42 protein-coding genes and 12 pseudogenes (2 of these 54 cut by a window edge) are annotated in these 57,671 nt (G+C 58.6%); 33 read left to right on the top strand and 21 right to left on the bottom strand.

The window, feature by feature from the left end; all coding sequences use genetic code 11:
* Together CK226_RS27210 and CK226_RS27215 are read left to right on the top strand one after the other, a co-directional pair.
* Positions 1-269: the 3' portion of a CoA ester lyase gene (locus tag CK226_RS27210; RefSeq protein ID WP_210326668.1), read on the top strand. Its footprint begins 634 nt before the window's first position; 269 of the gene's 903 nt are visible here — the last part of the coding sequence; the start codon falls outside the window, past its left edge; the stop codon is at positions 267-269.
* A gap of 24 nt (positions 270-293) precedes the next feature.
* Positions 294-418 (top strand): annotated as a pseudogene (locus CK226_RS27215) (integrase core domain-containing protein); the annotation flags it as partial.
* 55 nt (positions 419-473) lie between these two features.
* Here CK226_RS27215 and CK226_RS35740 read toward each other — a convergent pair.
* A complete protein-coding gene (locus tag CK226_RS35740; protein WP_245437861.1) occupies positions 474-845 on the bottom strand; it encodes a recombinase zinc beta ribbon domain-containing protein in 372 nt (123 codons plus the stop codon).
* Between the two features lie 531 nt (positions 846-1,376).
* Here CK226_RS35740 and CK226_RS35745 point away from each other — a divergent pair.
* Positions 1,377-1,513: pseudogene (locus tag CK226_RS35745) on the top strand (IS3 family transposase); the annotation flags it as partial.
* A 48-nt stretch (positions 1,514-1,561) separates the two neighbouring features.
* On the opposite strand, the gene CK226_RS27225 reads toward CK226_RS35745, so the two are convergent.
* Positions 1,562-1,909 carry a transposase gene (locus CK226_RS27225; RefSeq protein WP_063169310.1) on the bottom strand — a complete coding sequence of 116 codons (348 nt, stop codon included), beginning with the start codon at positions 1,907-1,909 and terminating at the stop codon, positions 1,562-1,564.
* Positions 1,910-3,394: 1,485 nt separating this feature from the next.
* Between CK226_RS27225 and CK226_RS27230 the strand changes: the two genes are divergently transcribed.
* From CK226_RS27230 to CK226_RS27270, 10 genes and pseudogenes are all read left to right on the top strand, one after another.
* Positions 3,395-3,796: a hypothetical protein gene (locus tag CK226_RS27230; protein WP_063169309.1), complete on the top strand. Its 402-nt coding sequence runs from the start codon at positions 3,395-3,397 to the stop codon at positions 3,794-3,796.
* 167 nt (positions 3,797-3,963) lie between these two features.
* Positions 3,964-4,890 (top strand): LysR family transcriptional regulator, encoded by a 927-nt coding sequence (locus CK226_RS27235; RefSeq protein WP_063169308.1) that lies wholly within the window; start codon positions 3,964-3,966, stop codon positions 4,888-4,890.
* Positions 4,891-5,083: 193 nt separating this feature from the next.
* Positions 5,084-6,517: an NAD-dependent succinate-semialdehyde dehydrogenase gene (locus tag CK226_RS27240; RefSeq protein ID WP_063170369.1), complete on the top strand. Its 1,434-nt coding sequence runs from the start codon at positions 5,084-5,086 to the stop codon at positions 6,515-6,517.
* Positions 6,518-6,544: 27 nt separating this feature from the next.
* Positions 6,545-8,068 carry a fumarate hydratase gene (locus CK226_RS27245; protein WP_063169307.1) on the top strand — a complete coding sequence of 508 codons (1,524 nt, stop codon included), beginning with the start codon at positions 6,545-6,547 and terminating at the stop codon, positions 8,066-8,068.
* Positions 8,069-8,561: 493 nt separating this feature from the next.
* On the top strand, positions 8,562-9,059 hold the full coding sequence (locus CK226_RS27250; protein WP_063169306.1) for an Lrp/AsnC family transcriptional regulator: 498 nt from the start codon (positions 8,562-8,564) through the stop codon (positions 9,057-9,059).
* 1,402 nt (positions 9,060-10,461) lie between these two features.
* Positions 10,462-11,322, top strand: coding sequence for a DUF4231 domain-containing protein (locus CK226_RS27255; RefSeq protein ID WP_063169305.1), 861 nt, complete (start codon positions 10,462-10,464; stop codon positions 11,320-11,322).
* A 9-nt stretch (positions 11,323-11,331) separates the two neighbouring features.
* Positions 11,332-11,838 carry a TIR domain-containing protein gene (locus CK226_RS27260; RefSeq protein ID WP_063169304.1) on the top strand — a complete coding sequence of 169 codons (507 nt, stop codon included), beginning with the start codon at positions 11,332-11,334 and terminating at the stop codon, positions 11,836-11,838.
* 483 nt (positions 11,839-12,321) lie between these two features.
* Positions 12,322-12,742 (top strand): annotated as a pseudogene (locus tag CK226_RS35750) (transposase); the annotation flags it as partial.
* Positions 12,743-12,932: 190 nt separating this feature from the next.
* Positions 12,933-14,339 carry an aminotransferase gene (locus tag CK226_RS27265; protein ID WP_063169303.1) on the top strand — a complete coding sequence of 469 codons (1,407 nt, stop codon included), beginning with the start codon at positions 12,933-12,935 and terminating at the stop codon, positions 14,337-14,339.
* An 870-nt stretch (positions 14,340-15,209) separates the two neighbouring features.
* The gene (locus tag CK226_RS27270; protein ID WP_082826574.1) at positions 15,210-15,947 is read left to right on the top strand and encodes a LuxR family transcriptional regulator; all 738 of its coding nucleotides are present in this window, start codon (positions 15,210-15,212) and stop codon (positions 15,945-15,947) included.
* 175 nt (positions 15,948-16,122) lie between these two features.
* On the opposite strand, the gene CK226_RS27275 is transcribed toward CK226_RS27270, so the two are convergent.
* Together CK226_RS27275 and CK226_RS27280 are read right to left on the bottom strand one after the other, a co-directional pair.
* Positions 16,123-17,079, bottom strand: a complete 957-nt coding sequence (locus tag CK226_RS27275) for an IS481 family transposase (RefSeq protein WP_063169302.1) — start codon at positions 17,077-17,079, stop codon at positions 16,123-16,125.
* A 438-nt stretch (positions 17,080-17,517) separates the two neighbouring features.
* A complete protein-coding gene (locus tag CK226_RS27280; RefSeq protein WP_063169301.1) occupies positions 17,518-17,799 on the bottom strand; it encodes a DUF2285 domain-containing protein in 282 nt (93 codons plus the stop codon).
* A gap of 115 nt (positions 17,800-17,914) precedes the next feature.
* On the opposite strand from CK226_RS27280, the gene CK226_RS27285 reads away from it, so the two are divergent.
* The gene (locus CK226_RS27285; protein WP_082826573.1) at positions 17,915-18,148 is read left to right on the top strand and encodes a helix-turn-helix transcriptional regulator; all 234 of its coding nucleotides are present in this window, start codon (positions 17,915-17,917) and stop codon (positions 18,146-18,148) included.
* A 438-nt stretch (positions 18,149-18,586) separates the two neighbouring features.
* Here the strand turns inward: CK226_RS27285 and CK226_RS27290 are convergent, their stop codons facing one another.
* On the bottom strand, positions 18,587-18,853 hold the full coding sequence (locus tag CK226_RS27290) for a DUF2285 domain-containing protein (protein WP_063169299.1): 267 nt from the start codon (positions 18,851-18,853) through the stop codon (positions 18,587-18,589).
* Positions 18,854-18,962: 109 nt separating this feature from the next.
* Here CK226_RS27290 and CK226_RS27295 point away from each other — a divergent pair, with 109 nt between their 5' ends.
* The 9 genes and pseudogenes from CK226_RS27295 (at position 18,963) to CK226_RS27330 (ending at position 25,793) form a co-directional block, all read left to right on the top strand.
* Positions 18,963-19,181 carry a helix-turn-helix transcriptional regulator gene (locus CK226_RS27295; protein ID WP_029354714.1) on the top strand — a complete coding sequence of 73 codons (219 nt, stop codon included), beginning with the start codon at positions 18,963-18,965 and terminating at the stop codon, positions 19,179-19,181.
* Positions 19,182-19,838: 657 nt separating this feature from the next.
* A complete protein-coding gene (locus CK226_RS27300) occupies positions 19,839-20,783 on the top strand; it encodes a DMT family transporter (RefSeq protein WP_082826572.1) in 945 nt (314 codons plus the stop codon).
* Complete coding sequence (locus tag CK226_RS27305; RefSeq protein ID WP_063169298.1) at positions 20,780-22,762, top strand: argininosuccinate synthase-related protein; 1,983 nt, start codon at positions 20,780-20,782, stop codon at positions 22,760-22,762. Before CK226_RS27300 ends, CK226_RS27305 begins: the two co-directional genes overlap by 4 nt.
* Positions 22,763-22,983: 221 nt before the next feature.
* Entirely contained in the window at positions 22,984-23,211 is a 228-nt protein-coding gene (locus tag CK226_RS36070) for an aminotransferase class III-fold pyridoxal phosphate-dependent enzyme (protein WP_263485461.1), read from the top strand.
* Positions 23,208-23,420: a hypothetical protein gene (locus CK226_RS36075; protein ID WP_280951485.1), complete on the top strand. Its 213-nt coding sequence runs from the start codon at positions 23,208-23,210 to the stop codon at positions 23,418-23,420. Before CK226_RS36070 ends, CK226_RS36075 begins: the two co-directional genes overlap by 4 nt.
* A gap of 308 nt (positions 23,421-23,728) precedes the next feature.
* Positions 23,729-23,963, top strand: a pseudogene (locus tag CK226_RS27315) (aldehyde dehydrogenase family protein); the annotation flags it as partial.
* A gap of 68 nt (positions 23,964-24,031) precedes the next feature.
* Positions 24,032-24,687: pseudogene (locus CK226_RS27320) on the top strand (IS630 family transposase); the annotation flags it as partial.
* Between the two features lie 101 nt (positions 24,688-24,788).
* Positions 24,789-25,448 carry a hypothetical protein gene (locus CK226_RS35760; protein WP_063169296.1) on the top strand — a complete coding sequence of 220 codons (660 nt, stop codon included), beginning with the start codon at positions 24,789-24,791 and terminating at the stop codon, positions 25,446-25,448.
* Positions 25,449-25,592: 144 nt separating this feature from the next.
* A complete protein-coding gene (locus CK226_RS27330; protein WP_244514237.1) occupies positions 25,593-25,793 on the top strand; it encodes a hypothetical protein in 201 nt (66 codons plus the stop codon).
* A 307-nt stretch (positions 25,794-26,100) separates the two neighbouring features.
* Here CK226_RS27330 and CK226_RS27335 read toward each other — a convergent pair whose 3' ends face one another.
* A complete protein-coding gene (locus tag CK226_RS27335) occupies positions 26,101-26,799 on the bottom strand; it encodes an OmpW family protein (protein WP_063169295.1) in 699 nt (232 codons plus the stop codon).
* Positions 26,800-26,837: 38 nt separating this feature from the next.
* Positions 26,838-29,000, bottom strand: coding sequence for a prolyl oligopeptidase family serine peptidase (locus CK226_RS27340; RefSeq protein ID WP_082826571.1), 2,163 nt, complete (start codon positions 28,998-29,000; stop codon positions 26,838-26,840).
* A gap of 217 nt (positions 29,001-29,217) precedes the next feature.
* Between CK226_RS27340 and CK226_RS27345 the strand changes: the two genes are divergently transcribed.
* Together CK226_RS27345 and CK226_RS27350 are read left to right on the top strand one after the other, a co-directional pair.
* Positions 29,218-29,478 carry a hypothetical protein gene (locus tag CK226_RS27345; RefSeq protein ID WP_095769041.1) on the top strand — a complete coding sequence of 87 codons (261 nt, stop codon included), beginning with the start codon at positions 29,218-29,220 and terminating at the stop codon, positions 29,476-29,478.
* A gap of 93 nt (positions 29,479-29,571) precedes the next feature.
* Positions 29,572-29,772: pseudogene (locus CK226_RS27350) on the top strand (SMC-Scp complex subunit ScpB); the annotation flags it as partial.
* Positions 29,773-29,933: 161 nt separating this feature from the next.
* Here the strand turns inward: CK226_RS27350 and CK226_RS35140 are convergent.
* The 5 genes and pseudogenes from CK226_RS35140 to CK226_RS27380 all read right to left on the bottom strand — a co-directional run bounded on the left by CK226_RS35140 (position 29,934) and on the right by CK226_RS27380 (position 36,357).
* Positions 29,934-30,170 carry a hypothetical protein gene (locus tag CK226_RS35140; RefSeq protein WP_063169293.1) on the bottom strand — a complete coding sequence of 79 codons (237 nt, stop codon included), beginning with the start codon at positions 30,168-30,170 and terminating at the stop codon, positions 29,934-29,936.
* A 116-nt stretch (positions 30,171-30,286) separates the two neighbouring features.
* Positions 30,287-30,970, bottom strand: a pseudogene (locus CK226_RS35765) (integrase); the annotation flags it as partial.
* A gap of 243 nt (positions 30,971-31,213) precedes the next feature.
* The gene (locus CK226_RS27365; protein WP_082826570.1) at positions 31,214-34,747 is read right to left on the bottom strand and encodes an autotransporter domain-containing protein; all 3,534 of its coding nucleotides are present in this window, start codon (positions 34,745-34,747) and stop codon (positions 31,214-31,216) included.
* 702 nt (positions 34,748-35,449) lie between these two features.
* Positions 35,450-36,082: a hypothetical protein gene (locus CK226_RS27375; RefSeq protein ID WP_063169290.1), complete on the bottom strand. Its 633-nt coding sequence runs from the start codon at positions 36,080-36,082 to the stop codon at positions 35,450-35,452.
* On the bottom strand, positions 36,079-36,357 hold the full coding sequence (locus CK226_RS27380; protein ID WP_063169289.1) for an AlpA family phage regulatory protein: 279 nt from the start codon (positions 36,355-36,357) through the stop codon (positions 36,079-36,081). Before CK226_RS27380 ends, CK226_RS27375 begins: the two co-directional genes overlap by 4 nt.
* A gap of 975 nt (positions 36,358-37,332) precedes the next feature.
* On the opposite strand from CK226_RS27380, the gene CK226_RS27385 reads away from it, so the two are divergent.
* Positions 37,333-39,264, top strand: coding sequence for a potassium transporter Kup (locus CK226_RS27385; RefSeq protein WP_063169287.1), 1,932 nt, complete (start codon positions 37,333-37,335; stop codon positions 39,262-39,264).
* Positions 39,265-39,571: 307 nt separating this feature from the next.
* A pseudogene (locus tag CK226_RS27390) lies at positions 39,572-40,032 on the top strand (OB-fold nucleic acid binding domain-containing protein); the annotation flags it as partial.
* 512 nt (positions 40,033-40,544) lie between these two features.
* Here the strand turns inward: CK226_RS27390 and CK226_RS35145 are convergent.
* Positions 40,545-41,041: pseudogene (locus tag CK226_RS35145) on the bottom strand (aldehyde dehydrogenase family protein); the annotation flags it as partial.
* A 650-nt stretch (positions 41,042-41,691) separates the two neighbouring features.
* Here CK226_RS35145 and CK226_RS27410 point away from each other — a divergent pair.
* Positions 41,692-41,991 carry a helix-turn-helix transcriptional regulator gene (locus CK226_RS27410; protein ID WP_210326673.1) on the top strand — a complete coding sequence of 100 codons (300 nt, stop codon included), beginning with the start codon at positions 41,692-41,694 and terminating at the stop codon, positions 41,989-41,991.
* The gene (locus CK226_RS27415) at positions 41,981-43,297 is read left to right on the top strand and encodes a HipA domain-containing protein (RefSeq protein WP_063169281.1); all 1,317 of its coding nucleotides are present in this window, start codon (positions 41,981-41,983) and stop codon (positions 43,295-43,297) included. Before CK226_RS27410 ends, CK226_RS27415 begins: the two co-directional genes overlap by 11 nt.
* 569 nt (positions 43,298-43,866) lie before the next feature.
* Here the strand turns inward: CK226_RS27415 and CK226_RS34540 are convergent.
* A complete protein-coding gene (locus CK226_RS34540) occupies positions 43,867-44,226 on the bottom strand; it encodes a hypothetical protein (RefSeq protein ID WP_126066776.1) in 360 nt (119 codons plus the stop codon).
* Positions 44,227-44,742: 516 nt separating this feature from the next.
* On the opposite strand from CK226_RS34540, the pseudogene CK226_RS35770 reads away from it, so the two are divergent.
* The 3 genes and pseudogenes from CK226_RS35770 to CK226_RS27430 form a co-directional block, all read left to right on the top strand.
* A pseudogene (locus CK226_RS35770) lies at positions 44,743-45,276 on the top strand (IS21 family transposase); the annotation flags it as partial.
* A gap of 10 nt (positions 45,277-45,286) precedes the next feature.
* Positions 45,287-45,600, top strand: a pseudogene (locus tag CK226_RS27425) (ATP-binding protein); the annotation flags it as partial.
* Positions 45,601-45,792: 192 nt separating this feature from the next.
* Complete coding sequence (locus CK226_RS27430; protein WP_063169279.1) at positions 45,793-46,422, top strand: hypothetical protein; 630 nt, start codon at positions 45,793-45,795, stop codon at positions 46,420-46,422.
* Here CK226_RS27430 and CK226_RS27435 read toward each other — a convergent pair.
* Both CK226_RS27435 and CK226_RS27445 read right to left on the bottom strand, forming a co-directional pair.
* A complete protein-coding gene (locus CK226_RS27435; RefSeq protein WP_082826569.1) occupies positions 46,388-46,633 on the bottom strand; it encodes a tyrosine-type recombinase/integrase in 246 nt (81 codons plus the stop codon). The genes CK226_RS27430 and CK226_RS27435 overlap by 35 nt on opposite strands.
* 763 nt (positions 46,634-47,396) lie before the next feature.
* The gene (locus CK226_RS27445) at positions 47,397-47,852 is read right to left on the bottom strand and encodes a transposase (protein WP_256748481.1); all 456 of its coding nucleotides are present in this window, start codon (positions 47,850-47,852) and stop codon (positions 47,397-47,399) included.
* A gap of 793 nt (positions 47,853-48,645) precedes the next feature.
* Here CK226_RS27445 and CK226_RS27450 point away from each other — a divergent pair.
* Positions 48,646-49,161 (top strand): DUF2285 domain-containing protein, encoded by a 516-nt coding sequence (locus CK226_RS27450; protein WP_224570032.1) that lies wholly within the window; start codon positions 48,646-48,648, stop codon positions 49,159-49,161.
* Positions 49,162-49,945: 784 nt separating this feature from the next.
* Here the strand turns inward: CK226_RS27450 and CK226_RS27455 are convergent.
* From CK226_RS27455 to CK226_RS27475, 5 genes and pseudogenes are all read right to left on the bottom strand, one after another.
* Complete coding sequence (locus tag CK226_RS27455) at positions 49,946-51,451, bottom strand: NAD-dependent succinate-semialdehyde dehydrogenase (RefSeq protein WP_245437863.1); 1,506 nt, start codon at positions 51,449-51,451, stop codon at positions 49,946-49,948.
* A gap of 385 nt (positions 51,452-51,836) precedes the next feature.
* A complete protein-coding gene (locus tag CK226_RS27460) occupies positions 51,837-53,102 on the bottom strand; it encodes a pitrilysin family protein (protein ID WP_128311092.1) in 1,266 nt (421 codons plus the stop codon).
* 9 nt (positions 53,103-53,111) lie between these two features.
* A pseudogene (locus CK226_RS27465) lies at positions 53,112-54,416 on the bottom strand (pitrilysin family protein); the annotation flags it as partial.
* Positions 54,417-54,692: 276 nt separating this feature from the next.
* Positions 54,693-54,965, bottom strand: a complete 273-nt coding sequence (locus CK226_RS35150) for a hypothetical protein (protein ID WP_024505391.1) — start codon at positions 54,963-54,965, stop codon at positions 54,693-54,695.
* 1,401 nt (positions 54,966-56,366) lie between these two features.
* Positions 56,367-57,671: the 3' portion of a HAMP domain-containing sensor histidine kinase gene (locus CK226_RS27475; protein WP_063169275.1), read on the bottom strand. Its footprint extends 24 nt past the window's final position; the window shows 1,305 of its 1,329 coding nt (coding positions 25-1,329); its start codon lies off the right edge, out of view — the gene reads right to left on this strand; the stop codon is at positions 56,367-56,369.

The raw sequence follows: 57,671 nt of genomic DNA on the forward strand, positions 1-57,671 counted from the left end.
CGGACACGCATAAACTTCGTGAGGCCGCGGTGCGGGCGCGGCGGCTTGGCTTTGCCGGAGCTTTGGCGATCCATCCGACACAGGTGGCCATATTCAATGAGGCTTTCTCGCCAAGCGCCCAGGAGCTCGAGTGGGCCCATAAAGTTGTCGCGGCGGCAAATGATGCCGCCACGCGTGGACTGTCCGCATTCTCGTTGAATGGCAAAATGATAGATCCGCCAGTGGTGCGGCGCGCCCACGAGATCCTGATTCTTGTGGGCAACAACTGACTGGCCTGTTATCAGCGGCTGAACAGGAGCGAATGGCACTACACCGCGCCGGGCAAGCCGATGCAAAATGGCTACGCGATTCCCTCAACGGCCGAATGCGAGACGAGCTGTTGAACGATGGCCTGTTCTTCGGCCTCGACCACGCCCGCAGTGCCACTGCCGAATGGAGGCAGGACCTAAATCCTGTTCATAACACTCATCTGTCTATGTCATTTGAGTGAATAGGTTTTGCTGATCTGGATGCGATCCCATGGGGTATTTTGGGTTTTGCCGCGCGCGATGAACGATGCGCTGAGCCGCCGGTTCGTCAAGCGTTGATCGGCTGAAGACCCATGGACCGTCCGGCAGAGGATGAACGCCTTCGATCGACGCGAGTCCACCGAAGGCGATGCAACGCGGCTCGCCATTGTCAAGCAGACCACGCCAGCAGGAATAGCGCGGAATGTTGTGCTTGGTTCCCGTGTAGCGGACCGTCAGCTCGCGGCCGCAGCGCCGGCAGCGGACAAGGTCGGCGAGCAGAGCGTCGCCATGCTTGGGCGCCCCGTGATGCCGGCTCGTGGGCACGTGGTCGCTCACCATCTTGCGGATCGCTTCCGCCTTTCCCAGCCGACGTAGCCTTCGTGTGCACCCGGAATCAGCGCCAGCATCTCGCGCCTTACGGCGGCTGCGCGAGCGAATGGCGGCATCTGCGCGGTCTGCGCGTCGTGCGGGTTGGAGAAGATCGAACTGATATGTCGTAGGCTGGCGCGGTATGGACCTCTCCCCGGTTCGCTTCGTGAGGACCCGATGCTGCGCCCGAATCCTCCAATTGCGATGGGGTGTGGGAATTGGCCGTCGGGTCCTGCAGCAGTGTCACCAAGACGCCAAGCGTTCTGGGATCGATATGTGGGGCAGGGCAATGCGCCACGCGGTGCAGACCGCGATCAAACATCCAGGCCGGAACTTCCAGCCACCGATCGGAGGCGTGGCGGGAGAGACTGCAGCGGAAAACCTCCCGGTCGGCGTTCTCGATCACCTCATGAACGTGAACACAACGCCCGGCCCAAGGATGCCACGGATAAAGAAACTTGCGTTCCTCGGTCCTGTGGGTGTTCTTTCCTGGTGTTGTTCAACACCGTGAGGCCGCATTCCTCGCTCGCTATTTGACCCCGGCGGTCTTCGCCGGAACCCTCGCCGCAACCGGCTCCGACGCTGCACTCAATGAAGGCTTCGCGCCTCCGCCCGTTGCTCAAACCGCGCCATAACAGAAACGGCCGAGGCTAATCGCCACTGGTTGAAAGTTCAGTGGCAGGTCAGAGGGTCTGGCTCGACGGCCTTAGCTTCAGGCTATCCGGCCAATCCCGGCGATCACCCAGCGACACGATGACTGACCAGTGCTCAGCGCCACCGCCGGAGCTGCAAAAAGAGTTGCGTATGATTGAGCGTTCGACCACGTTGCTGTCGATCTTGATATGGCCTCGTCCAGGATGCGCGAGAGGCGCTTCCCAGCGCGAGAGCGTGTAGGGGATCGCCGCTGTGAGCTTGGTCTTCTGACTGATTTGGCCGAGCTTCTCTAGCCGCCCTGGGTCCAGTGCCGTGATGGTTGAGCACTTTTTGCCTGCGTGCAGCAAGGCCTCGTTGGCCTCGGCTACGGATGTCATCCTCGATCTTTTAGAGTTCGCGGATCCTTCTTAGCGCCTCGATCGGGCGCGGCATGGCAGAAGGCGAGCGTGAAGCCGCTTTTCGTCGGCCAGCAAGCGATGGCCCGCTATAGCCGTCGACCTGCAAGTTCCGGTAGAGAGCCTGCGAGATGAGCGATCGCACGCTGGGCCTTTTCGGTCCGGCGCATAGACATAAGACGCCCGGCGGTCCGCTCCCTCCCTAATCAGTCATCGCGGGCATAAATCCAGAGTAGGCCTGTCTTCGTCTTGCCGACCCCGGAACGAGCACCGGCGCGGTCGTCGCACGTCGGCGAAGAGTTTTGGCGAGGACTTCGGTTTTGCTAAAGCAACCGTTCATGGACCAGACGTAGGTGCCAGTCCGGCGCGGCCGACTACCGGCGCTGCCAGCAGCCTGGGCAAGCGAACCAAATTGTAGCCCGCCAAGTTATGCCGCGCCCGCGGTGGCACATCCTCGCAGCTTGACCTTGGCCATGCCGTCTGAGGTCTTGACTGACCGAACCCTCCTCTGACCCCTTAGGGCAGTGCTGACTGAGATCATAGCCCGGATGGCGCTTCGTGCGGTCATCGATCGCTATACGCGAGGCTTGTTGCTTTCTGCTCAAATGGGCGTTGAAGGCAACGCGCGGCGTGATCTTGCTCTTTGCAGGTCCTTGACTGGCGCGTCCTAGGCTTCGCCAGCGCCAGTCGATGCGCCGTCGCGGCGTCTGCGGTCCAACATAGCGAGAGCGGCATCACGCTCGCCTGTGCCAGGCCTGGGTATGAAACTTTCCAGTCAAGCCGGATTGGCCAGCACCTGGGTGCATAACCAACCTGTTGTCGCGGCTTCATTAGCATGAGGTGCCCGGAAACGAAGATACGTATGGACCCCGCCCCGCTTTCCAATTGAGCCTAGGGGCTGCTGATTCCTTCTTCGCCAAGGGTCGTGAACGGCGTGATCGACCAATGGATTAGGTTGATGGGACGATGAGTGTCGCCTCGGTCGAGCAATGGTGGATGAAACTGCGATGACATGTCCGATAGGATCTCTGTAATCGCCCTGCCTGACGCCCTGCCTTCAGGTTTTCGACATAAAATTTCACCTCGGTCACACCTGATCTTAATGTCGCCAGCGATCTAATCCAGTGTGCCAGGAATGAGGTACCGTACGGCCGCACTGCGAGAATGCCTTCTTCGCAAATCCCAGTCCTCGCCGTGACTGCTAGGTGCAATACTGCAAGCCAGCTGAACCAATTGAGGATCTGTCCCCTCATCGAGGCGCGGATTGACTTGGATGACGACGGGTCCAGGCTTCGTCCACGGAGTTCAATGTTCGTTGGCCCAGCTGAGGCCGTGAGCTTGCAAGCAATTCTGTGACACGTTGACGATACGATCATGCTCGTCATTAGTCAGCAGGGTTGGTTGGACAATTCACCTCTCGGAAGAGGAAATGGGGTGGCCGGCCGAAGTCCGCCAGCGGCAATAGCAATGACCTCCTTTCCCATCTTGTTAGCGCCGCTGGTTGCAATGGCGCTTGGTACTGAAGACTTCAGTGCAGCTGTTGGCGGTGCCCCAGAACTCGACCTGCTTTTGACGCCGAACCTTTCCGTTCTGTTCCCCATGCGGCAGTCTCGGCTCGATAGGAAGCATCGGCGATTCTTAGACAATGATAACTTCGTGGGGCCGCAGGCGATCCATTTAAACATCGATGGGGCTTTTCACCAAGCGCACAAGAACTCGAGGGACCCGTCGTGTCCTCGCGGCGAAAAAGATGCGACGGCGCAAGGCAAAGGCGCGTTCACATTGGACGGGAAGATGGTCGATCTACCGGTTATTCGAAGGGTCCGAGAAATCATCTCCATGGATCAGGGCGCCGAGTTGGCCGGTTGAAGCCTCGGCGGGTTGGGTCCATTCTGGACACATAGGTTACGGTTTTGGTCAAACCACACTGAGATGACACGACAGTTAGGCGTCATGTCGCTCTGCAATTATTGCTGTCGCGCCATCACATTTCGAGATAGATTACATCATTGCAGTCCGCCCTCGGAAGAGTACCCGTGGAAATCAGGCAGTTAAGATACTTTGTTGGCGTGGTCGAAGCAGGCAGTTTCACGAAGGCCGCTGGCTTTCTGAATGTCGCCCAGAGTGCGCTGAGTCTGCATGTGCGCCAATTGGAGGAAGGCTTCGGCACTCAGCTGCTGATACGCGACAGGACCGGCGTGAGCGTGACGGCGTCAGGAGCCAAACTCCTGGAGCGGGCGCGGGCGATTCTCAAAGAAATTCGAATTACCGAGGTGGAATTGACCAACACAGCCGCTTCCCCCGCCGGGGAGGTGACTATTGGCATTCCGTCTGGAGCTGCTCGCGTCCTGAGCGGTCCGCTGCTTGAGACGGTAAGACACGAACTGCCCAAGGTGTCCCTCAAGATGGTCGAGGGTATGACGGGACCGCTAGAGGAATGGATGGCGGCTGGACGCTTCAATCTGGCGGTTCTGTACCGCACTGCGGACAGTGTGGGGCGAATGACTGTGCTAGCGCGCGAAGACCTTTGTCTGGTGGTTCCGTCCGGCGAGCCACCGTTTGAAGATGCGATATCTCTGGCCGACCTGCATGCATTCCCCCTGGCGGTTCCCATGCGCAACAACAATGTCAGGCGTTCGGTGGCTGATGTCGTCGCACAACACGGTTGCGCGATGGACGTCAAGTTTGAAGTGGACTCGCTCTCAACGATCATCAACATGGTCGTAGAGGGAAAAGCGCATTCTATTCTCGCCCCGTCTGCCGTTCAGAAAGAAGCCTCTCAAGGGCTGGTCCGGACGGTCAAGATAGTCGATCCGGTAATTACCCGCTCCGTGGTGCTTGCTGTAAATCCCAAAGATGAGCGTTCTGCGGCCGTTTCTGCGGTCCGCAAGCTCATTCCGAAGGTCGCCAGAGAATTGATTGAGAGCCGGGGCTGGGTAGCATCGGCTCCTGACGCGACCTGAGAACCATCGATCTGTAAACAACGGCATGACTTCCTTCCTGTCGGAACAGATCGATCTGGATTCCAGATGGATTTAGGCACTAATCGATATTTGACCCGCTGCGACCATCGCGATGAAACTGGCTCAAGCGAGCTCAGCGGCTTCGAAAATTGAAACGGCGCTCGCATGGCCAGAATCACAAGTGGAGCCCGCGATGTCCCACGCCAGGAGCTACGAGCTCTTCATTAATGGCAAATGGCGAGCCGGTGGTAGCCGAGCCACTTTGCCGGTGATCAACCCGGCGACGGAGAAGGTATTTGCCTCAGTGGCCTCGGCTACGGTTCCAGACTTGGATGAAGCTCTTGCTTCGGCAGAACGCAGCCGCAAGGCGTGGTCCTCACGCCCCGCCAAAGAGCGTGGCGAGATCCTCGTCTCTGCCGCCAGCAATCTGGCTGAGAAAGCTGGCGCCGCAGCCAGGGACCTGTCGTCCGAACAGGGAAAGACGATTGCCGAAGCAACAGGAGAGTACGCGCGCGCAGTCGAAACGCTGGAATGGAATGGCCGGCATGCCGATGAGTTGTCGACCCCGATTCCGTTGGGTCCGAACAGGATGATCGTCCCGGAGGCCCTCGGTGTCGTCGCTGCCTTTACGCCGTGGAACTATCCAGCCGTTCTCATCGCCCGCAAGCTCGCCCCCGCGCTGGCGGCAGGCTGCCCGGTGATCCTCAAAGGGGCCGAAGAGACGCCAAGCGTGGCTGTCCATGTCGTGGAATCTTTGCGTCAAGCAGGGATACCGGAAGGCGTGGTCAACCTGGTGTTCGGTGTTCCTGTGCATATATCACGGCATCTGCTCAGTTCGCCAATTGTCAAAGTCTTGACGTTCACGGGGTCGACCGCTGTTGGGAAACAGCTGGCCACACTGGCCGCGAATAATCTGCAGCGCTGCATCCTTGAGCTCGGTGGACATTCCCCGGTTATTGTGTGCGAAGATGCCGACCTGGCAACGGCGATACCGGCTATTTCGGAATACAAATTCGAGTGCGCGGGCCAGAGTTGTAATGCGCCCAGCAGGATTCTTGTCGCCCGATCCCGCTATGAGGAATTCCTGTTCCGGATGACGGAGGCGGTCCGAAAAATCAGGATCGGTCCACCGGATGACCCTGCAACGCAGATGGGTCCCATGGCAAACGCGCGGCGAATCGAGGCCATGCAACGCCTGACCAAAGATGCGGTAGAGGGCGGCGCCCAAATCGAGACCGGTGGCATCCCCCTTGACCGACCGGGGTTTTACTGGCCGCCAACCATCCTGACTGGCGTACCGAAGGAAGCGAGAGTGCTTCATGAAGAGCCGTTCGGACCAATTCTCACCGTGGCTCCTTTCGATACGATCGAAGAGGCGATCGATGAAGCCAACGCCACGGAGTACGGTCTGGCCGCCTACTTGTTTACTGGCGCGGCCGATACGCAACAGAGGCTTGTGGGCGGTCTTTCTGCGGGCGCTGTTAGTGTGAATTACCTGAAAGGGGTTTCCGCTGATGCCCCTTATGGAGGAGTCAAACAAAGCGGCTATGGATATGAAGGCGGCGAGCAGGGGGTGCGAAGCTTCCAGATTCTGAAAATGGTCAATGGCCTCGGTTCATTTGGATAAAATCCGGTGGGAAACAGAACACGGACCATGGCCGGTAGCGACATCACAAGGAGCGTCGCCGACGCCCTTCAGTACATCTCGTACTATCATCCTCCAGATTATATCCGGTCTCTTTCTCACGCATACACGCGAGAACAGAGCCCGTCGGCGAAGAATGCCATAGGTCAGATTCTGCTGAACTCCCGCATGGCGGCCTTTGGGCGGCGCCCGATTTGTCAGGACACCGGACTTGTGGTTGTCTTCGCAAAGGTCGGCATGGATGCCCGCATTAAGTCAACAGCCAGTTTCGCGGATCTTGTGAATGAGGGCGTACGTCAAGCCTATCTCGATCCGGACAATCCCCTTCGGGCATCGATCGTTGCGGATCCCCTCGCTAGACGGGTCAACACCCGCGACAACACACCGGCAGTTGTCCATGTCGACCTGGTGCAAGGTAACCAGATTGAGATCACCATCGCCGCGAAAGGCGGCGGGTCGGAGAACAAGGCACGTTTTACCACCCTCAATCCCACCGCCTCCGTTTCCGACTGGGTGGTCAATACCGTTTCGACCCTTGGCAGCGGGTGGTGTCCACCTGGACTGATCTCTGTCGGCATCGGTGGTAGCGCTGAAAAGGCGATGCTGCTGGCCAAGGAGGCCATGAACGAGCCCATAGATATGGCGGAACTGATCGCAAGGGGGGCGTCAAGCGCAGAAGAGGGGCTGCGGATTGAGCTTTATGAGCGGATCAACGCGCTTGGTATCGGCGCCCAAGGCCTTGGTGGTCTGACGACAGTCGTTGACGTCAAGGTTGCGACCTATCCTACTCATGCAGCGTCCAAGCCTGTGGCGCTCATCCCGCAATGCGCCGCCAACCGGCACCTGAAGTTTACTTTGGACGGCTCTGGACCCATCAGCCTCCAGCCGCCCGATTTGCGCGAATGGCCCGACATCGGAGCCGACGAATTGAACCCAGCCGGCGTCCGGCGGGTCAATTTAGATACGCTTACGAAGGAAGAGACGGCATCGTGGCGCTGCGGTGAAACGCTCCTGCTTTCTGGAAAGATGCTGACGGGCCGTGACGCTGCCCACAAACGAATGGTCGAACTGATTGATGCCGGCAAGCCGCTCCCAGTCGATCTGAGGGGCCGCGTGATCTACTACGTCGGTCCCGTCCGGGCAGTGAGGAATGAAGTCGTTGGACCCGCCGGTCCAACAACCTCCAGCCGCTTGGACGATTTTACGGACAAGGTGCTCGCCGAAACCGGCCTTTTCGCGATGGTGGGCAAAGCGGAGAGGGGACCGGCGGCCATCGCGTCGATTGTAAGACACAGAACGCCATACCTTGCTGCAGTGGGTGGCGCTGCGTACCTGATTTCAAAGTCGATTAAGGCGGCGCGGATTGTCGCCTTTGAAGACCTGGGCATGGAAGCCATCTATGAATTCGATGTGCAGGACATGCCCGTCGTCATGGCTGTCGATGTTGAGGGAAACTCCATTCACAATTCCGGGCCTCTTGAGTGGCGTAAGCGTATGGCAGCCGACAGCATCGCACGCAACATCGGTGTTTGAGTCTTTCCGGTTGGGCGATTTCGGCCAGACCCGAGCGCCAAATTATCGGGCAAGCCATAAGACGAGCGGCATTTGCGGTGCCCTGCGCCTCGGCGAGCCGGCCAAGCAAGGCCTTCAATTCACCCTAATAGTTGAATGTGCGAGTGAATACTGCATTGAGTATGCCGTCCATGCGATCGAGGGTCGAATGCAGTCGCGCGTCTATCAAGTACGGCAGCGAGATTCAAGAAAATCGGTTATCTATTTATCATGGTCTCCGCCGCCGCCGACTATTCTCTCCAGCTGCACCATTGCCCCGTTGGGCGTTGGGGCGATAGCCAAATTACTTCTGCAGCTTTTCTCAGCGGATCGCTCACCCTCAGCTGATTTTCGTACCCCATTCTGGCACATCTCGGGCCTGGAACGGATGCCTTCCACTGCTACATTCGCTCGTTTCAATTGATGATAGAATTGATCGGCACACAACGCGATGTCATCGCTGAGAGCATAGGTTATGAAGTCGAAACCCGATCCCGTGCAACTCGACAGTTGGGACCTGCGGATCCTCTCCGAAATTCAGGCAGACGGTCGGATTTCAAAAAGTGAGCTTGCAAAACGAGTTCATCTTTCGGCGTCCGCCTGTTCGGAGCGGCTCCGAGCACTCAAGGCCGCGGGGATTATTGAGGGATTTTATGCGCGGCTGAGTCCTGCCCTCATCGGCGGCATGATCTTTGTGATGGTGGAGGTCGTGCTGGATCGTCATCGTCTTGAGGACCAACGACACTTCGAAACTGCTATCCAAGACATTCCGGAAATCCTGGACTGCTGGGCAATTGGGGGGCGCGTGGATTATCTGATGCGGGTCGCATCTCGTTCTATGGCCGCCTATCAGGATTTCATGGAGGGACTGCTGCAGGCAGGCTTGGGGATTGATCAATACTATAGCCTTGTCGTCACGAAACCAGTGAAGTCCAATTCACCGATACCTTTGTCCGCCCTGAGGCAACGGTAACCCAAAAGCTAAGTTTCAACGGCGTTTGGCACGGATCCCGTAGATTCGTCGGCAAAAGGCACCCATTCCGACGAAACTCAAGGGACATTTGCGGTATACTAATTGCTGGAAAAAGGTGGCCGAGCGCTATCCGCCAGTTGATCGCGAGCAAGGACGATGCGCTTGAGCAATCTGGAACCGATCTATTCCAGGAGAGGATCGAAGCAGCCATCGGACGCACTTGCCCAGCACGGTTACGGCGAGAAGCCAAACCGGATCGTGCCTGGTTGAGGAGGCGTCCATATCTAAGATGCGAAGTGCCGAAAAATGCCTCTACCGCTACTTCAAGGGGGGAACTTTCGCCCTGGATTGGCGATCAGTGGCGATTGAGCTTAGTCGCGGTCAGCGCATCCGTGTAGGGGGCGAAATCTACAGCGAGGGTTTGGCAAGCCGACGGGTAGCGGGAGTGCAAGCTGGCCCGCTCGGCCTTGGCGACCAACCCGGCCCTCGACGCCTGCGGACATTCGGAGATCGCGTTTTTACGTCCTAAGTTCGTTGCTGTTCGAGATTAGGAGATCGTCTGTCCTGTTTGACATTGCTGGTCTCCGCAGCCTTCTAAGCGAGGAGCATGGCTGTGCCGGGATCGCGTAGGTGGGTGACAAGGCCGGTCACTCCTGCCACCCGACGTGGTCTTTGAGAAGGTGGAGGTTGCGCTACCGGCTGGAGAGCATGGTGCCAGTTTTCACAAGACAAGGGTCGCTTAATCGAATGGGCGTCAAGTTCATAGATTGCGAACAGATCATGGGGGGATTTGAATAGTGCTACTGACCGAGGCAGAGCTGAAAAGAGTTGCGAATGCCAGTCGAGGACATAGAGCCGCATCGATCGTTCTAAAGGAAGAGACGGCCGCAGCTACAGCCAGATCGTCATTCGACGTTTTTCTGTCACATTCTTTCAAGGACGCAGAGATCGTTCTCGGTGTGAAGCGAATTTTCGAGGAGCTTGGGTTCACTGCTTACGTAGATTGGGTCGAAGATTCACAACTGGACCGCACAAAAGTCTCCTCGGCCACCGCCGAGTTGCTGCGGACCCGTATGAGGCAGTCAAAGACGCTAATCTATGTGCATTCAAACAATTCTCCAGGATCCAGATGGATGCCTTGGGAGCTTGGCTTTTTCGATGGGTTTCGGACCGCGGTAGCGGTTCTGCCCGTGGCAAAAAATTCTTCGGAAACATTCTCCGGGCAAGAATTTTTGGGCCTATACCCTTACATTGATGGGACAGGACCTGCATTCCTGTTTATGAACAGAGGGACCGCGCCTCGCTCAAGAATAGGCTCTGTAAGCTCGACTGCTAACCTCACGTTTGCCAAATCCTGGCTTAAAGAATTTACCGCCACAAAATAGACTGGTGTGCTTCAAAAATGAAATATCCTGGACTCTATAATAGCGCCGACGTGGCATCCAACGAGCAGCAGGCGACGTTTCTGCGCCTGATCCGGGCAGAGTACGTTCTTCTTTTTTTAGCGTCGGTGCTCTCTTTGGACTTGTCGCCATCAAAAGCCTATTTCGGTGTCTATGCTGCGGTATTTCTTTGCTCAATGGGAGTCCTCATTTTCCGGTCGGTCACAAAGCCCGAGCAGGTCTGGTATCAGGCTCGAGCTCTGGCAGAGTCGGTGAAGACATTGACTTGGCGCTTCGCGATGCGAGCACAGCCGTTCGATGACGCGCGCGCCGCTGACGCCAGAGCTGATTTTCGAAAGCTCATGGAAGGTATCCTTGATAGCAATCGTCACCTTGGTAGCGCGTTGAGCGGCACCGATTCAGCATCCCCCCAAACAACCGACCAGATGATGTCGATAAGGGACTCCCCGCTAAAAGAAAGAAAAGACCTATATCTGCAGAGACGAATCTGCGACCAACGGAAGTGGTACGAGAAGAAGGCGCGCTCGAACAAGAGGTCCGCGAAAGTCTGGATGGGCCTTGGTATTTTTGCATACGCTCTGGGATTCTCGTTCATCGTAGTACGCATCGCTGACCCCGCGATGCCAGGCTGGCCGACCGAGCCGCTAATTGTCATCGCCGCCTCCCTTATTGGGTGGACCCAGATCAAGAAATTTAACGAATTGGCATCGGCTTACACGTTGACAGCTCACGAGATCGGCTTGACTGCCGACCTTATTACGGACGCCAACTCGGATGAGGCATTCTCCGCCGCGGTGAACGAAGCCGAACTGGCTTTCTCACGGGAGCACACCCAGTGGGTTGCTCGTCAAAACAACTAAGAGACAACAATGGCATACAGCGATCCGACCTATGTAATATTTGACGGCGATGAAGACGCTTGGGCATACCGCTTTATGAAAGGGTGGAACGCCAGCGAGAATGTGAGTTTTGAATTCGCGAACGCTCACGATCTGGACAATATGACGAGCCGAGCACAGGACGAAGATTATGTTAAACGCAATCTTCGCAACAGAATGAATGGATCGAGCCAGGTACTTGTCCTGATCGGTGAGAAGACGAAAAACCTTTTTCGCTTCGTGCGCTGGGAAATGGAATTGGCTCTTGATCTAGGTCTGCCGATAATCGCAGCAAACCTTAACGGCTCGCGGCAACAAGATGTGAGCTGTCCGCCTATCATCAGGGACAAATGTGTTGTGCACGTGCCGTTCAAGATGAAGGCCATCAAGCACGCGCTAGCCAATTGGCCGAGCGAATTTCATCGGCTTTCAAACGCTCAGCGTGGCGATGGCGCCAGGAGCTATGGCGAAAGCACCTATCGCGATCTCGGCTTATAATCGCCACCTAAAAGCACTTAGCCGCCCAAACATCCTCGCCATCCGCTGGCGGCGACTAGCCTTAGCAACGTCCGCCAGCGTGTTCCGAGCTTGCCGAGCGATGATAAGAAGAGCACGACGTCCGATTTGCTGAGTTTGGCTGAAAGCTGCAGGTCATGTGCAACCTATTAGAGGAGCCCCGCTCGAAGCGTCGGATCGTCAGACAAGATCATGTCGCGCGAGGGCGCTGGTTTCGCGAGGAAAAGGAGCGGCTGTTCGATGTTTGAGGCTTGATCCAGCGTTTCGAGACTGCACGAGCGGCCAGCATTGATGGAGGCAGCTTTTCAGGCCGCGCAATTCTGTCGGCTCGCCCCCTCCTGCGAGCCGCAGCTCGGCTCGCCCTGCGCAGCAACCACGAATTTGCGATCGCAAGAAAGGCAACACGCTGACGATAGAACTTGGCGGCGCTGGTCGGCTGCGAATCAAGATGTCAATGGCAAGGAGCTCTCGCCGCGCGTCTTTGCCGGGCCGAACCTTCTGGCTATGCTCCTTCGAGAAGTCTGCCGAGCACCAGCCGCCGCACCGCCAAAGCTATCAATATGCGCGAGGGCACGACCTCAGCCTCTCAGCGCTGGCCAACCAGGTTGGAGCCTGTGCCGCGGCACGGAACCCGCTGCCTGCTGATCGAGGCGAATGTGCTTTGCCCCTGATCACCTCATTACCACCCTTGGGAAGGGCAAGACCGATCCGGACCGTCAGAATGTAAGGGATGACCGGCAGTTCGGCGGAACATGGCCGCCGGCGCTCTATCGTGCCTCGCGCGGCCGGCGGGAACAGCGTCCCGAGCGCTATTCATCCGTCAATATCGCCCGCTAATCGGGCACTATGCTGGGCGCATGCGCGTCGTAAGCTGTTCGTGTTTGCAGGACGCGCCCCCGACCCTCGGCTAAGGCGAAGGTGACGCCTTAGTTTTCACGGCAATTCGGGCCGATCCCGCGAATTTCACGGCGAATAACCTGCATTCCCGAGAAACTCAAGGGACGTTTCCGGTATGCTATTTGCTAAACAGGTGGCTGGCCGAGTGCCCTCCGCCAATTTATCGCGAGGAGAGGGACATGCGCTTGAGCAATCTGGGAACCGAGCAACTCCGGGAGAAGGATAGAAGCTTCGTCTTCCATCCTTCTACGCATCTGGCCAAGCACAGCCGAGGCGAAACGCCAAATAGGATTATGGCCGGTGCGGAAGGCGTCTATATCTGGGACACCGAAGGCCGAAGGAGCCTCGACGGTTTCGGAGGACTCTACTGCGTCAACATGGGATATGGATGCACGGAGATCGCCGAGGCCATTGCCAGGCAAGCACACGAATTGCCGTTCGCGCACGTCTATGCCAGCCAAGGTACGGAGCCGGTCGCCCTGTTGGCAGAGGCCGTGGTCGAGTATTTCGGTCAGAACATGCGAAGGGTCTATTTCGGCCTCTCCGGTTCCGATGCCAACGAAACCAACATCAAGCTGGTCTGGTACTATAATAACATTCTTGGCCGGCCCGAAAAGAAAAAGATCATCTCGCGAAATCGCGGCTATCACGGGTCTGGATTGGTCACGGGTAGCCTAACTGGCCTTCCCTTCTTTCACAATTTCTTCGACCTGCCTCTGGATTTGGTGCGCCATACAACCACGCCGCACTATTACCGCCAGGCGCGTGTCGAGGAGAGCGAGGAAGCGTTCTCCCGGCGCTGTGCCGATGAGCTTGAAGCCTTGATCCTGGCCGAAGGACCGGAAACGGTTGCAGCTTTTATCGGAGAGCCGGTACTTGGGACAGGAGGTATTGTGCCGCCCCCCAAAGGGTACTGGACGTCCATTCAAGCGGTGCTCGACAAATACGATATCCTTCTAATCGCGGATGAAGTGGTCTGTGGCTTCGCGCGAACCGGCGAGAAGTTCGGTTCCCACCTGTATAACATGCGTCCGGATTTCGTGACCATCGCAAAGGGTTTGAGTTCCGCCTACCTCCCCATCTCCGGGTCAATCATTGGCGACCGTGTCTGGTCGGTTTTGGAACAAGGAACTGAGAAGCACGGCGCACTCGGCCACGGCTGGACATATTCGGGGCACACGCTTTGTGCCGCAGCCGCGCTCGCCAATATTCGACTGCTTAAAGAAAAAAATATTCTGGAGCATGTCCGCGATGTTGGACCGTATTGGCAAGACCGGATGAAGGCCGAGCTGGCGGGACATCCCATCGTTGGTGAAGTTCGCGGAGTGGGTATCCTGTCGGCCGTAGAGATGATGCGGGACCCAAAACAAAGGATACCATTCGAACCCGACCTTCAGGTCGGGGTGCGCACTGCAGCTGCTCTGTTTGAGAATGGTGTCATCGGACGGGCCATGCCGCATGGCGACATCCTCGGTTATGCCCCCCCCCTGATCATTACCCGAAAAGAGATCGACATCATTGTCGACGCGACGGTAAAGTCGGTCGATACCACCTATCGCGCGCTGAAGGCCGAGGGTGCCGTATGATTTTGCGATCGCGAAGGAGCGAGTCCGGAGGCAGGCATGTCCCTGCGCGCTACTGCGCCGAGCAGACCCAAAACTGTTGAATTCCAGATATCTGATCTTGAGCATGCTCCGGGCTATTTCAGTCACGATTTGTAACCGAATCAGTTCTGCCGCCGCTGTCCTGTTGCCCAACGACCAGGACCTCTGTGCGGCGCGCCCTGCGGGTGTACCTCCCCGCCGGCAGGGCGCCCTTTTTGACCCACGTAATCAGTATCATTATGGCCCGTGCGGGATCGAGGGTCTGGTAAAGGTCATCTGCACGTTCCGATGCAGATTGAGCTTAGACGTGCCCTTTACATCATTGCAGCGGGCCATAATCATTGCGGTGAATTTTATCACGTCAGGTATATAGAAGGACGATACTCACACGCCACCCCGTTCACAAGGAAAGGCATTTTAATATTGTTGAGACGATTTGCCTATCAAAGAAAAGAAAGCATCGCAACACTTCTTTGCGGATCACGGCGCCCCGGGTGGGGGATGAGCGGCTATCCGAATTGTTATGCTAATGCCGACCCAAATTCCTGCAAAAGCTGGGGTCAATGATGGCTTTTGGTCAGCGCAGGATGATTTCTCCTGATTTGGTCGGTGCAGGGGCGGTCATGATTTAATGCATGGAGATTCTCTGATTGAGCTGTTGAGATCATGAGGCGTCTGCCAGACGCCCATCGGGTGAGCCCAGCATGATTGGGATGACCGACGAAGATCGAAAGTGTGGCAGCATTCTGGAGCCCGGTCAGCCCAGCGACGCCCGCGAATTCAATCACGTTTGTCGGGACATACACGACGCAGCCGGAAGGCGTGCAGAAAGAGGAAGAATCGAGCGCGACGATGACGAGGCACATGCCACTTGTTTTCGAGACATTCCTTGAAAGACTGTCACAGAGTATCGATGAGGCAGATTTCCGGGATGCCATGGCTGAGGCGGCCGGACGACTTGACCTAATCTTCTTTGCCTACCTCTCCTTGCCAGCACGGCCTTCCGGCAAACCGAGGTTAATTTCAAACTATCCACCCCGCTGGACCAGACAGTATCTGGAAAATCAGTATGAGAAACTCGATCCTGTGGTCTTGCGTGCTCGAAATGGCGGCTGCCCGTTTCACTGGGGATCGAATTTGGGAGGCGATAAAATGTCGCCGGCTCAACAGCAGCTATTCGATGAGGCGGCTCAATTCAGCATCTGCTGCGGTTTGACGATCCCAATTGTCGATCTCCGCGGCCGCATCGCTGCGGTTACTTTTGCCGCCGATGAGCCTCGTCCAGTATTTCTTCGGGTCGCTGAGCGGTACGAACAAGCTCTTCAACTGATGGCGGCCTGCTTTCATCGTTGCGTTCGCCGCAAATTGCCGAGCGATCGAACAGTGGATGGGGTTTCGCTGACATCCCGCGAATATGAGTGCCTGAGGTGGGCAGCGCGGGGTAATTCAGCCTGGGTGACCGGCCGCATCTTGGGTATCAAGCCACGCACGATCGCTTTTCATTTGGACAATGCCAAGAAGAAGCTAGGCGTGCGAACCCAAAATCAGGCTATAGCCCTTTTGGGGTCCGAAGGGTCCTCAATTGTCTGAGAAGCTTTTTGATCCCCTTGTGCTCGGGCCATTCGATCGCGCGCTTTGTATCGAGCGTTGACTGGATGCCGAGATCTTCTGTTCCGCCGGCTCGGGCGATGCAGCCGTATTCTTCCAGTCCGCGCCGGTGATCATAGTCTATGGGTGCTCGAGCGGGTGTGTCGTCGCTGACGAGCTAGTTGTGGAGCCTCAACAGGTTGTCCTCGGTTAGAGCGAGGCGACTGATAGGTGTTTTGGACTTTAGGCTCCCGTGGGGACGGTGCCAATTGTATCTGTGCAGCCAGACCGGCAACTCTGCGGCGCGGTGATCTGAAGTCGGATAAGCGATGGCATAAGCCCATTCGCGCAGTGCTGTCTGGATGAAGCGCTCGGCCTTGCCATTGGTCTTGGGTGTATAGGGTCTTGTCCTGACGTGCTTGAGGCCGAGATCGCGGCAGGCCTTGGCGAAGGCCTTTGATCTGTAGCAGGAGCCGTTGTCGGTCATGACGCGGGCTATCGTGACGCCGAGGCTGGCGTAGTAGGCCACCGCCGCCTTGAGGAAGGCGATGGCGCTTTCTTTTTTCTCGTCGGGCAGGATCTGCGAGAAGGCGATGCGGGAGGCGTCGTCGATGCAGACATGGACGAACTCCCAACTGCTGCCGCGCGAGCTGGCATTGCCGGTGCGCTTGCCGGTAATGCGATGACCGATGCGCTCGAAACGACCGAGCTTCTTGATATCGATATGGATCATCTCGCCAGGATGCTCGCGCTCGTAGCGTCGGATCGGCTCGGCCGGTTCGATATCCCGCAACCGCGACAGTCCGGCACGCTTGAGAACCCGGCTAACGGTGGCGGGCGAGACGCCGACCTCATGGGCGATGTGCTTGCCGGTCCAACGTTGCCGCCGCAGCGCCATGATGCGCTCGGCGATCAACGCAGCGGTGGCCTGCGGCATATTGGCGGGCCGCGAGGAACGGTCGATCATGCCGGCCCGCCCTTCGGACTTGTAGCGCTCGACCCAGCGCGCCACGATCTTGGCCGACACGCCGTAGACACGCGCCGCATGGGCTTTGGAGAAAGCGCCTTCTATCACCGACAGCGCCATCTCCTCTCGACGCAGCGGTGTGAGACGGGCATTCTTATGGATGTTCATTCGGACCCTCCGGTGAGTGCTGAAGCTTGGTAACTCCAGTCTCCCCGGTCCGGTCCGAATGGACAACCTCCCGAAAGCTCACAGCTAGTCGTGCGGTTATATAGTTTCCGAGGATGGCCCGCTTGCATACCTGCCTGCCGGTAATCTCTAACCCTTGACTTAGGGCGATGGCTATCGGTTATGCGGCTTGAAAGCGAAGAGGTGGACCCTTCGTCGAGCGCCGGTACGATATGGAGTGCTGCTCCGGGCTAATACCCATCCAGACAGAGCGGAACCTTCTATCACGTCAGACGCTCGGACAGTTGCCAAACCCCGATTTCCTGGGAACTGAATTGTGCTCGCCACCGGGTCCATTTTGCCGGCGCGTCTGTGGTGCAGGCCCCGATCAGCCTGACCAATGGCACAGGAACGCTTCTATGACCGAGCACTGCGAATTTGTCAGCTGGCGAACAATTCCTTGTAGCCGCTCGTCACCATCCAGTTCGCACGGTCGAGATGACTACGAAGCGCCTTCCTGGCGCGCTCCGGTTCAAGTGCCGGATCAATGCCGAGGATCAGTTGGGCCATTTCCTCTTCGGGCGCCTCATCGGCTGAGGCGTCCAGGAGCCTCATATAGATGGTAAAGTGCGCCCTGTCGTAGGCGGTAAGACGGTCAGACCAAGGGACTTCGTCGAGCAGTGTTGAGCTTTGAGTCCTATCTGTTCCCGTTGATTGATTCATGTCTGCCGCGAACCTCGCATGTTGATCGCTGGATCCAAGGCAGAATATCCCAAAATGGGATAATCCGAAACGGGGATTAGTCGCTGAGCCGGTCTCTACCTGCCGGTTCACCTAAATGCCCAAATCTCTTCGATCTCCCCGCCACCAGCGGTTTCTGGCCCAGTTGATCTCACTGCGCAATGTCAAAGGGCTGACGCAGGCGCAGGTGGCTGAGAAGCTTGGTCGTCCGCAATCTTTCGTGGCGAAATATGAGGGTGGCGAACGGCGTCTCGATGTCATTGAGTTTCTCGACGTAACTGCGGCCCTCGATGCTGATCCGTGTGAGATTCTGTTGAGCCTGCGCACGTAGTGGGCGCCCGCGCCCATCACCGCGCGTGCCGTGTGCCGGTGGGTCGAGCCCCGATTTTCTTGGCTCTGGCGTCTCGACCATTCCGCTGCGCCTCCTAGCGCGTCGTTAGACTCTCGCAATTCGCTCTGTTTTGTGCCTTTCTCAGCAGGTGGCGCCGCATCCTTCTAGGCCCGCCGCGGCGTCCCGCAACCCTTAGCCAGCTGTGAGCTTTCAGTAGGTTGTCCATCCGGCCCTTCGGATGCGGTGCGGCTCAGACGGCGGACCCGTTCCTGTCATGATTCGCCGCCGCACCCATTCCTGGGAAGCAGCCATTGGCGAGCGGAGGACAAAATGATGAGACAGCGAAGCGCTGGGCCATCCGCGCTGTGGTGATACGTCGATGCATGGCGGTTGCGCGACTTCGTTGCTTGAAGCGAAGCGACCGCACCGCCCATTTCGTCAACTGGCGAACAAATCCTTGTAGCCGCTCGTCACCACCCAGTTTGCACGGTCGAGATGACTGCGAAGAACGTTGCGTGCGCGCTCAGGTTCGCGTGCCGGATCAATGCCGAGGATCACTTTGGCCATTTCCTCTTCAGTGGCGTTGTCGGCCGAGGCGTCCAGGAGCCTCATATAGGTTGTAAAGTGGTCCTTGTCGTAGGCTGTAATGCGGTCCGACCAGGGGACCTCGTCGGCGAACGGCGTGTTCGATCTGGGCTGCAACATCGCTAATTCTATCTCCGGCCAATGGACCCGCGAAGCCCTGTGCCTGCTAAATGTGGATTACATATTATAGTTGATAAACTCAAGCCGCCTGATCCGCTGGCTTGCGTGCATGGATATGCGCAAGTTGGTCGGACGGAATGTGCAGAGGATCAGGCAAAGGAAGCGCCTGACGCAGGAGCAGCTTGCGGAGATTTCCGGGTTCAGTCAGCAGTACATCAGCGGCTTGGAGAAAGGCCGAAGAAATCCGACAATTATCACGATCTATGAACTGGCATTGGCCCTCGGCGTCAGCCACATGGATCTGGTTCGGCCCGACAAACAGGCATGATACACCCGCCCTCCAAGTAGCTGGCCGCCTGATGGCGCGCGCCGGGTGCTCGTGAACCCAGGCTTTTCTTAGGGTCCCCCGGCAGCCCCTGCCATTTGGCTCGCCCTGGCCCGGCGCACCCTATTGGACAGTCGGCCGCTGCGGTTTTTGTCAGCCTTTCCTGGGGCGGTCGGCATTGCCTTTTAGGCCCGCCGCGGCCTCCCGCAACCTTCGCTCTCGCTTCAGGTCCTTCTCTTGGTTACGATCCTTCGGATGCGGTTCGCCTCTTTCAGCGGGCCTAATCGCTTTCTGCCGCCCACCCCACGGGGACAGCCACGCGAGACTAGTATGGAGCGTTGCGGTTAGCGCACGAACAGCAAAGGAACTGAAAAAACAGGCAACTGTCGAAGCATGGCTGAACCAGCCATCGTGTCGGCATCTTGGAGCCGCGTGTTCGCCTTGAGGCCCTGCCGGTAGGATCCCTGCAGTTGAAGTCATTGTCGGCATTCTGACAACAATGGACATGAACCGCCGAACTATCAAGGCGACCAGGTTGTTGTCTAGCAATGGTTTTCCGAATCGGCACGGCACTTGCGTTACCAAAAACAAGTACGCCGCGGCACGGATCGCCCAAGAGGCTGAACGACCTGATCTGTTTGACCCTCGCAGCAGGGGTGGATGGCTAACACAAAGGAAACTTTGAAGGTGGACGTTTTCGAAAGTTCTCCAATACCTGTCAGGAAAACACGGACGCCATCTTTCTCGGTGGATCTAGCCTTGCTGGGAGTCGCATTCGTTTGGGGGGCGAGCTATCCGGTCGGGAAAGGCGCACTGTTCTACGCGCCGGTTTCGATACTTGTTCTTTATCGCTTCCTGATTACTACGATCATTACGGCAGTGGCTGCAAGACATGAGATCGCATTGGTCTCCTGGGGCGATTTCATCCGCGGCTTCGCATTGGGAACAATACTTTTTTGCATCTTTATTGCTGAAACTTACGGCGTTGCATCGACAAGCGCAATGAACACGGCCTTGATCATATCGCTTTGTGTGATTTTCACGCCGAGCATCGACTATGGGCTATCACGGCGACTTCCACCTACGGGCATTTTGGCAAGTGCTGCCATAGCGTGCATCGGTGTCGGCATTCTCACTGGCGGGATCAGCAGGTTCAGCCCGGGTGACGCGCTTGTCTTGGGGGCCGCGATTCTGCGAGCGGTTATGGTCGTTTCCACCAAACGCCTTCTGGCCGGCCGGCAGATTTCATCTGCAGCCCTGACGGCCATCCAAGGATCGACGGTGGCAACACTTACTTTCGTTTTGGCCGTCGCTCAGTTCGGAATTTCAGGCCTTGTTGTGAGGGCCACCCTTCAGTTTTGGGGCGCTGTTGCCTTCCTTGCACTCTTCTGCACCCTCGCTGCATTCTACATTCAAAATGCCGCAGTGAGAAAATCCACACCGACACGGGTTGGCTTCTTGATGGGAACAGAACCTTTTTTTGGTTTCGTTCTAGCGCACCTTCTTCTGAATGAGCCTTTGACAGTACCGAGCTTGATAGGCGCAGGCCTCGTCCTCGCTGCGACGTTTGCTGGCATCTGGTTTGAGAGCAGGACATCCAAATGAACCCCATCTTGGCTTCCACCAAACCCGCCATCGGCGGCATTTCGAGTTTTGAAGATCTGGAGGCTTTTCCGGACCGAACCGCACCAGTTGCAACCATGTTCAGCGGCGGTCTCGACAGCACCTATCTTCTCTACAAGCTGCAAAGCCTTGGCTTTGCGAACATTGAAGCTGTCGCAGCGGATGTCGGAACGCGCATCGATCAGCCTTTGTTGGAACGGACGGCAGCCATGTTCGGCGCGCGCTTTGTCTGCCTCGAAGGGCGGGATGCCTTTGTCGAACAAGGCGTGAAATCAGCCATTCGAGCCCACGCCAAGTACCTTGGCATCTATCCGTTGAGCAGTTCGTTGAGCCGTCCCATAATCGCATCTTTGGTTGTTAATCATGCTAGGTCAATCAACTCACGGCTGGTTCTTCATACAGCAAACCTTTCTCAAAACAGTCTTCCGCGCCTTAACAATAGCATTAAGCGCTCAGGATTTTCCGGCAACTTCGGCAGTCCGTATGAATGCTCTGTGATATCCCGACAACAGAAGACCTCCGACCTGTCCAAGTGTGGAGCGACTTTTGTGGCGGACCGCACGTGGAGCGCGGACGAAAACCTCTGGTGTCGGGAATTCGAGTCGGGGCCTTTGGAAGATCCCGAGAACTTTTCCATCCCCGAGGAGGCATTTGCTTGGACGCGCCACATTCCCGCAGAGCAGCCGGTAGAGATCAAACTCGGGTTTGCAGACGGAAGTCTCGTGTCAATTGATGACCGTGATGTTGCATTGGTCGACGCAATCCCGTTCCTGAATAACACGGTCGGCAAATTCGGGCACGGCCGCTTTGTCGGGCTTGAACACATCACAACCGGCCAAAAGGTTCTCGAAGTCCGCGAGGCCCCTGCCGCGGCCATTATCTTCGACGCGCTGCGTCACCTCGAAACCGCTTCTCTTGACGTGGCATCAATCGTTTTGAAGCAAGGGCTTGAGCAAGCCTGGTCCCAAGAGGCGGTTTCAGGTGCATGGGGCAGTACTATTCACCAGATGTGCGAACGGGCCATTGCATCCGCCCTCGAGGGCGTTAGCGGGAGCGTCAGCTACATAGTCGATCACACACGCTTTTTACCTCGGTCGATCCGAGCCAGGACGCCGAGATACATTAGGGACCGCGACCTTTGGGAATACCAAGCCGCAACCCACATAGCGTTGTCCAAAGCGTTCCGTCCTCGCCAAGTCACCAAAAGGGAGACACCCGTGGAAAACAACGCACCCCAGGCGCCGGCCAACCTCAGTCAACAATGCACTGACGGTCTGGTGACAAATGGATGGTGGTTTTCAAAAGGCGAGCGCGCCGAAGCCTGCTTTGGCATCGAAATTGATGCAGCCTGGAAGAACTTTGCTGACCATTGGAATCGACTTCTTCTCGATGAATACATGCGTGACGGCGGAACATATCGTTACCGGCGCTATAGCGCTTTTGAATATGACGCGACTGACGGAATCTTTAGGCTCCTACCCCACGCCCCCTACGAACAATCAAAAAGTGTCAATCATCTGAATGGCGGCTTCAAGCGCCACTTCGAGCCCCTTGAAAACTCCTTTATAGACCATCCCGTCTTAGAAAAGATTCTGACAGGTTTCTGCAGAATTCTATGTGAAGCCGCCCGACATGATCGTTGGAATATCAAGATCCATCCCTACCGGATTGTCGCGCGCGATGGTGTAAATGGCAAACCGGCACCCGAGGGCCTTCACCAGGACGGGGTGGACTTCATTGCTTGCTATATGATTGGGCGGGTCAACGTCACCGGCGGCATGAGCATGATCACCGACGCCTCAAAGGAGTTCCTCGGCGAGGTCGAAATGAACTCCCCGAATGATTTTGTGATCTGCAACGACCGCGAAACCTTTCACGATGTATCGTCGATTGTGGCCGAAAACCTGAAAATGCCGTACGCTTATCGCGACGTCCTTGTGATCGCCTTCGAGAAATTATAACGCCCAGCGCGCCGAGAGCATTTTCAACAAGGTTCAATACTGCTTGGTATCCTCTCGGGTGTTCCTGGTGCGGGAACAATGCAGGATTAATTTCTTGCATCTAAACACCTAGATAGCAGTTTCGCCTCTCTGGTATGATGGTTTTTGGCCTCGCGGATCTCGCGTAATACGAATGACCGTGGACACCCCCGATCTTCGCAAGAAAGTGAGAAATTATCCTCATGCTGTCCGACGAGGTGGTCTGCGGCTTCGGAGGCACCGGGAACTGGTTTGGTAGCCAGACATTTGGGATGGAACCGGACATGCTCTCGATCGCCGGGGGGCTTTCATCCGGTCACCTGCCCATTGGCGGCGTCATTATCTCGACAAGATTTATCAATGCGCCGCTGACGAGGCCCACAAGGTCGGCGTGTTCGGTCACGGTTTCACCTACTCCGGTCATCCGGTGATAGCGGCCGTCGCCGCCGAGGCGATCAGGATCTACAGCGAGATCGATTTCGTGACCCAGGCGCGTCGTCTCGGCGATCACTTGCATGGAGCCCTCGCGGACGCGCTCGGCGACCATCCGCTTGTCGGTGAAGCCCGCGGCCGCGGCTTCATCGCGGGGGTTCAGATCGTCGAGGATCGTGCGCCCGTCGCGTCTTCGCGCCCGAGCTGAGGATCGGCGATGTCGAGCGGCGGTGCCGCGAGCACGGCGTCATGATCCGCAATATGGGAGAAGTGCTTGGAATCTGTCCGCCCTATATAATCACCGAAAGCGAGATCGACCCCTTGGTTGACGGCATTCGTTCTGCACTCGACGGCGCCGCTGCTGCGAATTCCCGGGTCGGTCGGGTGGCATGAGTTCCAGCATTAAGACCGACTGCTTCACTTCAGTGGATATTATCGAGCAAACGCTCACCCGAGGGGTGCACTTCATCCGTGTCCGGTACAAAACGTCACCCATGTCTCAGGTCGGGCACGCCGCTCGCCAACGACACCGAGTTCGGCCTCGCGGCCTACTTCTACACCGGCGATCTCGGTCGCGCCTTCCGCGTGATGGAAGGACTGAAGTACCGGCGTCAATGAAGGCCTGATCACCACGCCGGAGGTGCCGTTCCGCGGCGTCAAGGAATCGGGCCTCGGCAAGGAAGGCGGCCTCCAGGGCATCGTGGATTATCTCGACACCAAACATGTCTGCATCGGCGGTCTCGGCGTCTAGTGGTTCCCGCCTGACATAGGAGTCCAATCAGAGATTCCCTTTCTGGCCTGCGCGTGCGAGTCTGGCGCATGCGCACAGGAAGATCGTTCACCGTTTCGTCGGCCGATCGCGTCCGTCTGACGGCGCTGATCAGGGATCGCAACGCCCCGCAAAAGCATGTCTGGCGCGCCGAGATAGTGCTTTTGCCCGCCGACGGCGTCGGCACCGGCGAGGTCATGCGCCGCATCGGCAAGTCGAAGACCGACGTCTGGCGCTGGCAGGAGCGCTTTGCCGCGGAAGGCTGTGACGGGCTGCTGCGCGACAAGACGCGACAGTGGCGCATTCCGCCGCTCGGTCCCGATGTCGGCGAGCGCGTCGTGGCACTGACGCTTGCCGATCCGCCGGGCGAGAGGACCCACTGGACCGCCGACATGATGGCGCAAGCCGCCGCAATCAGCGCCAGCGCCGTCAGGCGCATCTGGAAGGCGCATGGTCTCGCACCCCACCGCTGGCGCCAGGTTCAAGCTCTCCAATGATCCGAAGTTCGTCGACAAGTTGCGCGCCGTCGTCGGCCTCTATCTCGATGCGCCGGCCCATGCCATCGTTCTGTCGGTCGATGAAAAGAGCCAGATCCGGCGCTCGACCGCACCCACCCGGCCTGCCGATGAAGAAGGGGCGGCTCGGTACGATGAGGCACGACTACAAGCGCAACGGCACCACCACCCTGTTCGCCGCCCTCAACGTCCACTATTGTCCCGTTGACGAGAATATCATCTTAGTTGCTTGTAAAAATTTGTTCTCCACTTCCGTCTCCATCGTATCTCAGTCAACGCGATGGAGCAGGAAATGACTACAAACATTGTGAAACTGGAAGAAGGCAGGGCAATCGGCTCTAATCGTGACGTGCCGCTGTCAGATCATGAGGCGGAAGCCCTAGGGCATCTTGCGGTGGCGCTGAGTGGCATTTCGACGACCATTCGGTCCGCCGCCTACAAACACGCGCTAAACTCTAGTCACGCGATGAAGCCCCTAAAGGAGACGGAGGACGCGCTTACCGACTACGACGCCTTGGCGAGGGCGGCGGGCCGAAAGCAGCCGAAAGCGGCGGAGGAGGACGACAGGAAGGGGGACGCCCTAGCGAGAGAGGCCGCCGCACAGGTCAGCAGGGTCGATCAGACCCGATCTTCCCGCTGGAGCAGACCGCGAAGGGTACCGGTGGCATCAACGGACTACGTTCGGCAGGTGGTCATGGCAGATAGTCAGCTTGGAGCAGTGTCGGCACTGGTAAACGCGCGGCGAGTGGCTCCAGAACGCTTCCATGCTTCTGTTCCCAGTGTAGATAATAATCCGGATGCTCCGCTTCTGACCTCTTTTTCGGACTATCTGAGCAGGGTGTGCGGACTGGAGTCAAAGTCCCGCGAAGGCGTTCTCCTGGGCAGCCGCCGCTTTCTGGATTGGTTCCATCACCACCATTCCCGGCCAAGCCCTCGGCGCGTTGACGGCTGAGCATGTCCTTGCCGCTGTCGAACATCGGCTGTCACTATCGGCGACCTCCGGTACCCGCACCGGCAGCAACTTCTCACATCGTATTGGGCTGGCCACCACGACCAGAATCTCGCGCGCGTCGTCCCCAGGACGCCCCACTGGCGTTTGGCTCATCTAACCCTCGAACTCGGCTACGGCCCGTCGACGGTCTTCTTCACATGGGTCGGATTCGACGAAATGGACGAGGTCACAGGCGACGGCCATGCTGAACTGCTCGACGACGGCTCCATCGACATCACCTTCTATCACAACGGCGACGAGGCAATCCTCAAGGCCAAACGGGACACTTCTTCAACGGCCTGCTAGGAGATCCGTGTTCGCCTTGCGCTGACAAAGAAGCTCACACATGACGTCCGGGAGACGATGCTGGCAAATGGTCTGGCTGAAGCATTCCACCCACAATACCAAAGCCCGTCCCGATCCAAAGCGCTTCTAAGCACTCCACCTCAGGCGCAAGGCCGGTTGGCCAGTGCATCTTCTTGGTCCGCCGGAAGAGAACCCCGCCCGACAATAGCTTCATGAGGTCTTGCGCTGCAGTGTCGACCGTAAAAAAGGGCGCGCGAGGCGCCCTTCATTTAAACCGGCAGTCGGGAAGCAGACTTCACTCTGATATTCAAAAGCGGTAGGTGACACCTGCGCCTATCAGCCAGGGATCGAGCTCCGCCTTCCCCGTCAGCTTCGCGCCGGTCACCGTGACGTCGAAGTCCGGCTTCAGGAAAAGCTTCTTCACGTCGAAGTTGAGGCCCCAGTGCTGGTCCACCATGTAGTCGAATCCGACCTGCAGCGCCGTGCCGAACGTGTTCTTCACCTTGAGAGCATCAGCGCTGCCAGTGTCCTGGTTGTAGAAGATCGTGTAGTTCACGCCGGCGCCGACATAAGGCTTGAACGCGCCGAGATCGGTAAAATGGTACTGCAACGTGAGTGTCGGCGGCAGCAGCCAAACTTTGCCGATGTTGCCCAACCCTCCGATCGTCCCTTGGCCCGCGATGTTGGCATAAGTGGTACCGAGTATGAGTTCGGCGGCGATGTTGTCGGTGAAGAAATACGAGATATCGAGTTCCGGCGTCACCGTGTCCGAATACGAAAGACCGGAGCCGGGAAGCGTATCAACGTAGCCCAGATCTTTCGTAACGACGCCCAACGCCCGCAGGCGGACCTGCCAAGGGATTGGCGCTTCGGTGACCGAGGCTCCCGTCTCCGCCAGGACGGTCTCTGCTTGCGCAGGCTCCGCGGCGACGGCCTGCTGTCCCACCATGATCAGGGCCACCGCCGCTGCTGTTGCCCGCGCTACGCCCATTCGCGTTCTCGCCATGAGATTCACTCCTTGATGTTCAGAAAGGATGCACTGCACTATTTCGTCTCCTGCTCGAATGAATTGTTGATGGACCTCAAATGCCCCTCTTGCGTTGCAACGCGTTCCGCCGTCTCCGGAGGGTGATCGTTGAAGCCGATTGCGCTGCGGAGAAAATTGGTGCCTAGACTGATGAATGCGGCTTGCTCCCGATTGTCCTCGCCGCAGCCGTGCCCGCCTGCGCTGGCCTCGTAGAAGTAAGCGGGATAGCCAAGAGCCTGCAGTTTTGCGGCCATCTTGCGCGCATGGCCCGGATGGACGCGGTCGTCGCGTTTCGTGGTGGCGATCAGGATAGGCGGATAGGGCTGTCCCGGCGCTGCGGCGTGATAGGCGGAGATTTCCTTCAGGAAAGCCCAATCGTGAACCTTGTCCGGATCGCCATATTCGTCGATCCAGCTCGCGCCCGCCAAGAGCTTGGTGTAGCGACGCATGTCGATAAGCGGTGCTGTGCAGAACAGAGCCCCGAAATGCTCAGGATAGCGGGTCAGCATGTTTGCGATCAGCAGGCCGCCATTTGAGCCACCCTCGGCGGCAATCCGCCTCGGCAGGGTGATGCCCCTTCGCACGAGGTCGGAGGCAACGGCGGCGAAATCGTCGTGGGCGAGACGCTTGCCCTCCCTGCGCCCGGCTTCGTGCCAGCGGGTGCCGAACTCGCCGCCGCCGCGGATGTTCGCCTCGACACACGTGCCACCGCGCTCGAGCCACAGCTTGCCCAGCGGGGAGTTGTAGTAGGGCAGGAATGATACGCCGAACCCGCCATAAGCGGAAAGGTGAATCGGAGCATCTCCGTTCCCGTTCGCCGGACCAACCTGCGTATAGGGGATCAGCTCATGATCGATAGAGACTGCCTCGTGGCGCGTGACCACCAGTCCGGATGCATCGAAATTCTCCGGGCTGCGCTTCAGGATTGCTGAAGCGCTGAGAGACGGCGCGGCATTCAGATCGAACAGCAAGAGCTGCGGCGGCGTGATCGGATCCTGAGCACAGATCAGGACCTCTCCATTGGTCTCGTGAACTGCCGCATCGAATGACCAGACGTCGACAGTACCTTCGGCGGGCAGGGTGTTCAGGACTCGGCGCGTCCATTCCTGGTGGCCGGGAGTGAACATCTCGAAACGCGGTGCGAGATTGACGAGGTAAGAGATAATGAGCTTCCCGTCATTCCAGAAGAATGACTGCATGGAGCGCCTTTCCCCTGGTTGAAACAGGGTCTCAAAACGGCGTCCGCCGGCGAGGAAAGTGGAAAGCGAGATGACGATCAGCGCGTCGGCGGGATGGGTGGTGCCTCCCACCGTCCAGGGCTTGCGCGGCCTTACCGCCAGCCAGTCGCCGAAGACCCGCCACGACGCGTCGCGAGGAAGATCGATCTGCCTCCTCGGCCCGCTCCTATCGCCGATCCAGCTGATCTTCTCGAAGAAGGCCGGCTGCTCGATGAACCAAAGGCGCTCGCTGCGGCCGGTGCGGTCCGAATGACCAGACACTTGGAAGCTTTCGAACCCGGCCTCGAAGATTGCCGGCGTGGTGAGGGGATCCGCGTCACGCTTCCACAGTCGAACTGTGCGCGCATAGCCGGAGCGGGTGGCCATGCCATTACCAAGCGCACTGGAAAGCAGAAGCGTGTCAGGGTCCAGCCAATTAACGTAGCCTTTGGCCTCGGGGAGGTTGAAGCCGTCGGCGACAAAGCTCAGAGAAATCAGGTCGAATTCGCGATGCACGACCGCGTCGCTGCCGCCGCGCGACAGGCGCAGAACGGCTCTTTCCCGTCTCTCCGGCTCGATGGACGCGCCGTCCCAGATCCAGTCCTCTCCGTCGCTAGCCGCGAGAGCATCCAGATCGAGCAGTAGCTCCCATTGGGGATCCGCCTTCATGTAGGCGGCAAGGGTGGTCCGGCGCCACAGTCCGCGTGGATTACCGTCATCTCGCCAGTAATTGTAGAGGTACTGACTACGGCGCGCGATCAGGGGAAGATTGTCGCGATTGTCGAAAATGGCTGTCAGAGCCGCGCGGTCGCGCTCGAACTGCGTTCCACCGAAGTGCTTCAGAGTCCTTGCCGATTGGCCGGCGGCCCAGGCAAGTGCCCGCTCGCCCTCTACATCTTCAAGCCAGACATAGGGATCGTCGTCGGGAGCATCAAGCGTTGGACGGACATCAAATGCGTTCATGTCCGGACAGCCTTCAGAAAGAAGGGATAGAGGCTTCCGTCGGCTCGGGAACGCTCAGTGTCGGTAGCGGCGCCCACATGTTCGAAAAGCGTGATCATTGATGAGTTCTTCCAGTCGGTGCGGCATCGCAGTGCTTTTGCGCATAGGGCCGCAACCTTCGTGCCAACTGGGAAAATCGTTTCGGAACAATGCGATCGCTCTGGAAGCGTTGTGTCACATGTCCGACATCGTCGAGAATCCGACAACGAGTGCTCCTCCTAATCACCGGATCAACCTCCGGCGCCAGTCGTGGACACTGTGCAGAACTCGAGAAGTGAAGCTCATTGGAGTGAACCTGGTTGACGCCCAACATCTTCGCTCTGGAGCGCTTCACGCACACGGATTCATGGCAGACACCATGATGCGATCGATGCTGTTAGAGACCAAGCTGGCTGCGCCTGTGAGTTTCAGCCGCCAGCTGGAAGCAGCGGAGTTCTGAGGAGAAGGGTGGGGGGCCCAAGCCCTGCCGCAATCTTGGCCTGCACCGTCCCCTTGATTGTTGTGGGTCAACGTCTGCCTGCCCGCTGAATTTGGCACGCCTTACACCTACGTCACGACCAAGACCTTCCTGTTGCACTTCGGCCTCGACACACTGCGGGATTTGCCCGATTTCGAGGCGATTGAGGTTGCCGCGCTGCTCAGCAAGGAGAAGCTGCTGGCGGGCGATACTCCCATCGGGCTGGTGAGTGGTGGAGGAGGTGAGGAGCGACACTCCAAGGCCAGGACGGGCTAGCGCAGCAGATACATGGAAGTAATCGCTTGATATGAGCGGTTGAGAGTCGAATCAGGGAACTATGCGATCACTATCGATAAGAGGTGGCAATATCGATCGTGATTGTATCGGGCCACTCTACGGCGAAGGAGGCGGCAACTTGTGTCTCCGACCCGAAACGATTACCTTGCGGCCATTATGAGCAAGCATTTGGCATCCGTCTTGACGACGTGAACGCGCCCTGCAGCGTACAGCTGGACGACGCGGCGCTGGCCGATTGCTTTGCGGATCTCGATTTGGCCAAGCAGCATCCCGCTCATGTCAGCGCCTTTCTCGGCGAGGTCCCTCTCGCCCAGCAAGTCGAGTTCGCAACCGCGCACCACATTCGCGGTCGACGAGATGAAGGCTTTTGCCGCCAAGTTCTCTGCCTGGTCCGGCGAAAGCTATCCGCTCGCCGCATAATGGCTGGACATGATAGCCGACGCCCGTCCCGAATGGCGGCGGCTTTTTCGTATTATATCGACCTGATCGACAAGATGCGGCGGAACAGGGGTCCACGTGCGATGCGGCCAAAGCGGATCCAGCTCTCGAGCGCGACTACGGGGTAGGTGTGGTCGCTGGAGCCGCGGCCGACCTCGACCTCGCGCCAGCCGGTCTTGCCGCGCAGGGTGACCAGCAGCCCTTGCCGTCAAAAATCTCGATCCAGCTGGCGCCATCGCTGTTGTCGTCGCGCATGACGTCGAGACCGACGATCTCGGAGCGCCGCAGGCCGCCGCCACAGCCCAGGAGCAAAATAGCGCGGTCGCGCAGGCCCTGAGGTCGTGGCCGAGCGTGGCGATCATCGCCAGCAGATCGTCGCCAGGACCGCCTCTTTCTGCCGCGGTGGCTTTGCGTGCTTGCGGCGAATGCCGGCAAGAACCTTATAGATATGCCGCTCCGCGCGGTCCAACGGCCGGCCGCGCTGGGTAAAGTTCCAGGCGAGGCCGGAAAGCCGCCGCTCGATGGTCGCAAACTAAAGGGCAGGGGCGCCACGCTTCGGATCGCCGGCGGCGGTGCCCGAGGCACAGGCGCTGATATTGAGCCTGATCACCTTCGAGCCCGGAGGCAGGGGATCGAAGCCAGCGCGCCGGCACCAGGAGGAAAAATGCCGCCAATCCTTGGGGTAGGCGTCGCGCGTGTTCTCCGAGGTGGCGTTGTAGCCCCTCGCGGTCTCGACCAGTTCCTGGACATGCGCCGGGACTCTTTGAGCCGGGTCTCCATCTCCTTGTAGAGCTTGTCAAGCTCGCCATCGACTGGCTTCAGGTCGTCGATTGAACATTGCGTCATCATAGGCTTTGTGCCTTGTTGTAGCAGGCATCGTCCGTTCGCGCGGCGGACACAGACATCACCGTCGCTGAGCCGAGAACGACGGTAAAAGAAAATGCACTCACTGACTTCATAACCAATCTCTTTTGCGGGTGATTTAGAAACGGACGCCGAGCTTGGCGCTGAACCCGTGTGTCTGGGCATCCGAGGCGATCTGTCCCTGATAGGCGATGCCGAACGTCGCGTTCTCGGTGATGTTTACGTCAAGCCCAGCTTCGAGCAGAGCTGCGTTCTTTGCGATCGGCACGCCCTTGATGGCGAAGGAGGAACCGCCAGCAAAGGCAAGAGCGGTATCCGGCCTGACGTCGCCGAAGGCGTGGCGCCAGCCAAGACCGCCGCGCGCGGTAGCAGTCACGGTGCCGAGGGTCAGTACCGTCGACGCACGCAGACCTAGCGTGGTAAACGCCGTGTCGCTCGAGCGATCCCCGCTCGACAAGGCGGCTGCGCCGCCATTCTCGGTGAAGCCATCGGCGTCAAAATTCACATAAGCGAGATTAGCGTAGGGCTCGAAGGAAGCCGAAGCCGTATTGATACGGTAGCCGAGCTCGCCAAAGGCCTGGAACGTGCCGGCGTCGTAATCGGCCGAAAGGCTGTCGGCGAAGCCTGGAAAGACCACGGACCTGCCGGTCTCGATGCTGTGCCAGGTATAGGCAAGGCCGGAACGAAAACCGAGATTGCCGTTCTGCGTGCCGGCAAAAAGACCGAGATGGTAATTCTCGCTCGAGCCCGACGACGCGCGATCGTCCGCCTCCAAGGAGGTATGGCTGTAGCCGCTGATGAGGCCGAGCCGCCAGCTTTCGCCGACAGCCGCGTCACCGCCAGCCAGAAAGCCGCCTGTCGAGTGATCGAGACCGGCGGCATTGCCGTCGCTGTCGAGATGACCCCAGGCGCCGAAGCCACGGCCCCATACGGCGAAATTCTCACTCGTTGCCGGGGCCAGTTCCAGACCACCCAGCCCATAAGTCATCACCGGAACGCTGGAGGCACCGACGCCGTCGAACGCCGCACGGATCCGTTCGCTCGCGGCATCGCGTACAGAATGACTGTCCTCGATGAGGCCGCTATGAATGGAAGCATGAACCTCGCCTGATAGCATATCGAAAGCGTTGCGGGCTTCCGGCGCCGTCAGGAACAGGATGTTGTCCTGGATCGGATTACCGCTTCCAAGCGCCTGAGCCGCTGCGGCGACCGAGCGTTGATTGAAGGTGCTGGCTACATCGGCAAACGCCGTCGATGTGCGGCTGATATCGAGATAGACATTGTTGGCATCGTAGACGAGCTGGAAATCGACGAAGGGCGTCGCGTCTGTCGCCAGAGCCCCCGTCAGCCCGCCATAGGTGCCGCTTACGCCGCCTGCTGCGGAGAGCAGAGTATATCGGGCATCGACCGATAGCGTTCCCTGCCGCAGCAGCTCGATCTGCGCGCCGCTGTCGATCGCCGCTGCTCCGCCAACATCGATGAGATCGGACGACCTTGCGAGGTCGACCTGATAGATCGATCCGGACTGCTGCGCGAAATCGCCCGTGACAGTCAGTGTGGTGACGATCCTGCTCGGATCGGTCGCACTGCCAGGAGCGACCGTGCCGCCCTCGGAAATGGTGACCGCACCGTAGGTGCCGCCGCCTGCGACGACACCGCCGCTGTTTGCGATAGCCGTGCCCCCGATCTGCCCGTCATTCCCGAGAAAGCCGGACGTGGTCGCATCATGGGAAAGCACACCTGTATCGGCAAGCAGCAATCCCGCGCCGGAACCGACCGTCGTCATGCCGGAAAAATTGTTCTTTCCGCTCAGCGTTTGCACGCCACCGGCAACGAATAGTTTGCCGCCCATATTATTGTTATCAACGTCGAGGTCGTTGATGCTGCCGGCGAACGTGTCGTTCGAATCCGTTAGCACCAGGGTACGCTTGCCCAGTTCGACCGTTCCGCTGCCACTCAGGCTACGAATACGGGCATCGTTGTAGGCGTCGGAGATTCCCCAATAGTCGCTGCCATTTCCATGTTCGGAGATATCGAACGTGCCGTCTGCAACGACTTTCGCTGACCGTTGGATGTTGCCGAGCCCCGCAAGCGAGAGATAGGCATCCTGAGCAATATTCGTCTCGCCGGTGTAGGTGTTGACATTCGTCATCCGGACCACCGTCTTTGTATCAAGCGTCAGCGATCCGGAGCCGGAGACGACACCCGCTATGCCGAACCCGCCCTCATTCCCCATGCTCGTCGTGATCCTGCTCAGACCGGTCCCTTCGGGTGCGGATGAATCGGTAGAGAAGTTGCTGGCAGTGACGAAATGTGACGTATAAGCGGTATACTTCTTCTCCAGATCGAAAATGACCGATCTGTTTTTGAAGAAGTCAAGACCGGCAACAAAACTGGTCTGGTCATTGGGTTGTTCCGTCGTGCCGCTGGTGTAGGTGAAGTCGATATTGTCCAGCCTTACCGGATCGCCATCCGTTCCTGCGATTGTAACGCTCGGGATGTTGCCCGATGCGCTTACGATCTCGCGTTGCTCATTTCTCCGAACATTTTTAAGTTTGACGCCCGCATCCTGAAATTGCTTCAGCATCGCATCACTGATCTCCAGACTGCCACCGCCCGGTGTGCCGGTGTCGAGCAATACCGCGGTCTTGTTGGGGTCGGTGATTGGTGGGGCTCCATCCTTAACCGTGTACTGCAGATTGTAGCTGCCTTCGTATTCGGTCGAGGCATTGGCGCCAGAGCCAGGAAAATTCTGATAAGAATCCTGATCTTTTTCCTCGGGTTCTCCCCATGGCATGGCATTAGTATATTGGGCCCGGAGGCTTGGATTGAGGTTGACAATCGTGCAGGGGGAACAGCCAGGCGTTTGGTCGCTCTCGGAATCCGGATTCACATTGGCGGAGACCACGTAGCCAGACCTGGTGACACTGCCCATCATGCCCCAGACACTTGTCTTGCCAAGAAAATCGCCGGCCCCGAATGTACCTGCGAAATCGCCGCCTTCGTCTGCCATCTTGCCAGCGGTCATTTTCGCCCGCTGCTCCTTATCGGCGTGATAAGGTTCTTGGAGATCCTGACCATACATATCTTTAAGTCCATCCGTCACGGATCCCGGCGTGCACTTAAGATTGTTGTCCTTGCAATACGCATGGGTATAGACAAAATCGAGAATGCGAGCAGCCCGGTATTTCTTATCGCTTACAGACGGCCCGTCGATTGTTATCTTTTGATCTGGATCGACATATGTAAATTTATCAATTTCCACGTTCTGAAGCTTATTACCATACGTTCCGTCCCCGTACGTATATACGTAAGGCGTGTCGGCAATCGGGCGGACCCCGGTCACCTCTGACCCGATCTGCGTGTTGAGCTGGTCCGAGCCCGTGTCGAATACGTATCGCTGCGCGTTGCCATTGTTGATCTTGGCCCAGATGCCCAGGCGGTCATGGCCTTCCCCGACATACTCCAGCGGGATCGAAATCGGGTCGTCGGCCAACGCTTCTCCAGTTGGAAATGCTACCAGACCCACCCCGAGAGACACAGCCGGCAGGAATACCGTCGTCATCGCGGTGGTTGCCGCCAGAAAGTTCTTTGTCCTGAAACAAGCCTGCATACCTGGTCCTCGAAAAAGTCTCGCAAACTGATTGTTCATTGGAACGGCCTCCTGAATTGTTTAACGAGACCCTTTATGGCGGCCCTGGCTGACAACAGCCTGAAAGCTGCAAGCGGCCTGCGAGAATGGGGCGATCCTGAATGACGACAGGTGCTGTCAACAATGGATGAGTGCTCGGCCTGAAAGCTGAGCACGCTTTATGCTCAGGCTGCTGACAAGGCCAAAGCAGCGTAAGTGCGGAGTGAAATCCAAGGTCCACATGGGTCGTCGCGCTTCCCGTGCGCCTGGGAAGGCGCCGGCCCGGCCAAGCTTTCCCAGATCGTCCGGATGGCGCACAAGATACCGGTTCAGGTCGATCGAGATGGAGGCCGAGGCGTATGCCAAGGCGGTCGACTGCCTGACGAAAGATCAGAATGCGTCGCTGGCGCTCTACGATTTCCGCCGGCAGCGAGCTCAGCTCCTGCCGGGCATCCGTGTTTACTGGCGACGAGACACAAGATGTGCCCAAATTGCCACCAGACCGTCACCTGCGATGAGTTTCGGCAACTGATTTTGTCCTTTCAATCGTCGCCACTTCCTGGCCGCGGCCAACATGGGCCACTCGAAGGCAGCAGACTGGCGGCTATATGGACGGGCTGTGAGCCCGCACCGGAGACATTGGCGAAATCTACGATCTCTATAGCAACGTCAAGGAGAAGCGCGAGGTGTTGCAGATGTGGTCAAATCACATCGAATGGCTGATCAAGCAGGCTGCGGATGACGCTCTGGCGGCGTAGCTGCTGGCATGGGCGGAAGATGCGGCGCAACAATCGTCAGAGCCTCATCGAATTGGAGATCATGCTTGACCAGCAAATGCGCGGCCAATGCTTCGATGGCTGACCAGTGATCGAGTACTAGCCGGGCCGTGCGATCTTCGATCCGCCTCCAACGGGGGCGGCGCGGCATCAGGAACCGCAACTCACCATAGATTCGCTTGGCATCCGCGTAGTCGCTGCTCCCCTCATTCCCATCGGACGCATTCATCGCCATATCGCGCGGGTCCAGATAGCCTTCGAATGCGGATTCTGCAAAAGGACCTGCCAGACACGCAACTATCTCTTGGATCGCTTCATCGCGTTGGAAATGTCGATCCATATCGTTCTCGAAAATCGGCTTTAGCTCCGAGGTGAATCCTTGCGCTGAATAGAAAACCGTGCCTTCGACAAAACCACCGCACTCTCCGTCACCGGCGTCGGGGTAAATACTAACACTTGAGAAAGCAGGGAGTTCACGGTCGTCGTCGAACATCTGACGGTGCAAAACGATGGCGGCCACCGCGTGCCCGGCTTCGTGATGCGCCACAGACGGGAGAAGATATTGGGAGGCTACATTCATGCGGTGCGGCTCTCAGATCTAGTTTCCATCCAAGCCCTGATATCGGATTCAAGCCATGCGACTCGGCCGGGGGAGATGCGACGCCGCTTAGGGAACAGGCCTGCCTTCAGAGTCGCGCGGTCGCGCTCGAACTGCGTTCCACTGAAGTGCTTCAGGGTCTTTGCCGACTGGCCGGCGGCCCAGGCAAGTGCCCGCTCGCCTTCCACATCTTCAAGCCAAAGATAGAGATCGTCGTCGGGAGCATCCAGCGTTGGACGGACATCAAATGCGTTCATGTCCGGACAGCCTTCAGAAAGAAGGGATAGAGGCTTCCGTTTGATCGGGAACGCTTAGTGTTGGTAGCGGCGCCCACATGTTCGAAAAGCGTGATCATTGATGAGTTCTTCCAGTCGGTGCGGCATCGCAGTGCTTTTGCGCATAGGACCGCAATTGTCGTGCCAACTGGGAAAATCGTTTCGGAACAACGTGATCGCTCTGGCAGCGTTGTGTCAGATGTCCGACATCGTCGAGAATCCGACAACGAGTGCTCCTCCTAATCACCGGATCAACCTCCGGCGCCAGTCGGTGACACCGCATTCCTCTGTCTTTCCAGGAGACGGCGTGGACATCAATGCCGTTCCTCACCGAACCCGCCTCCTAGCCCTTCGCCCATACGTCACGGCCGCCCCCCGGTTTGGCTTCAACCTGAAGGATTACGGCGTCCTCTTCGCAGAGAAGATCGGGTTGTTCGTGGCGCGCGCAGCGGAGCCCAAGGAGCTTTTCTGGGTTGCGGATACTGGCATGTCGATATTACGACCGTGTGTCCTTCGACAAGCTTGGTGGCTTCTTCAACCAGAATCTCGCCGCGGAGATCGAATCGTTATCTGCGCCGCAAAGTGCGGCCGGTGAGCGGCGTGGCCCTGCGTTCCAGTTGGCCACGGTCCTCGCTGGGACGAGCAAGTAAATGGCTTGCGCAGCAACGGTGCGATCACACCTGGAGCACGGCGTCATCAGGAAAGCGCCATCCTTGTGCGCCCACGACACCCTGGTCGCCATCGGCCGCATCGCGGGGGGGCACTGTGGGCGATAACCATTCATTGATCTGGGCGATTGAGGGTTCTGCCGGGGCGCTATTGCTGCTCGGTAGGGCTGCGGGCTGGCGAGTCTACCAAGGCGAGCAACGACAGGCGAGACGGCAGACATTACGTGACGGAACTTGATATTGCAGTGCAGCAAGCGTAGAGCACCGCGCGCTTATCGGAGTGTCGTCCATGGCCCTTACCAATGCTGGTAACGAGGCAGAACCTGTCGAACAATCGAGCCATTCTGAGGTCGAGCAGCACAGCACCAAGGCGCTGATGTTGGGCGCACTAGGTGTCGTTTATGGCGATATAGGCACCAGCCCGATCTATGCATTTCGCGAGGCGTTGCATGCATCAGCGGGTGGCAACGTCGCCAGCCGTGGCGACATCCTCGGCGTACTCTCGCTGATCATCTGGTCCCTGACGATCACCGTGACGATCAAATACATCATGTTCGTGCTCCGCGCCGACAATCGAGGCGAGGGCGGAGTGCTGTCGCTTATGGCGCTGGCGCGCAACAGTTTCCCGACCTGCTCTGCGGTGATCCTCGGCATCGGCATCGGCATCGGCATCGTCGGCGCGGCGCTTTTTTTTGGCGACGCCGTCATTACGCCGGCAATCTCGGTACTGTCGGCGGTCGAAGGTATGAATGTCGTCACGCCGACGTTCCAGCCCTATGTGGTGCCGCTGACACTGGCCATCCTGGCGATCGTGTTTGCGGTACAGCGGTTTGGCACCGGCGGCGTAGGATTGGTGTTCGGACCCGTTACCGCGCTGTGGTTCCTGGCCATCGGCCTTTCCGGGCTCAACCACATCATGGACGACCCGGAAATCCTGCTGGCAATCAGCCCGCATTACATCGTGTCGTTCCTGGTCAACTCGCCTGACGTCGCCTTCGTTACGGTTGGTGCAGTCTTCCTCGCCGTCACCGGAGCCGAGGCGCTCTACGCCGACCTCGGCCATTTCGGCCGCAAGCCGATCGTGCTCGCCTGGCTGGCGATCGTGTTCCCTTGTCTGTTGCTCAATTATGTCGGGCAAGGCGCCTTCGTGCTGGCAAATGGCGGCGTTGTCGGTCATCCGTTCTTCGAGATGAACCAGGGCTGGACGCTTATTCCGATGGTCGTGCTTGCCACGGCGGCGACCGTGATCGCCTGCCAGGCGGTGATCTCCGGCGCCTTTTCGCTGACCAGGCAAGCGGTACAGCTCAACATGCTGCCGCGTTTCGTCATCCAGCACACGTCGGAAAAACAGTCGGGCCAGATCTATCTGCCGCGCATCAACCTGATGCTGGCGCTGGTGGTGATGCTGCTGGTGGTCGGCTTCGGCGAATCCAGCCGGCTGGCCTCGGCCTACGGTATTTCGGTGACCGGCAATATGCTGGTGACGAACATACTGCTTTTTGTTGTGATGACGCGCATCTGGAAATGGCCGCTCGGCGTCGCGATAGCCTTAATGGCGGTGTTCGTCTTCATCGATACCGGCTTCTTTGCAGCTAACATCGTCAAGGTATTCGAAGGCGGCTGGGCCTCGCTTGCCATTGCCGCAGTGATCGTGATGACCATGTGGACTTGGATAAGAGGCAGCAGGTATCTATTTGACAAGACGCGCAGGAACCAGATTCCGCTCGATTTCCTTGCGGGCAATCTGTTGAAGAAGAAACCGCAGCTGGTGTCCGGTACGGCCGTGTTCCTGACCAGCGATCCCGCCAGTGCGCCGACCGCGTTGATGCACAGCCTGAAGCACTACAAGGCGCTGCACGAACAGAACGTCATCCTCTCTGTGGTGACGGCGCAGCAGCCCGTGGTGCCCGACAGCGAGCGGATCAAGATGGAAACGATCAATGAGCTGTTCATGCGGGTGACACTGACCTTCGGCTACATGGAACAGCCTAACATCCCGCGTGCGCTGGCGATCTGCCGCAAGCAGGGTTGGAAGTTCGACATCATGACGACGTCCTTCTTCCTGTCGCGTCGCTCGCTCAAGGCGTCACCCAACTCCGGCATGCCGGTGTGGCAGGACAAGCTGTTCATCGGCTTGGCGCGCACGGCCGCCGACGCGACGGAGTATTTCCAGATCCCGACCGGACGTGTGGTCGAGATCGGAACGCAAGTGGCCGTTTAGGTATGCCCGGTTAAGCAGAATCAATTGGCATTTCGCGAGCCGGTGAATGCCTGACCGGGCGGAGGCCACGATGCTTGCGCCAAACTGGGGTCCGGTTCCAGGCCTGAAGCTTCCGGCCCCGAAAGCCGTCCTTTACGCCTGCGATCATTTCCGTTCCGCATTGTCTTGCCGACCCACCAGTCGAGATGCGCTGAAACGACCTCGCCGGGCAGCAACTTATCATTTGAACCTAATCGATGTGCCGCAAGTCCGACCTTCATTCTTCAGTTCACAGGCTAGCGTTGCCAAAATCGGCGTGCCGCCTAACCGGCGCCGCACCGTGACCTGTCAGGATGCTATGCAGGCGCGAGGCAGAAGCTGGCTCGAGGCCGCCGGCCTGGTGCTGGTCCGGCAGCGGCCGGGCTCGGCCAAAGGCTTCATGTTCCTCTGGAGGATGAGACGGGTGCGGCAAACGTCGTCGTCTGGGTCAAGATCTCTCGAGAAATTCCGGCGCGTGCTTCTTGCTTCGGCCATGCTCGGCGTCCGCGGACGCATCCGACGGAAGAGGAGGTGGTGCACCTCGTCGCCCACGAGCTGACCGATCTGTCGGCCGGGCTGGCCAGCGTGGGAAACCGCAAGACGCCGTTTCCGTTGCCGCACGGCCGAGGGACGAGGCTCATCACGGCGGATCGGGCATCGATCCGCGCGGCATGCCGAAGGGGCGCGACATCGTCGATGCAGTATGACCATATCGACCCTATCAAGTTCAAGACGCGTAACTTCCGGTAGCGCTTCCGGAGGCCACTTCAGCAGCATGTTGTGCACACTTTTGTCGGACCCTGTTAACTGCCGATTGGCAGCAGGTCACCCCGTGCCGGATCCCAAATGTCGTCGCTCTCAAGCGCAACGACTGCCCGCACCCTTTTTAAGTCAGCGAGCACCTCCACCGCCGGACGCCGCCCCGTTTCCTGAGCCGCGGCGTAACGGGTGTATTTGTGACTGTCCGGCTCAAACCACTTCAACGATTCCAAAGTAGCCATGGCATCGCCCTTGCGGCTGCGCGTGATGCGAATGATCGTGATCCCATCCTAAGCGCTCGCGTCGAATGGAGACACGCTGCCAACGCTTCATCTGCTCTACCCCATCTTTGTTCCAAGGCGGTCGGATCATCTCAATGAGCCCTGCCTCGGGGTGGCCAAAGCATGCATATTTATCGTTCGGCCCCGCATCGAATTATCATCTGCGATGTGGGACTCGATCTTGGGTTGGCGACGGCTTCGCTCCGGGAGTAGACGTCGGACCACTGATAAGTGCCGGACCTTCTCCACAATTTCTCGGCGGACTCATCGTGAACGCTCGATTGGACGTAAATGCGGTTCGCGGAAACGCAGGTCTGGCCGGCATTGCGGAACTTCGCCTGGACCGCACCGTCAACAGCACCGTCAATGTCGGCATCATCGAAGATGATGAAAGGTGCATTGCCGCCGGTTTCAAGGCTGACCTTCTTGATCTGGTCAGAGCACTGACGCATCAGCAGCCGTCCGACCTCGTTCGAACCGGTAAAGCTGATCTTTGGAATTGGTGCAGAGTTCACGGCCCACGCGATCACCTTCGGACGCATAGATCAGGTTGACCACGCCATCGGGAAAGCCGGCCTGATGGCGAGAGCAAACATTGCACCTAGCCACGCCACGATAAGATCGAGCGCGGCTTCGTTGCGTGCGGGTCTGTGGTCAGTGGAGGGCGGAGGAAAAGCGCTCGGCGTGCTCGCCCTCGCGATACCACTGGTTCGCGCCGGCAAGCGCCAGTTTCTGAGGCAAATCGCCGAACAGCTGGTAGAGCCTTACTCTCAGGGCTTGGCATCTATGTCGCCTACGACCGCCACATGCAGCCCGTCGCGTGCGAAAGCGGCTTTGTGGAAGGCGCTTAGATCGGAGGGCGTTACGCTAGTCAGCCTCCCTTGGGCGGTCTCGAATACGGATGCGTGCGTAGATTCCGCGCCGCCAGGCCAGCTCGGCGATCGCATGAGGTTCGCGCTCATTGGCAATGATTTCGGAGAGAAGCTGGGCGCGTATGCGGTCGAAAAGTGCTGGTGTAGCCGGATGCGGGTCCCGCCGCCGAGAATGTCGGCCAGCAGTCGAGCGCCGCGGCCCCGCACCAGGGACCGCCCATGAATGACTCATGCGAGGCGTCTCAAGGCTGTCCGCGATCCAGCGCCAGATCTCCGCCTCGCCCGAGACGCGCAGAGCTGGCCGGTTGTGCAGGAGCCGTCGGCAATATCCGCCTTCCTCGTTCGGATGGGTAACGCTTGCGATACGGAGTCTTGACTTTGGCAGTCGCTCTGTGACATTACCTATATAAAGTTCGAAAGAAGGCGATATGGATCATGCATAGGTCACAGAGACCCGAATGAAGGCAACGTATAAACGCACCTATTCGCGCTACGCGATGGAAGCGCTTGGCCTTTTCGGTAAGACCATCCGGCTTGGCCGGATGCAGCACCGGTTAACCGCACAGGAGTTAGCCGAGAGAATCGGTGTTTCACGCAGCACCCTGCAGCGCATCGAGAAGGGCGATCCCAAAGTCGAAATCGGACTGATGTTCGAAGCTGCTGCCATTGTCGGTGTGAAGCTGTTCGATGCCGACGGCAATGGCATCACAGCCCTCACAGGCCGCATGGACGATCGCATCGCGCTGCTGCCGAAGCACGTCTACAAGGCCGGCAAGCAGATCGTCGATGAGTTCTAAGGTCCCCAAGTACGACGAAGCCTATGTCTGGGTCTGGCTGCCGGGCGAGACCGCGCCGGTTGTCGCCGGGCGGCTATATGCCCATGACGGACTCGTCAGCTTCAACTATGGCAGGAGCTTTCGTGAACTGGGAAGCGCGATCCCGCTTTATCTCCCGGAACTGCCCCTGAAGGCAGGCGAATTGCCTTTGCTTCCTGGCCTAACCATGCCGGGATGCATCCGCGATGCTGCCCCTGATGCCTGGGGACGACGGGTTATCCTAAACCGCAAATTCGGTGTGAAGGGCGATGAAATCGCGCGGCTCGATATTTCAGAACTGACGTTCTTGCTGGAATCAGGCTCGGACCGCATCGGCGCGCTCGATTTTCAGTTTTCGCCAATGCATTACGAGCCGCGCGCACTGGCCAATGCCACTCTCGAAGAGCTTGTCCAATCGGCGGAGCGGGTAGAGAAAGGTATTCCGCTCACCCCCGAATTAGATCAGGCGCTGCATCACGGCAGCTCGATCGGCGGCGCAAGGCCAAAGGCGCTGATCGAGGGTGACGCCGTCAAGCATGTCGCGAAATTTTCCTCGTCTGCCGACCTTTACAGCGTCGTCAAAGGAGAATTCATAGCCATGCGGCTTGCCGCCTTGTGCGGCATCAGAGCGGCATCCGTCTCGCTCGTTCGCGCCGCAGGCAACGACGTGTTGCTCGTCGAGCGATTCGACCGGATCAAGGTCACGGGCGGCTGGCAACGCAAATCCATGGTCTCAGCGCTGACGATGCTCGCGCTCGATGAGATGATGGCGCGTTACGCCAGCTACCAGGATTTGGCGGAGATCATTCGCCACCGATTCACCGCGCCGTCGGAAACTCTGCGCGAGTTGTTCAGCCGCATTGTCTTCAACATACTTTGCGGCAACACCGACGATCATGCCCGCAACCATGCGGCATTCTGGGACGGCGCTAAGCTCACCCTCACGCCTGCGTACGATATTTGTCCGCAGGCCCGCAGTGGCCAGGAGGCCAGCCAGGCCATGCTCATCAGCGGCAATAACCGCATGAGCCGGATAGCGTCCTGCCTTGAAGCGGCGCATCACTTCCTGCTCAGCGCGCCGGAAGCTCTTGCGATTGTTGAAGGCCAGCTCCGATGCATTGCGGAGAATTGGCCGCGTGTCAGCGAGGAAGCTACGCTATCCGGCACAGATCGCAATCTGTTCTGGGGCCGACAGTTCCTCAATCCCTACGCTTTTACGGCGCTGGAAGGAAGCGCCGACGTTCTCCGCGCTCTGGCTGACGAACTACGCAACAGTGTTCACGCCTGATCCGGCGCTGGATTTCGGACAAGCTCGGCAAGCGCAAGACGCCCACAATATCGACAACCCTTGCCGTGCCAGGACGAAGATTGAACAAACGGCTCTTCAACAGTGACAACGTGCACTGCGGAGAGATGTGGAGCTGACACCGCAAAAGCCCAAGACGCGCGACTTCCCGCGATACAACTCCACATAACTGAGCGTCTACAAGCGGTGCAGCCAGCCAAACATCCAGCCATCAAAGCGATGATCGTCTGATCTTTTGCCGATGACATCACGTCGGGGAAGCCTTGTTCGAGCGCTTGCCGCTTCATATCGATACCGGCCTGGGCGTAGCGCATCGTTAGTTCAGCCCGAGTGGCCTGGCCATCGACTGATGGTGGCGATGTCAACACCCGCCTTGACGAGGTGGATGGCCGTCGTGTCCCGCAAAGGGCGATGATGGATGCTTTTTTCCGCCATGGTGGTTCCTTCGCCCGCAGCCATGTGTGCGCAGCAAGTATGGAACACCGAACCGGGTGAGCAGTGTGGGGCGGTCGTTGCTTTGCTCGGCGGGACAGGGCGATACCAGACGAAGGTCACAATCGAAGATTCAGGATCCCTGAACTCGTGCATCCGTATTGAACATCAGCGAAAACAGAGCGTAATCCCGCTGTCCAGAAGGCGTGCGGCGGACGATACGCGCCAGGACGCTCTTGATTTCCGGGCTCATCGAGATATTCGACAGGTGCCACCCACGCGCCCTCTTGAAGGGAAGTGTCACCACCAGTTGCAGCGTATCCTAATATTCGGGGTGCTCCGAAATCAGGAACCGCGCAAAGGCATGCATCGCCGCCAGCCTTGCATTGCGGGTCGCAACTGCCACGCTCGACCTCAAGTGATGTGAGAAAGCTGCCCATCCTGTCGGTATTGATGTCGGAGACCGCTTCTTCTTTCAAGAATATCTTCCCGCTCTCCCGCGGCATGAGCCCGTGGCATGCTTCGGCCCAATGCTGTGGATTGATGTTTCTTCATGCCACAACCTCGCTGACGAGACCGCCGAAAGCCCCTTCAAAGCGGTCGGTGGCGATCTCTCGCAGCTTTGGAAGGTAGTGCATTGATTTTTCGTGGAATGGGGACCCTGTTTAAAGGGTGATTTTCGTCCAAACGGGACCCCTTAACGATGGGGTCATCAAGATGCCTCCGGCTTGATCGGAGGCATTTGTGTTTTGGATGTTGGTTTTAGAGACGATTGCAAAGATACGTCGGCTGTCGCTGGTCCAGGGGAAGTCGATCAAAGCGATCTGCCGTGAGCTGAAGATCTCGCGCAAGGTGGTGCGCAAGGTCCTGCGTTCTGAGGAGACGCAGTTCCGCTACGAGCGCAAGCACCAGCCCTATCCCCGCATGGGAGCTCGGCGTGAGACGCGGGACCGGCTGCTGTCGGCGAATGCGGCCAAGCCGCAGCGGGAGCGGCTGCCGGTCGCTTCGACGGCTTCCATTGCATTCCCCCGTCGGTGTCGAAGACCTGCACGGTGCGCTTCGACAACAACAAATACTCGGTGCTGTCGAGTGCCGTCGGTCGGCCCATCGAGATCCATGCTTATGTCGATCGGATCGCATCCGCCAGAGGATGGCGTGGTCGTGGGAGAACACGTTCGCTCCTTTGGCCGCAACGAGGTCGCCTACGATCCCTGGCACACGGCGCGCGCCGTTCCTTGGCTGGGTCGTGCGGTCGGCAATGGAGAAGGTGCGGCGCAGCTCAAGGCGGTTGATGACGTCGACCGGCAGATGGTGTTGATCCTCACCTGGGTGCTGACCGACGGATTGAGCGCGGTCGAGGCCGCCTGTCAGGAAGCCATCGAGCACGGTGCATCGTCGGCGCCGGTGATCCTCAACATCCTGGCCCGCAGCCGCGATCCGGCGCCGGGCACGATCCTTTCCATTCCCCAAGCGCTGAAGCTAGCTCACGAGCGGTCGCCGACTGCACCCGCTATGACAGTCTCAGGAGGACAAACAGCCATGGAACGCACCGAGGTACTGGAACTGATGGGAGCGCTGAAGCTCTACGGAATGCGCAGAGCCTATGACGAGATCATGGGCGCGTCGCCATCAAGCGACGGCACGAGCCGCCCAGGATTGTCGGTGATCTCTTGCAGGCCGAGATATCGGAGAAGCAGGCCCGCTCCATCAAATACCAGTTCGCTGTCGCCAAGTTGCCGCTGGCCAAGGACATCGACGACTTCGACTTCGCCGACACGCCGGTCACCCCCTGATGCGCGATCTCGCCCGGCCGCGCCTTCGTCGCCGATCAGCGCAACATCGTCCTGGTCGGCCGCCTTCACGGGTCACCCAACTCGCGCGGAAGGTCGACCGCATTGCGACGGGCGCGTGTCGACTTCCCAACAATGTCAGACAGGAGACGCAACGCTATCGGAGCGATCGCATTGCCCGAAACGATTTTCCCAGTTGGCACGACAATTGCGGTCCTATGCGCAAAAGCAAACTAGACCTGAGAGCCGCACCGCATGAATGTAGCCTCCCAATATCTGCCGCTTGTGGCGCATCACGAAGCCGGGCACGCGGTGGCCGCCATCGTTTTGCACCGTCAGACGTTCGACGACGACCGTGAACTCCCTGCTTTCTCAAGTGTTAGTATTTACCCCGACGTCGGTGACGGAGAGTGCGGTGGTGTTGTCGAAGGCGCGGGTTTTTATTCAGCGCAAGGATTCACCTCGAAGCGAAAGCCGATTTTCGAGGACGATATGGATCGATGTTTGGAACGCGATGATGCGATCCGGGAGATAGTTGCGTGTCTGGCAGGTCCTTTTGCAGAATCCGCATTCGAAGGCTATCTGGACCCGCGCGATATGGCGATGAATGCGTCCGATGGGAATGAGGGGAGCAGCGACTACGCGGATGCCAAGCGAATCTATGGTGAGTTGCGGTTCCTGATGCCGCGCCGCCCCGATTGGGGGCGGATCGAAGATTGCACGGCCCGGCTAGTACTCGATCACTGGTCGGCCATCGAAGCATTGGCCGCGCATTTGCTGGTCAAGCATGCTCTCCAATTCGATGAGGCTCTGACGATTGTTGCGCCGCATCTTCCGCCCATGCCAGCAGCTACGCCGCCAGAGCGTCATCCGCAGCCTGCTTGATCAGCCATTCGATGTGATTTGACCACATCTGCAACACCTCGCGCTTCTCCTTGACGTTGCTATAGAGATTGTAGATTTCGCCAATGTCTGTCAAGGACGCCGCCTTGTGATTCAGTATGTGCTCGATGACGTGTGGCAATACCTGCCGCCTGCCGAGATTTGTCGCGAGCGTCCTGCGCAGATCGTGAAGGGTCCAGTTCTCCAAAGCCACCCCGTCAGTATTGACCTTGCCGTCTAGAGCCTTCTTGCCCTTCGCGTAGCCTGAGAAGTGGCTTCTTTCGTTGCCCCTCGCAGGGAAAAAAACGTGTCATTGGTCTTCGGTACCGTCTGGGGGACCGACACCGCCAGTGTGGACAGCGGAATAAGCGTAGGCTCTTCGTTCTTCGTGCGGTCACCCGATAGTTCCATGTTCCGGCTTCAAGGTTGAGGACCAACGCATCGCGGCAACTTCCGTACGCCTCTGTCCGGTCAGAATGAGCAGCTTGACGATGGAGCCGAACGAATAGCCGATATCGCCCGGTTCGGGCTCACAGCCCGTTCATATAGCCGCCAGTTCGGCATCGTTCACCACTCGCTTGCGCTTGACGATCGGGGCCGGATCCGGATTTTCCAATCCCTCGCGGGGAAACCGCGGATGAGCCGTTGCGGCGGTTTGCGACACCAGTTGAAAAATGCCCGCATACACCAGAAGGCCGTGTTAGCCGCTTGCGGGTGACCCCCGGCGACGATCTTCTTGGTGATGTTAGCAATGTCGGTGTCGATCACATGGTGGATAGAGCGACTCCCGAGGGCAGGCACAAGATACCGGTTCAGGCTGGCCTCGACCAGTGCGGTGTTTTGAGGGTCGTTACTCGGCGGCCTGGAGGTGACCGCCATCGCCGTCCTCGGTATCGTCAGCGCTGATATGCGCCTGATCGGCAAGGAAGGCTGGCAGTTCCGATGGAGCTATGCTGGAATTTGGGTGACGAGGCTGATCAAGCGGCGCTCTGCGGCTTCGTTTCGATGACCTGGATTCCGTCCAGGAACCTGGCACCTGCGATGAGTTTCGGCAACTGATTTTGTCCTTTCAATCGTCGCCACTTCCTGGCCGCGGCCAACAGCTTGAAGACCATCAGCTGGGCGGTTTTCGAGGATAGCGAGCCCTTGGTACGCACCGTGCGATAGCGAACGGTTGCAAAGACGCTTTCGATGGGATTGGACGTTCGCAGATGATCCCAGTGTTGGGCGGGGAAATCGTAGAGCGCCAGCGACGCAATATGATCTTTCGTCAGGCAGTCGACCGCCTTGGCATACGCCTCGGCCTCCATCTCGATCGCATGCGCAAGCAATTTGCGCGCGCCGCTGCGAAGTACATCCGTCAGGGTATCATCGATTTCGTCGGGCTGACGAAGGCGAACAATGTGTTGATAGTCTCGTTCATGGCGTATCACTCTCCTTGAGAGGTACTGGCAGGCTTCATCACCCGCCTCGATACGCCGCTCTCCTCAAGCCGCCATCATCCAGTTTCCGCCATGGCTCCCCCTGATTGATCCGCTTCACCTGTGCAACTGCACAGGCTGCCCTAGCGGGGAGATTGGCCTCCAATGGCGAAAGCTTGCCGCAGGAGACCCTCCGATGACCGTGCCTATGGCGCCGCCGCTACGACAACTTGCCGACAAGCAGCGTGCGATCCACTGCCGCGCTACTGCGCCTTCAAGGGACGTCTGGATCGCGACGCAGGAGCCGATGACCGTTACGGGATCAATTCCAGGTCGCGCTGGCCGTCGCTGTGCCAGTTCGACGGTCTGGTGGCAATTTGGGCACATCTTCTGTCGCCGACAGTGGCGATGGCTGACGCTTCAACGAAACGGGGTCTTCGACGTCTGCTGCCTTCGCCGATGCTTTGCGAAGTGGCATAATGTTTCGACGCACGCAGGCGCGGGCAGGGGATGTCAGTCATGAATCTCCTGACTGGCGCGGATCAGGCCGATTGGCGGGATGAAAGATCATACGACTACACCGCTGGCCTGACGCTGCGGGAGTGGGCTTGGGAGTTCTTACGCCGCAATCCAGCGTTCCAGCGCGATCTGACCGCTGCGCGCCAGCATTGCAAGACTTGGTCTCTCCAATCCTTTCTCGATATGGTCGCGTCGGCCGGCGACCTGTCACGCTGGGGTGTTCTGTTTCGCGGAGTCTTGTGGCCGCGCTTCGGTCGTATTCTGGTGTCCGCTCTGGTGCGTCCATGTGCTGCCGGTCATTGCGGAACGGTTGCCTGCCTCGTCGCCGACACCGCCGTTCGAACTCTCGGCATTGCCCTGTCGTGCAATCGTCCTGCTGGCGCCCGACAAGAGCCAGCATGTTCTTCTTCGCAATGCGGACCACGCGCTGCAGCTCGCCGTCTCGGGCGCGAATATCCTCCACCCTGTTTGCCTGCATACGCAAGCCATCTGGCCCGCGGTGCTTTTAAAGCATCGACTGAGGGGACTGGAGTGCCTCAATGCTCTCAGTCTAGGGCAACAGTTGCCCCCCCGCTTGTTTGCGCCGGAAAAGCGCGGCGTTCGTTTGTCCTTCGTTCTTCGTGCGCTCGACGGTTCGCTCGCCGGAGCACCTCATCGCGAGCTCGCCGAAGTTCTCATCGGTCAACGGCGCGTCCATGCCGACTGGGCGGATCCTCGCGATCATCTGCGCGACCGCATCCGTCGGGCCGTCTCGCGTGGCCGCGCGCTCATGAATGGTGGCTACAGAGATTTCCTAATTTGAAAAGCGACAGTCCGCGCTGTGCGTCGGTGGATGAACGTTCGCTCGCAGCTGTACCCGTCACCAACAGTTCGCCCGCCGACAGGACTGCATGGCGCCTTGCAAGTGCGCTCTGGTCTAGCTTGTCGATGCCGAAATGAGATGGGCGAGGGTGCCAAGGCGGTGGTTCATTAGGGCCGGCCTCGACCTGGACGCACATCATTGGTCGGAAAGCGGCGTGCACCGCAATGTCGCCATAGCAGCCAAGATCCTTTGAGGCCGGACCTGCAGTCCTGTTGGACCGGCGGGTGCAACAATATGGAGGGATCTGAGGCCTCACACCGTTCCCTGGTCGACAGCTCGGTCAACATAGCACCCACCGCTTGATTATGGAAATGGTGTGCCTGGAGTGCAGCGAGTAGCGGCTTGCTGCGCACTGTCCTAAGAATAGCAGTCATGACCCGTCTGGGGTTCTGCAACACGACGATTCAACCGCTTGGGCATTGTCGCATATCCCACAATGTAGAATGCGCAACAGGGCAAAAGCTGATCCATCGGCGGTTTATCAATGCTTTTTGGCTTGGCACGGCACATGCAACGCAATCGGCAAAAGGCGCACGAACTGAGTGGCCCATCGGCCCTAGGAGCGCTGACTTATGCCCTCCCAAGGCATGTCCGGCCCGACAGCGAGCTCAGTCTCCTGCCGGGCATCCGTGTTTCAGGTCAACGGCGTTTGGAACTTCCAATTAGGTGGCGGCATTGACCGCAGGCCGCCCCCCGGTGGGGCGGAGAGACAGTGCAGCAGGTTTCAAATCCCGCCCATGCAAAGATATTTCATTTCCAGATAGTCCTCGAGGCCATGACGGGAACCCTCCCGCCCGATGCCGGATTGTTTGATCCCGCCAAACGGTGCCGCCTCCGAGGACATGCGTCCCGTGTTGATGCCAACCATGCCATATTCCAGAGCCTCTGCCACACGCCAGACCCGCTTCAGGTTTGAGGCATAGAAGTATGCGGCGAGGCCGTATATCGTGTCATTGGCCTCGCGCACGACCTGATCCGCATCGTTGAAGCGAATGATCGGCGCGAGCGGCCCGAATGTCTCCTCTTGCGCGACTGCCATGACGCTGGAAATCTCGGTGAGGACCGTGGGTTCGAAAAACGTGCCATTCTTGCCGATACGCTGGCCCCCGCATCGTATTGTGCCGCCTTTCGCAATGGCATCTGCGACGTGAGACTCGATCTTGGCCAGAGCATGCTTGTCGATGAGCGGTCCGATGTCCACTCCGGCATCGAATCCGTCGCCAACCGACAAGTGCCGGATTCTTTCCACGAATTTCTTGACGAACTCATCGTGAACGCTCGATTGGACGTAAATGCGGTTCGCGGAAACGCAGGTCTGGCCGGCATTGCGGAACTTCGCCTGGACCGCACCGTCAACAGCACCGTCAATGTCGGCATCATCGAAGATGATGAAAGGTGCATTGCCGCCGAGTTCAAGGCTGACCTTCTTGATCTGGTCAGAGCACTGACGCATCAGCAGCCGTCCGACCTCGGTCGAACCGGTGAAGCTGATCTTTCGAATCTTGGAATTGGTGCAGAGTTCACGGCCCACGCGATCACCTTCGGACGCATAGATCAGGTTGACCACGCCATCGGGAAAGCCGGCCTGATGGGCGAGGGCGAACATTGCGCCAGCCACGAGCGGCGTCTGTTCAGCGGGCTTGAGCACGATTGTGCAGCCCGCAGCCAAGGCCGGCGAGATTTTGCGCGCCACCATGGAGGCCGGGAAATTCCATGGCGTGATCGTGCCAACAACGCCGATGGGCTGCTTGATCACTAGCATTCGGCGGTCTGTCGAGGGTGCCGAGATCGTCTCGCCATAGACGCGATTGGCCTCCTCGGCATACCATTGCAGATACGCCGCCGCATGCGATACCTCTGAAATGGCTTCGGCAAGCGGCTTGCCCATTTCCGCAGTCAGAATCGCGGCGAGATCGCCTGCATGGTCGATGATCAGCTGATGCCATCGCCAAAGAACGTCGCTACGTTCTCGGGCCGTCAACGCGGCCCATCCCGACTGCGCAACATAGGCCTTGTCTACCGCAGCACGTGTCTCCTCCACGCCCATATCGGGAAGCTCTGCCAAAACTTCGCCGGTCGACGGATTGACGACCTCGAACGTCTTATTGCCAACTGGTCTGCCGAGTGCCGGCAGGCGGTCGATGGCTCCAAACAGGTGCGGGGATTTCAGACGGCGGATCATCGGCAGGCACAGGGGCAATACCGGATTCCTCCTCAACGCAGCGAACATCCAGGTCGACAGGCCGTCAGTGTGTATTCTGCACCAGTGGGTTCGTCGTAGGGCCTCGGCAAAGCAGCTGGTAGACCACGCTAGCCCGATGAAAAGACAGCAGTTTCGTTAGTTTGAGTGCCCGCGGTTCATCAATTGATGGATTAAGCAGTCGGATGTTTGCTTCATCCACCATGCCTGCTGGTGGCATGCGACTGAATTCTGCAAAAAGGCGGCATACATGCTGAGGAGCGCCATTTCGGCGAGAGGCCGCCGGACCGCCAATGCCGCGCAAGGTCGGCGAAAACGACTCCGCGCGTCTGCATGATCTGCTTGGCCCACGGGCCTCCACATTCGCTCTTCCCACGAGAAGCCCCGATGAAGAAGGAAGGTGAGATGAGTTTCTTTACTCATCCTTGCCGCCCAGCGGCGGGCCGACCACCAAAATGGCGGGCTCGGCCGAAAGCAGCTTTTTGGCCGCCGCCTTGACCTGTTTGAGCGTCACCCGACCGATGCTGCGGGCGCGACGCTGGTTGTAGTCGACGTCGGCCTTGTGAATCTGCAAATCCAGGAGCCGGTCTGCAATCGAGCGGGTCGAGCCCAGTTGGTCGATGGCATAGGCGCCGATCAGGTGCTTCTTCGACGCCTTGAGCTCGGCCCCGGTCGGTCCTTGCTGCGCCATCTGCTTTACCACATCTCGCACGATGCTCAGTGTTTGGGCAGCGCAGTCCGAGCGTGTCTCTGTCGTAACCAGAAGCGAGTCAAGGGTTAGTTCAGAGCTGACGTGATAGGCAAGGCCGCGTTTTTGACGTACCTCCTCGTAAAGGCGGGAAGTCAAGTATGAGCCGCCAAGGATGTCGTTCAGCAGCACGGCCGCGTAGAAATCCGGCGCGCTAGGCTTCACGCCAGGCCAGGCCAACGTCAGCGAAGTCTGCGGCAGGTCGTAGTTCTCCTCCACCAGTTGACCGAGTTTCGGCGCGACATCGTAGACGGGGACGAGGGTTTGTTGCTCAGGCAAATCACCAAACAGCTGGTCAAGCCTTTCCCTCAACGTGTTCGCGTCAATGTCACCCACCACGGCAATATGGAGCCCGTCGCGAGCGAAAATGGCCTGGTGGAAGGCGCGGAGGTCGGACGGCGTGATGCCGGGCAGGCTCTCTTTTGTGCCTTCTCCCAGCCTTGAACAAGGATGCGCGCCATAGATCGCGCGCAGCCATTTGCGCTGAGCGATGGCGTTAGGGTCTCGCTCGCTGCCGACGATGCGGGAGACAATCTCGGCGCGGACGCGATCGATCGGCCCCTGCTCGAAGCGCGGCGCGTTCAGCGCGAGCCGAAGCAGGCCGAACGCCGCGTCCTGCTTTTTGGAAAGCATGCACATCGATCCGTAGATGTCGTCGCTTTGCGCGTCCAAACTCATTTCGGCGCCGGCATGGTCGAGCTTCACCTGGAAGGCACCGCTGTCGTAATGGCCAGCGCCTTCGATGAACAGGCCGGCCATCAGTTTGGCCATCCCCTCCTTCCCGACCGGGTCCTGCTTGGTGCCGCCCTTGAAGGCAAAGCCGATGTTGACGATTTCCACTGTGTGGTCCTCCACCAGCCAGGCGATGATGCCCTTTTCGGACTTCACCTCCTGGATGTTCATCGCAGCATGGGGCCGAGCGCCGAGCGTCATCTCTTGATTCTCCGTCTTGGGCAAGAGATAGCCCGTGGTCGAACGGTCGAACGCGAGATAGCGGGCGGCAACTGCTTTGATTTGCTCGGGGGTAACCTTGCGGATGCGATTCGGCCGTTCCTCGACATCCTTCACGGTACCGCCGGTGGCCAGCGTCGAGCCGTAGATGCTGGCGAGCCAGTCCAGGTTGTCTTCCGCAAAGATCATATTGAGCAAATAGTGGTCCTTGGCCTTGCCTAGTTCCTCGTTGCTGACACCATCCTCGGCAATGCGGGCAACTTCGGCAGCGGCCGCCGCTTCGAGATCAGCCAGCTTGGCATCGCCGCGCGGTGCGCCATAGATGGCGAACTTGGTGTCGTCGAGCATAGTGCCCTGGAAATAGACGCGGGCGCTGGAAGCGATACCTTGCTGGACAGCGAGCGCCTGGTAGAGCCGGCCGCGGTTACCGCCGCCGAGAATTTCGGCCAGCAGGTCGAGCGCTTCGGCCTCGCCCGGCTTGGCGGTGTGGTAGGACGGCACCACCCACTGCGTCGAAAAACTGGGCACGCTGACGCGGGCGTCTGAGAGCGTGACGGTGCGCCTGGTGTTCTGCTCGGGCTCAACCGGCCGGATGCGCGGCGGCAGGTCAGGTCCGCGCGCCACCTTGCCATAGGTCTTTTCGGCCAGCGCCCGCACCGTGTCCGGTTCGACATCGCCGGCCACGATCAGCACGGAGTTGTTGGGCCAGTAGTACTTTTCATAGAAGACGGTGGCGTCGACGCGGTTCAGCTGCTCGATCTCCTGCATCCAGCCGATGATCGGGATGCGATAGGGGTGGTTCTGCCACAGCGTCGCGTCGATCTCCTCATGGAGAACGTCCTGCGGGTTGGTGTCGGTGCTTGAGCGGCGCTCCTCGATGACCACATCGCGCTCGGTCTTGACGACATCGTCGGTCAGGATGAGGTTTCGCATTCGGTCGGCCTCGAAGCTCATCATCAGCTCGAGCGCCGACGGCGCCACTGTCTGATAGAAGGCGGTGTAGTCGGAGGAGGTGAAGGCGTTGTTGGAGCCGCCGATCTCGAACACTGCGCGGTCGAATTCGCCGCCCGCATGGTTGGTCGTCGCCTTGAACATCAGATGCTCGAAGAAATGGGCGATGCCGGATTTGCCCGGCGGCTCGTCGGCGCTGCCGATCTTGTACCACACCATGTGGGTGACGATCGGCGCCCGGTGGTTGGGAATGACGACCACCTCCATGCCGTTGTCGAGCACGAAATCCCTCGCCTTGCCGTCCTCCCATGCGACGGGGATCGGAGCCGGCCCCGCGCCGACCAACTCGGACGCAACGGACGTCCTGCGAAGCCCATGAGTGCGGGGCTTGCTTGGTAGTTCTGGTAGGGAGAGTGGGGTTATGGGCTGCGTTCCTGGCAAAGTGATCTGTTCCTCATTTTGAAGGATCTATGTCTCCCGAACGCCTATTGGGAGAAAGTGGATCGGCACGCGACGCCGAGCCACATGAGCCGTCAGCGTGTTGCTGGGCCTGACGCGAGCCTCATCTTTGGATGCGTCCGGGAAACTTTCGGCATGGTGAGGCCATGGGAAGTCTGCTCGTTATCCATTGGGTGTTTGCGGATACCTGAGCATGCCCCGTGCCAAGTAAGAAAGCCCCGATTCGCAAGGTTTGATCCAACCTTGATACTTGCGATATCCGACATTGTCGGGCATCCGACAGAAAGCGCCTTTCGCCGGCGCGCCGGCTATGACGCTCGCCTCCTCCGGCGTGACGACGATCCTTTGGCGGGCGCCGCGCACACCGATCTGCCCGCCTATCAGCACCGCGACATCGAAGGACAGCGCGATCGTGACTGGATGGGTCTTACGCAAACATGCAGCAGTGCCACCGCGATCAGGACTTCATCCGCCCCACAAAGACCCGAGCGCGAGGGACGACGTGTAAGGCAACATGTCATCCTCGATAATGATGCCGCGCATAAAGAGGTAAGGTCCCTCGTCGTACCGGCGAGCCCCTTCGCTGGGTCTCGCGAGGGTCTGGTTTGCGAACGTCGACCGACAGCATCACGGCATGGGCGGCCCCATCGGTAGGCAAGCATTGACCGTGCCATCAGCGTTGAGGCAGCGCAGAGCCCAATTTCCCGGTGCCAGCCGGTACGTTGGAGCTTCAACTGTGGCCAGCCAAGCGGGCCGAGGCCGTGAAACTCCTGATACCCTGGACCGTCCGGATTGCAACGCACGACGCCTTGGTCTCGCGCCAACGTCCATTGACGCTCAGCGAAGCATCATGCGGACGAGCTGGGAAAGCTTGGCCGGGCCGGCGCCTTCCCAGGCGCATGGGACGCGCGACGACCCATGTGGACCTTGGATTTCACTACGCACTTACGCTGCTTTGGCCTTGTCAGCAGCCTGAGCATAAAGCGTGCTCAGCTTTCAGGGCGAGCCTCTTTCATGTTGATAGCATCTGTCGTCATTCAGGATCGCCCCATTTTCGCATGCCGCTTGCAGCTTTCAGACTGTTGTCAGCCAGGGCCGCCATAAAGGGTCTCGTTTAACGCATTCGGGAGGCTTCATCACTCGACCACATTAATTTCGGGCCGTTCGCCGGCGCTCCGAATGGCACTTAACACCAGATCCTCTCCAAACCCGTGATGATCCAAGAGGAAAACGAAAAATCCCTAAATCATAAAAAAGCACCGATACGGTCGGCTCCAGGCTGATGAAATTGCGGTCTCACTGGCCACGCACGATACTTGCGATGGCGATGGCCATTGCAAAGGCCGGTCAAGCACCCAAGACGCTGACAAGCACGCCTCCGACCAAAGCTCGATCGTTGGCAGCCTTTCTAGCCGTATACTTGGGGCATTTTGGGACGGCGATCCGGACGCCGATTAAAACCTGCCGGTCGTCTAAATGGAATGGTTGGTCCGGGTCCTTACTGGACCTGCGCCAACCCGATCGGGCCGGCGCACAGGGGCACCCAGACAATTGGACACGTCGCCTTTGCGCGGCGGCTTGCACTTTCTCGGATGGCCTTTTTTCTCCCCGGGCGAAATCGAGCGAGCGGTGAGGCGGAGCCTTCGATTTTGCCGATCATGTCGTGTCGCTTCGATCGAACTGCTCAGACGATGATAGCGGCATTGATTGCCGCGGCCGAAATGCGTTGTGTGAAGTACGATTTCTACGCCGTATACATACTGCCGTACAGTTCGCCCTGTCAGCAGCCTTGCCAGCAATCCGCCCTGTGTCCAACTGTCGTCGAATTCACCGGTGTCATTGAGGAATTCGTATGATCGCCTCGAAACCATCATTGCGACCGCGGGCGGGCGACGCAAGCTCTAGACTGCCACCGATCCGCTGGATAACCATGTTAGCGATATGTAGACCAAGGCCTGAGCCCGCAGCAGGAGTAGCACCACGACTAAATCGCTTTGTAAGCCCTTCGAGGTCGGGGAGGGGCACCACCGGTCCGGCGTTTGCAATAGCGATGGTTCCATCAGTTTGGACGGAAACTGTTGTCGGAACAGTGGGCAGTCCATGTATCAGCGCATTCTCGATCAGGTTACGAAGGAGGATCCCAAACGCATCGACATCCACTTTGCGCATCAAAGTGGGGCAGCCGTCGACGTTAAGATGCAGGCGTCCGGCATATTGCGGCTTTTTCCTCAGGTCATCGATTTCCAGCCGAACCGATCGGACAAGATCGATCGCGTGATCCGCCATGCCAACCCCCGATTCGGCTTGAGCGAGCTGAAGCACTTTTTCGACAAGGCGGCCAAGGCTCGACAGCGCTTGCTCGATGCCGCGCGCACGCATTTTGGCCGACCCATTGGGAAGCTCGGCCACTAATCTCTGCATCTGAGCGATTGAACCTGCGATCGGCGTGCGCAGTTCATGCGCACTGTTTGCGGCGAACTCGCGTTCGGCCTCGAGAGCCGCCCGCAGACGATCGAGAAGCCGATTGACGGATGCCGCGATTGGAGCCAACTCTGCCGGGAAATCGCCCAAGTCCATTGGTGACAGATTGCCGCCGTCGCGCGATCCGATCTGCTGTCGCAGTACCTCGATTGGCCGCAGCGAGCGCCGGATCACGATCCACCAAACAGCTAAGCTAAAGGGCAGGAGCACGAGTGTCGGAAGGAAGACAAAAAGTGCGCCCTTCGCGATTGTGGTACGGCGGCCATCAAGCGGTTCGGCCAACTGATGATACACGCCGTCTTGGATCTCCTCTGTGTAGACGCGGTAATCAGCGTTTCGCCAAAAGCCGTTACTCAGGGGAGCATCAGGGAAGGGCTGCTGACCCTCTTCCGGTTCAGAAATAAGCACTACCCCGTACTTATTAATAACCTGCTCACGATAGGTCCAGTACTTTTCATAAGTTGGCAAGTGGTTATTGTATTGATCAACGTGTTTTCCATTCAAGACCTTGATCAGCTCTGGTTCTCTGTACTCTGCGCTCCCCTGGAGCAAGTCATCCGAACTTTCGTTTACATTATTGCAAAAAATGAACGCAGCAATGGTTGGGGCGGCGATCCAAACCAGGAGCGTTGCCCCGCCTAACCACGATATCAGCTTTCT

It is taken from the genome of Mesorhizobium sp. WSM4311, from assembly GCF_002295115.1.
GTDB lineage: Bacteria > Pseudomonadota > Alphaproteobacteria > Rhizobiales > Rhizobiaceae > Mesorhizobium.

Bases quoted from the DNA above. Each gene is read 5' to 3' on its own strand.
- CK226_RS27225 (WP_063169310.1), bottom strand. From the start codon at position 1,909: ATGACATCCGTAGCCGAGGCCAACGAGGCCTTGCTGCACGCAGGCAAA.
- CK226_RS27230 (WP_063169309.1), top strand. From the start codon at position 3,395: ATGACCTCCTTTCCCATCTTGTTAGCGCCGCTGGTTGCAATGGCGCTT.
- CK226_RS27240 (WP_063170369.1), top strand. From the start codon at position 5,084: ATGTCCCACGCCAGGAGCTACGAGCTCTTCATTAATGGCAAATGGCGA.
- CK226_RS27245 (WP_063169307.1), top strand. From the start codon at position 6,545: ATGGCCGGTAGCGACATCACAAGGAGCGTCGCCGACGCCCTTCAGTAC.
- CK226_RS27250 (WP_063169306.1), top strand. From the start codon at position 8,562: ATGAAGTCGAAACCCGATCCCGTGCAACTCGACAGTTGGGACCTGCGG.
- CK226_RS27255 (WP_063169305.1), top strand. From the start codon at position 10,462: ATGAAATATCCTGGACTCTATAATAGCGCCGACGTGGCATCCAACGAG.
- CK226_RS27260 (WP_063169304.1), top strand. From the start codon at position 11,332: ATGGCATACAGCGATCCGACCTATGTAATATTTGACGGCGATGAAGAC.
- CK226_RS27265 (WP_063169303.1), top strand. From the start codon at position 12,933: ATGCGCTTGAGCAATCTGGGAACCGAGCAACTCCGGGAGAAGGATAGA.
- CK226_RS27270 (WP_082826574.1), top strand. From the start codon at position 15,210: ATGACGAGGCACATGCCACTTGTTTTCGAGACATTCCTTGAAAGACTG.
- CK226_RS27275 (WP_063169302.1), bottom strand. From the start codon at position 17,079: ATGAACATCCATAAGAATGCCCGTCTCACACCGCTGCGTCGAGAGGAG.
- CK226_RS27280 (WP_063169301.1), bottom strand. From the start codon at position 17,799: ATGAATCAATCAACGGGAACAGATAGGACTCAAAGCTCAACACTGCTC.
- CK226_RS27285 (WP_082826573.1), top strand. From the start codon at position 17,915: ATGCCCAAATCTCTTCGATCTCCCCGCCACCAGCGGTTTCTGGCCCAG.
- CK226_RS27290 (WP_063169299.1), bottom strand. From the start codon at position 18,853: ATGTTGCAGCCCAGATCGAACACGCCGTTCGCCGACGAGGTCCCCTGG.
- CK226_RS27295 (WP_029354714.1), top strand. From the start codon at position 18,963: ATGGATATGCGCAAGTTGGTCGGACGGAATGTGCAGAGGATCAGGCAA.
- CK226_RS27300 (WP_082826572.1), top strand. From the start codon at position 19,839: ATGGCTAACACAAAGGAAACTTTGAAGGTGGACGTTTTCGAAAGTTCT.
- CK226_RS27305 (WP_063169298.1), top strand. From the start codon at position 20,780: ATGAACCCCATCTTGGCTTCCACCAAACCCGCCATCGGCGGCATTTCG.
- CK226_RS36070 (WP_263485461.1), top strand. From the start codon at position 22,984: ATGCTGTCCGACGAGGTGGTCTGCGGCTTCGGAGGCACCGGGAACTGG.
- CK226_RS35760 (WP_063169296.1), top strand. From the start codon at position 24,789: ATGACTACAAACATTGTGAAACTGGAAGAAGGCAGGGCAATCGGCTCT.
- CK226_RS27335 (WP_063169295.1), bottom strand. From the start codon at position 26,799: ATGGCGAGAACGCGAATGGGCGTAGCGCGGGCAACAGCAGCGGCGGTG.
- CK226_RS27340 (WP_082826571.1), bottom strand. From the start codon at position 29,000: ATGAACGCATTTGATGTCCGTCCAACGCTTGATGCTCCCGACGACGAT.
- CK226_RS27345 (WP_095769041.1), top strand. From the start codon at position 29,218: ATGTCCGACATCGTCGAGAATCCGACAACGAGTGCTCCTCCTAATCAC.
- CK226_RS27365 (WP_082826570.1), bottom strand. From the start codon at position 34,747: ATGAACAATCAGTTTGCGAGACTTTTTCGAGGACCAGGTATGCAGGCT.
- CK226_RS27375 (WP_063169290.1), bottom strand. From the start codon at position 36,082: ATGAATGTAGCCTCCCAATATCTTCTCCCGTCTGTGGCGCATCACGAA.
- CK226_RS27380 (WP_063169289.1), bottom strand. From the start codon at position 36,357: ATGAACGCATTTGATGTCCGTCCAACGCTGGATGCTCCCGACGACGAT.
- CK226_RS27385 (WP_063169287.1), top strand. From the start codon at position 37,333: ATGGCCCTTACCAATGCTGGTAACGAGGCAGAACCTGTCGAACAATCG.
- CK226_RS27410 (WP_210326673.1), top strand. From the start codon at position 41,692: ATGGAAGCGCTTGGCCTTTTCGGTAAGACCATCCGGCTTGGCCGGATG.
- CK226_RS27415 (WP_063169281.1), top strand. From the start codon at position 41,981: ATGAGTTCTAAGGTCCCCAAGTACGACGAAGCCTATGTCTGGGTCTGG.
- CK226_RS27430 (WP_063169279.1), top strand. From the start codon at position 45,793: ATGAATGTAGCCTCCCAATATCTGCCGCTTGTGGCGCATCACGAAGCC.
- CK226_RS27455 (WP_245437863.1), bottom strand. From the start codon at position 51,451: ATGTTCGCTGCGTTGAGGAGGAATCCGGTATTGCCCCTGTGCCTGCCG.
- CK226_RS27460 (WP_128311092.1), bottom strand. From the start codon at position 53,102: ATGACGCTCGGCGCTCGGCCCCATGCTGCGATGAACATCCAGGAGGTG.